The organism is Pseudomonas sp. NMS19W (assembly GCF_051554255.1).
GTDB classification, from domain to species: Bacteria; Pseudomonadota; Gammaproteobacteria; order Pseudomonadales; family Pseudomonadaceae; genus Aquipseudomonas; species Aquipseudomonas kribbensis.
In genome coordinates this window covers 2296724-2354394 of record NZ_CP136718.1, presented here as the reverse complement: position 1 = coordinate 2354394, position 57671 = coordinate 2296724, and the positions used below count along the sequence as shown (strand labels likewise).

Here is a 57671-nt window from a genome sequence, read left to right as displayed (position 1 = left end):
AAATCATGTCGTTCACCAACGGCAAACTGCGCTACCACGACGGCCACGGCATCCTCACCGAATGCGACATGCCACGGCGCTGCCGCGCTTATGCCAGCGAAGGTTTCATCGCCGAAAGCGCCACGTTCAAGGGCAATGCCAGCGGCCAGAATGCGCGGCAGATTGCGGCCCGTGCCGATGCACTGGACCTGTCGCTGCTGCGCACTCCACTGAATCAGCGCTATCAGTTCGGCAGCGACAACGTCATCCCGCTGCAGGCGCAGATCAAGGATGACTGGGCCGACAACCTGATCGGCGCGCAATACCTGGAAATGCCCAAGGGCTCGCACACCCGCGTGCGCCTGACCGTGCGCTCGATGGACCCGCAACAGGCGGCGTACATCCAGCTCAAGGCCAAGGAGTTCGAGCAGGACGTGCAACTGGGCCTACCTTCGGAAATGGTCGCCACGGCGGAGCAGCCGCTGGAAATGGACTTCAGTTTCGACAACCCGCAACCGCGCAAGGCCTTCTCATTCCACTTGCTGGGTTATGGGCTGGGGGCCGTGGAGGTTACGGATTTCAGCGTGATCACCGAGCTGCCGGGGCAGCAGGATCTGCGGGAGGAACGCCCGGAAGACGACACCGCCCAATCGAGCTGATGCCGACGCCAGCGTCACGCGATTCGCGGGACGCTGGCGAAAGATCGCGGAGAACGATCAGAACGTAGTGCGCAATCCCACCTGAATGCTTCGCCCTTCTGCCGGCGCAATGTCGCGCAGGATCGAGCTGGCGTAGCGCACGGTCTGGTTGGTCAGGTTCTCGGCATTGACGAAGGCCAGCCATTTGCTCTGGCCAACGTCGAAGTGATACCCCACATTCGCACCCAGCGTGGTGTAACCATCGGTGCTGCTTTCATTGTCCGGCACCCGATGCTGCGAACTGGCGTGCTCCACATCGATCCGTGCCTGCCAGCGATCCAGCTCCCACAACAAACCGGTATTCAAGCGCAACGGTGCGATGCGTGGCAGATCCTGGCCGTTGTCGAGGTTCTTGGCCCGGGTGTAGTCGCCCGACAACTCCAGCGCGAACTTGCCGTAGGCGCTCTCGCCGAGCTGCCAGCGATCCTGGGCTTCGATGCCGCTGAAGCGTGCGCGGACACCGGAATAGGCGTATTCGGGAATGCCGGCGGCATCTTCTTCGCCTTCATCATTAAGCGTGCGCCCGGTGCCGAGCAGACCAATGTAATTGGAGAAGTGGCTGTAGAACACGCCGACGCTGCCCTTGTGCGTGCCATTGTCAAAACGCAGGGCCAGATCGCTGGAGACGGCTTTCTCTTTCGACAGACCCGCATCCCCGACTTCGAAAGTGCCGGTGGCGACGTGGGCGCCGTTGGCGTACAGCTCGTAGAACGTCGGTGCCCGCTCGGTGTAGCCCAGCGTGGCGGCGACCGACCAGATCGGCGTCAGCGTGTAGACCGCACCGGACGACAGGCTGCCGGCGGTGAAACTGCTGGAGCGGTCGGCATTGGCGAAGCGCTCGTTGCCTTTGGCGTCCGGGTCGACCGTGGTGTGCTCCAGGCGTCCGCCGAGGGTGAACAGCAGGCGATCCGTGGCTTGCAGCTCTTCCAAAATAAACAGTGCACCGGCGTTGGTATCGGTGTGCGGTACAAAGGCTTCTTCGCCCAGCGCCGAAAACTCATTGCGACTGACCTGCGCGCCAATCACCCCGTTGAACGGCCCCAACGGTTGGTGCCGGGCCTCGACCCGCGCTTCGTAACCCTTGTTCTTGAACGTGGTGCCGACCTCGCCGCCCTCGATTTCGCGGTGCTGGTAATCGGTGTAACCGGCGTCGAACTTGACCGAGCTGAACGGCCCCTGGAGGTTGCGGATTTCCGAGGCGAACGCGTAGTGCTCCTGCTGCATGCGAATCCGCACGTCATCTTCGGCCGGCGAGCCGTAGTTGGAATCGTAATTGCTGTACGACAGCCCCGCGTACCCGTCATCCCAAGTGTACGAACCACCCACCGCGCCGCCGTCCTGGCGACCGTCGCTGTTGGCCAGGCGATGCTTGCTGGAATCGCCATCATCCCCCGCCCGTTCGCGGCTGCTTTTCGCGTAGCCGGGGATTTTCAGGTCATTGAACTCGCGGGCGCTGGCGTCCAGGTGCAGGGCGAACTGACCGTTGCCGGCCTCGAGTTTGCCCGCGCTGCTGCGGGTGGTGTCGGCGCCGCCATAGCGCAGTTCGCCGGCGCCGTGGATGCCGTCGATGGCTTCGGTCGGGATGCGGTTGTCGAAGGTATTCACGACCCCGCCGATGGCGCTGCCACCGTAGAGCAACGCGGCCGGGCCACGGACGATTTCGATGCGGTCAACGTTGATCGGGTCCAGCGGCACCGCGTGGTCGTAGGACAGCGACGAGGCGTCCAGCGCGCCGACGCCGTTACGCAGGATGCGGATGCGATCGCCATCCTGTCCGCGAATGATCGGGCGACTGGCACCCGGCCCGAAGTAGGACGACGACACGCCCGGCTGCTTGTTCAGGGTTTCGCCCAGGCTGCCCTTTTGCTGCAGCGTCAGGTCATCACCGCTCAACACCGTCGAGGGCGAAGCCAGGGTCTGGCTACCCAGTGGATTGGCAGTGATGACTTGAGGTTGCAGTTCGAGGGGTTCGGCAGCGAATGCGGGGGATGCGATCAGCAGCGCAGAGGCCAGCAGACTTGGCGGAAAGGAGGGAAAACGGGCAGACATTTCTAGTATTCCGTAAGGCAGAAAGGAAGGGACCGATGCCACTGCCACACGGACATGTCAGTGACATCGATCAGATGAAATCATTTTTATGTTATACAATAACATTTCTAATGGCCATCATGATTCTCGCCCGATGTTTACAACAACCGCTCAAGGACGGGTCTTTCAGCACGCGGCATTGCCGCTTGCGCAAGCACGCCCTGCCTTTCTTCGAAAAAATCCTGATCAGACAGCGGTAAAAGACTTTGCCTATCAGCCACCAATAGTCGGCCTATTAGCTGACCTGCCCAGTCGGGTCTAGCCTTACTAATCCGAAGTCGGCACGAGCCGGCCGCAGAAGACCTGATAAGGACCCGAACATGGCAAATGAATCGAAATGCCCGTTCAATCACGCCGCCGGCGGTGGCACGACGAACCGCGATTGGTGGCCGAATCAACTGAACCTGAAAATCCTGAGCCAGCACTCGCCCGCCTCCGATCCGCTGGGCAAGGACTTCGACTACGCCAAGGCCTTCAAGAGCCTGGACTTCCAGGCCCTGAAACGCGATCTGACGGCGCTGATGACCGACTCCCAGGACTGGTGGCCCGCCGACTTCGGCCACTACGGCCCGCTCTTCATCCGCATGGCCTGGCACAGCGCCGGCACCTATCGCACCGCTGACGGCCGTGGCGGCGCCGGTTCCGGCCAGCAACGCTTCGCCCCGCTCAACAGCTGGCCGGACAACGTCAGCCTCGACAAGGCCCGGCGCCTGCTGTGGCCGATCAAACAGAAATATGGCCGCAACATTTCCTGGGCCGACCTGATTGTCCTCACCGGCAACGTCGCGCTGGAATCCATGGGCTTCAAGACTTTCGGGTTCTCCGGCGGACGGCCCGATGTGTGGGAGCCGGATGAAGATGTGTACTGGGGTTCGGAAAACACCTGGCTGGGTGGCGACACCCGTTACGGCAAACACCCCGAAGCCATGCAGGAACCGGGCGACGGCACCCTGGTCGCCGAACCTGCCGAGCACGGCCATGAACAGAGTCGCACCAATCAGGGTGAACGCAATCTGGAAAACCCGCTGGCCGCCGTGCAGATGGGCCTGATTTACGTGAACCCGGAAGGCCCCGAGGGCAATCCCGACCCGGTGGCCTCGGCCCGAGACATCCGTGAAACCTTCGGCCGCATGGCCATGAACGACGAAGAAACCGTCGCCCTGATCGCCGGTGGTCACGCCTTCGGCAAGACCCACGGTGCCGGCCCGGCCGATAACGTCGGCCCGGAACCGGAAGCCGCCGGCCTTGAGCTTCAGGGCCTGGGCTGGAAAAACAGCTTTGGCAGCGGCAAAGGTGCGGACACCATCACCAGCGGCCTGGAAGTGACCTGGACCACCACCCCGACCAAATGGAGCAACAACTACCTGGAAAACCTGTTCGGCTTCGAGTGGGAACTGACCAAGAGCCCGGCCGGTGCCCACCAGTGGAAACCGAAAAACGGCGCCGGAGCCGGCACCATTCCCCATGCTCACGATCCGAACAAACGCATCGACCCGACGATGCTCACCTCTGACCTGGCCCTGCGCTTCGACCCGGCCTACGAGAAGATCTCGCGGCGTTTCCTGGCCAATCCCGATCAGCTGGCCGATGCCTTCGCCCGCGCCTGGTACAAACTGATCCACCGGGACATGGGCCCGCTGTCGCGCTATCTCGGTCCGGAAATGCCCCAGGAAGAACTGCTGTGGCAAGACCCGATTCCCGAGGCCAGCCATCCGCTGATCGACGACAGCGATATCAGGGCGTTGAAAGGCAAAGTGCTGGCGTCGGGACTGTCGGTTTCGGAACTGGTCTCCACCGCCTGGGCTGCTGCTTCGACCTTCCGTGGTTCAGACAAACGCGGCGGCGCCAACGGCGGACGCCTGCGTCTGGCACCGCAACGGTTCTGGCAGGCCAACCAGCCGGAACAACTGGACAAGGTGCTCAAAGCCCTCGAAAGCATTCAGAACGAGTTCAACGCCGGGGCGTCGGGCAAGAAAGTCTCGCTGGCGGATCTGATCGTGCTGGCCGGTAATGCCGGGGTCGAACAGGCGGCTAAAAACGCCGGCCATTCGGTCACGGTGCCCTTCTCGCCTGGCCGTACCGATGCGACTCAGGAGCAGACCGACGTTGAATCGTTCGGCTTCCTTGAACCGCACACCGATGGCTTCCGCAACTACGCCGCCAGCACCTATCGCGTGCCGGCCGAAGCGTTGCTGATCGACAAGGCACAGCTGCTGACGCTCTCGGCACCAGAGTTGGCCGTGCTGGTCGGTGGCCTGCGCGTGCTGGACACCAACGTCGGCAAGACCAAGCACGGGGTGTTCACCGACAAGCCCGGCGCCCTGACCAACGACTTCTTCCGCAACCTGCTGGACATGAGCGTGGAATGGAAACCGACGTCCAAGGCGGCGGACGAGTTCGAAGGTCGCGACCGCAAGACCGGCAATGTGAAGTGGACAGGCACACGGGTCGATCTGGTGTTCGGCTCCAACGCGATACTGCGGGCGCTGGCGGAGGTGTATGCCAGTTCCGATGCCAAGGAGCAGTTCGTCAACGACTTCGTTGCTGCGTGGGCGAAGGTGATGGAGCTGGATCGGTTTGATTTGCGCAAATAGTTTTTCAGCCACCCACAAAAACGCCGCTCATCGAGCGGCGTTTTTTATTGCCCTGAAACAGCTTCAGGCAAGGCTTTTGCTGACCACTTCATACACATCACTGGACAGCTGACCGGACGCCAGAATCCGCTCCAGCTCCGCCTTCATCAGCGCCTGACGAGCACCGTCATACTTGCGCCAGCGAGTCAGCGGCGCCAATTGACGCGAAGCGATTTGCGGGTTGAAGCCGTTCAGCTCGATCACCAGATCCGCGAGGAAGCGATAACCCGAACCATCCGCCGCATGGAAGTTGATCAGGTTCTGCCCGGCGAAGGCACCAACCAGCGCACGCACCTTGTTCGGGTTCTTGATGTTGAACGCCGGGTGCTGCATCAGGGCTTTGACCCGCGCCAGACCGCCCGGCAAGGTGCTGCCGGCCTGCACGCTGAACCACTGATCCATGACCAGCGGATTGTCCTTGAAGTGCTCGGCGAAACTGGCCAGGGCCTTGGCCTTCTCGGCGTCGAACGGCGAGTTGACCAGTACCGCCAGCGCGGTCAGGCGCTCGGTCATGTTGTCACAGGCGTCGAACTGCTCCAGCGTTGCCGCCAGCACTTCAGGCTTGCCGCTGAGCATCAGGTACGACAGCGCAATGTTCTGCAGTGCGCGACGGGCGAAATGCTCGGCTTCGGCCACGTACGGGGTCTTTTTCGACAGTTCGCGGTTGGCCTGATAACGCTGCCACAGGGCCTCGAACAGGTTGTCCGCCAGTTGCTGACGGGCGAATTCGCGAGCGGTGTGGATCGCGTCCACGTCGGCGATTTCACTGATTTCGGTCAGATAGGCTTCGCTCGGCAGCGAGAGCATTTCCGCGACCATCGCCTGATCCAGCGTCTGGTCAGCCAGCACGGTGCGCAGCGCGGAAATCAGACGTGGGTCGAGCACCAGGCTTTCGCCCTTCTGCTGTTGGCCGATCAGTTCCTGCAATACCTGCACCGACAGTTGCTGGCCGGCATCCCAGCGGTTGAAACCGTCGCTGTCGTGCTGCATCAGGAACATCAGTTGATCGCGGTTGTACGGGAAGCTCAGTTTTACCGGCGCCGAGAAACCACGCAGCAAGGACGGCAGTGGCTGTTCGGCGATATCGACAAAGGTGAAGGTCTGTTCGGCTTCAGTCACCGAGATCACCCGGGTGGTGCCTTGAGCCGAGGCTTCACCGGCCAGACGCAGGGCAATCTCGTTGCCTTGGCTGTCGAGCAGGCCCAGCTCCACCGGGATCACGAACGGCAGTTTTTCAACCTTGTCCGGGGTTTCCGGGCAGCTCTGGCGGAAGGTCAGGCTGTAGGTTTTCGCAGCCGAATCGTAGGACTCGCTCACCGCCAGTCGCGGTGTGCCGGCCTGGCTGTACCAGCGCTTGAACTGGGTCAGGTCGACGCCATTGGCATCTTCCATGGCCTTGATGAAGTCATCGCAGGTCACGGCCTGGCCGTCATGGCGTTCGAAGTACAGGTCGCTGCCCTTGCGGAAGCCCTCGGCACCCAGCAGGGTGTGGATCATGCCGACCACTTCCGAACCCTTTTCATACACGGTCAGGGTGTAGAAGTTGGAAATCTCGATGAAGCTGTCCGGGCGCACGGCGTGGGCCATCGGGCCGGCATCTTCGGCGAACTGGTGGGTACGCAGGTACGCCACGTCCTGAATGCGCTTGACCGTGGCCGAGTTCATGTCGGAGGAGAAACCGGCGTCGCGGAATACGGTGAAGCCTTCCTTCAGCGACAGCTGGAACCAGTCGCGGCAGGTCACGCGGTTGCCCGACCAGTTGTGGAAGTATTCGTGGGCGACGATCGCCTCGACCCGCTGATGCGCGGCGTCGGTGGCGGTTTCGGCGCGGGCCAGCACGGCGCTGGAGTTGAAGATGTTGAGGCCCTTGTTCTCCATGGCGCCCATGTTGAAGTCGTTCACGGCGACGATCATGAAGATATCCAGATCGTACTCGCGACCGTAGACCTCTTCGTCCCAGCGCATGGACTTCTTCAGGCTGTTCATGGCGTGCTGGCACTTGTCGATGTTTTCCGGCTCGACATAAATGCGCAGCGCCACGTTGCGCTCGGTCATGGTGGTGAAAGAGTCTTCAACGCACCACAAGTCACCGGCCACCAGCGCAAACAGGTACGCCGGCTTCATGAACGGGTCTTCCCAGGTCGCCCAGTGCCGGCCGTCTTCGCCTGGGCCGCTTGCGATCGGGTTGCCGTTGGACAGCAGCACCGGATAGCTGTGCTGCTCGGCGACCACGGTGGTGGTGAACTTGCTCATCACGTCCGGGCGATCGAGGTAATAAGTGATCTTGCGGAAGCCTTCGGCCTCGCACTGGGTGCAGAACATCGTGCCGGACTTGTACAGGCCTTCCAGCGCGGTGTTGGTTTCCGGGTGGATACGGACGCTGGTGTCGACCGTGAAGGTTTCGCTCTTCGGCTGCAGGGTCAGGTGATTCTCGGTCAACTGGTAGTCGGCAGTGCTCAATTCCTGGTCGGCCAGGGTCACCGAGAGCAATTCCAGCTGCTGGCCATCGAGCACCAGCGGCGGCAGGCCCGGGCCACGGGCCGGGTTGCGGCGCATCACCAGTTGCGCGTGGACCAGGCTGTGGTCCTCGAACAACTCGAAGGTCAGGTGGGTTTCATCGATCAGGTACTCGGGCGCCTGATAGTCCTTCAGGTAAATCATCTTCGGTTGTTCGGTGCGCATGCTGAAGTCCTTATTGATGCACGGCGAGCTGATAGGCCGTATACTTGCGAATGTTGATCACGCCGGTGTCGAAGATCAGGTACTGGCCCTTGATCCCCAGCAGCGTGCCTTCGGCAATCGGGTTCTTGTCCAGGTTGAAGCTGACGATCTTGGCCGGGTACTGCTCGACCGGGTAACGGATTTCCAGCGGCTCGACGTCGGTGACCGGCTGAATCGCCTGCAGGCCGAAACGTTCCTGCAAGCCCTGCAGGCCTTCGGCGCAGCTGGCGAACAACTGATCGCGCACCTCGGCAAGATCCACCGCCGCCGCGTCGCCCTTGAGCAGCGCGCGCCAGTTGGTCTTGTCCGCGACCTGACTGCGAAACAGGTCCTCGACGAAACCGGACTGCTGGCGCGTGGCGACGCGCATGATCGGCAACGCCTGACTGGCGCCCTGATCGAGCCAGCGGGTCGGCAGTTGGGTGGCGCGAGTGATGCCGACCTTGATCCCCGAGGAATTGGCCAGGTAGACGACGTGATCGGTCATGCAGAACTTCTCGCCCCACTCCGGTTCCCGGCAGGTGCCGGCGTCGAAGTGGCAGCGCTCCGGGCTCATGATGCACACATCGCACTGGGCCAGTTTGGTCATGCACGGGTAGCAGTAACCCTGACTGAAACTGGTCTTGGTCTTGCGTCCGCAATGGGTGCAGTGAATCGCCCCCAGGTATTCCAGGCGCACCGTGGTGCCGATCAACGGGTTGACCGGTACCTCGACGTCATCCAGACGAAACGCGTATTGCACGTTCGGCCCGTCCAGGCGCGCCGACATTTTGCTGATTGCACCGCGGCCAATCTCGATCAATGGATGGCGTCCGACTTGAACAGGATGTTCGGCACTTCGATCGACTTCGACGCACACTCCTGCGGGCCCATGTAACCGGTGCGCTCTTCTTCGGGCAGGTTCTGGATTTCCCAGGCGATCATCGCCTGCAGCGACAGCTCGCGCTGTTCGGCGGTGAGCTTGCCACCGTCGGACCATTTGCCGATTTCCACGGCCAGTTTCAGGCTCTGGTAGATATCCGGGGTGATGTTCTTGATCAGGTCGTTAAAAGAGGACATCAGGGTCTCCGTGCTCTTTATTCAAAAATTCAGGCGGCCAGTTTACGGCGGTTGTACAAACCGCCCAACAAACCGGTGAAGCATCCGATGAGTAACCCGCCGACGTGGGCGGCATTGGCAATCTGGCCGAAGCCGATCATCGAGATCAGCCCGGACATGCACACCAGCAACCACACCAGCATCATCACCAGCACGCCGCGGGGCAGACGATAGGCCGGGTTCGGCGCCAGCAGCTGGAAGATCCAGCAGTGACCGAGCAACCCGTAAAGCACGCCGGACAGACCGCCGAACAGGCTCGGGCCGCTCCAGGCAAACTGTGCATAGTTGGAAACGAGGCTGAACAGCAGCGTCAGGCCGATGAGGTTGATACTGCCCTGGCGCGACTCGATGCGCCGCCCCAGTTCCCAGTACCACATGCCGTTCATGGCCAGGTGGAGGATGCCGAAGTGGATCAGCATCGGCGTGAACAGGCGCCACCACTGCCCCGCCGCCAGGCTGTCGGCCAGTGAGGTGAAATGGATGTAGTCGCCGACCACGCGGAAATCGAGGAAGGTCAGCCAGCGCATCGTGTCGAGGTTGTCGCCCAGATACGTCAGGCCGCCGACCAGCAGGCTCAGCAACAGGATGAACCCGGTGGCCTTGGCGTGTTTCAGTTGCTCGGCGAAGCTCGGACGCTTGAAGGTCGGCGCCACCGGAATGTCCAGTTGCTGATCCGGATCACCCGCCGGAAAGCGCTCGTACAGCGAACGCACGTCTTCGCTGATTTCAGAGGGCACCCACAACACCTGCTCGCCCGACTCTTCGCTGACGCGATGTGGCACCTGCATGCGTTGCAGCAGTTTGACGAAACCGCTCAGGTCCGCCGCCAGTGGCAGACGCAATACCGCTACCGCGCTCATCGCAGCACCTCCGGCCGCTCGACATCGACCCAGACAAATTTATGCGGATCCAGGCGGGTTTCCTGATCCAGACGATAAGCCACCAGTTTGCCGTAGAGCACGGCGCTGTAATCCAGGCACGCGAGGTTCGGGCGGATCGGCGCCGGTTTGCCGCTGCGCCAGTAGTGGCCGACGAACAGCAACGGTTCATCGACGCCGTAGCGCAGCAGGGAATTCTTTTCGCTGGAGGTCAGCGGCTTCTGCGCTACCGGCTCCGGCAAGGCGTCGGGCTGGAACACGATGTCGCCGTAGGTCTGCGGGTCGTCCTCCCAGAACTTGGTGCGGAAGAACGAACGCACCAGACCGTCGCCGCTGGTCATGGTCAGGCCATCCGGCAGACGCATGTCGGTGCCCCGCAGCAGGCGATCGAACACCGTGCAGGCAAAACTGCCCGGTACGGCGGAAGCCTGAAGGAAGTGCTCATCGATGCAGCCATCGGGGAACAGCGCGCGCAGTGGCTCGATCAGGCCGGCATCCCAGCAGGCATGCACCAACCGAAAGCGTCCGGCGTCGACAAACAGCGGCAGCTCATAGAACCAGCGCTGGAAATCGTGCCAGTCACCGGGATGGTCTTCGAACTGGGTCAGGGTTTCATGCAGCAAACGGGCGTGGCGCGGCGTGTGCTCGCGCACGAACTGCTTGCCGCTGCCCGGTGGTGCCGGTGTGCTCCAGCCCAGGGCGTTGAATTCGTGGTTGCCCATGATGCACAAGGCCTGGCCGGCCTCGACCATGTCGTGGACGATGTGCAGCGCCTCGCGGATCCGCGGGCCACGGTCGATGATGTCGCCGACGAACACGGCCATGCGCGATGGATGCCGCCAGACCCCGCCCTGCTTGTGGTAACCGAGACGGTCCAGCAGGTGTTCCAGGGTCAGGGCGCATCCGTGCACGTCACCGATCAGGTCATAACTGCGCGCGGGATCGAGCATCAGTCGCCTCCACCACCCAGCTTGCTGCCCCAGCCGAGTTTGGTGCGGCAGACCTCGTAGTAGTTGTGGTCGAGCGGATGGATCAGCCGCAGTTTCTGCGCTTTCTTGCTGACGGTGATGGTGTCGCCCGGCGCGCAGGTGAAGTGGTTCTGCCCGTCGCAGGAGACCTGCGGGTAGATCTGCATATCTTTGGACACGACGATTTTCAGCTCACTGTTGCCATCGACCACGATCGGTCTGCCCGACAAGGTATGGGGGTACATCGGCACAATCACAATAGCGTCGAGCTTGGGATGCATGATCGGGCCGCCAGCGGACAGCGCATACGCGGTGGAACCGGTCGGCGTGGCGACGATCAGGCCGTCGGCCTTCTGGCTGCAGACGAACTGGCCGTCGATGTACAGCTCGAACTCGATCATCCGCGTCGATTTGCCCGGGTGCAGCACCACGTCGTTCAGCGCATCGCCCTGGCCGATGGCCTCGGCGTGACGGCGGACTTCGGCCTGCAGCAGGAAGCGGTTTTCCACCAGATAGTGGCCGTCGAGTACTTCGGCGACCTTGATTTCCAGCTCGTCCGGGCGGATGTCGGTGAGAAAGCCGAGGCTGCCACGGTTGATCCCGAGCACCGGAATGTTGTGTTTGGCCAGCGCCCGGGCCGCACCGAGCAGACTGCCGTCACCGCCGACGACGATGACCATGTCGCAGACTTCGCCGAGCATCTTGCGCGACGAGGTTTGCAGGCCATGGCCGGGCAGGACTTCGGCGATGGTGTCTTCGAGGATCACATGCAGGTGACGATCGAGCAGAAAGCGTTTCAGTCGGCGGACGGTATCCAGCACCTGGGAACTGCCCAGGCGACCGATGATGCCGATATTACGAAATTGCTCCATGGGACTCCTGCTGGGGCTGCGACGGCGAAAACGACGATTATGGGCGAAAGCGCCGGATAGACAAAACCCTTTCAGCCCGAGAGTGCGCCTGCGTTTAAGGCTATGCTCGCAAGATGATCCTATTTCCCGATTTGCTCCAGTTGCCCCATCAGCTGCGCCACCCGGAAGTGCGCGATCTGGCGTGGGTGATCCTCGCCCCGCCGATGCTCGCCGCCACGCCGTGGCCGCAACGCCATCCGCTGGCGGGCAGCGACTGGGTGCATGACCCTGAGCGGCTGGCGCACTGGCTGCACCGGCTCGACCGGGACAGTTATGGTCTGCTGCAATGGCTGTCCCAGGCCCGCACCCGGCGTCTGGGCCTGTATTACGAGCGGCTGTGGCAGTTTGCCGTGGAGCATGCGCCGGGGATCGAACTGATCGCCGCCAACCTGCCGATCCGCCGCGAGGGTCACACCCTCGGCGAACTCGACATGCTGCTTCGCGACCGCGACGGCGTGCATCACCTGGAACTGGCGATCAAGCTCTACCTCGGCCCGCAGAACGGTGACGGCCGCGATCCGGCGCAGTGGCTCGGCCCGGGTTGCCATGATCGACTGGACCGCAAACTGGCCCACCTGAGCGAACACCAGTTACCGATTTCCGCCCGCCCGGAAAGCCGTGAAGCCCTGGCGGCGCTGGATATCGAGTCGTTCAGTGCGCAACTGTGGCTGGGCGGCTATCTGCTGTATCCATGGCCCGGGCATTCCGAATCACCGAGCGGCGCCCATCCGCAGCACTTGCGCGGCAGTTGGTTGCATCAAAAGGACTGGCCGGCGTTTATCGCCCAGCGCCCGGCCGGACGCTGGCAACCCCTGCCCCGCCATGCGTGGCTGGCGCCGGCGCATTACCCTGCGGATCAGGCCTGGAATCACGAGCAGCTGCGGGCCTGGCTCAATGAGCTCGAACCGCTGGCCCCGGCGCAACTGATGGTGCGCCTGACCGAGAATGCCCGGGGCGAATGGGAAGAAGCCGAGCGGCTGTTTCTGGTTTCGGATCTGTGGCCGAACGTGCCCGGGCAGAGTTAGACGCTCAACCGCAGCGCCAGCGCCGCCAATGTCACCAGCAACACCGGTACCGTCAGCACAATCCCCACCTTGAAGTAATAGCCCCAGCCAATCCGGATGTCCTTGCGCTCCAGCACATGCAGCCAGAGCAGAGTCGCCAGACTGCCGATCGGAGTGATCTTCGGCCCAAGGTCGCTGCCGATCACGTTGGCGTAGATCATCGCCTCTTTCACCACACCGGTCGCCTGACTGGCATCGATCGACAGCAAACCGATCAGCACGGTTGGCAGATTGTTCATGATCGACGACAACAACGCGGTCAGCACGCCAGTGCCCATGGCCGCGCCCCACACGCCATACCCGGCAAAGGCATCCAGCCAACCGGCCAGATGATCCGTCAGCCCGGCATTGCGCAGTCCGTAGACCACCAGGTACATGCCCAGGGAGAAAATCACGATCTGCCACGGCGCCTCTTTCATCACCTTGCGCGTGGAAATCTTGTGCCCGCGAGCGGCTATACCCAGCAACAACGCCGCGCAAACCGCCGAGATCGCACTGATCGGAATCCCCAGCGGTTCCAGGGCGAAACAGCCCACCAGCAGAATCAGCAACACCGCCCAACCGGCGTAGAAAGTGGCCTTGTCGTGGATCGCCGTCTCCGGGTGCTCAAGCTGTTCAGGGTCGTAGTCTTTCGGAATGTCGCGGCGAAAGAACCACAACAACACCGCCAGCGTGGCCGCGACGCTGACGAAGTTGACCGGCACCATCACCGCCGCATAACGATTGAAACCAATGTGAAAGAAGTCGGCCGAAACGATGTTGACCAGGTTCGACACCACCAGCGGCAGGCTCGCGGTATCGGCGATAAACCCCGCGCCCATGACGAACGCCAAAGTCGCCGCCGGCGAAAAGCGCAGGGCCAGCAGCATGGAAATCACGATGGGCGTGAGGATCAGCGCCGCGCCGTCATTGGCGAACAAGGCCGATACCAGCGCACCGAGCAATACCATGAAGGCGAACAGCTTGCGCCCGCTGCCCCGCCCCCATCGCGCCACATGCAACGCGGCCCAGGCAAAGAACCCCGCTTCGTCGAGCAACAGGCTGATGATGATCAGCGCCACAAAAGTACCGGTGGCGTTCCAGATGATCTGCCACACCAGCGGAATATCGCTCAGGTGCACCACGCCAAAAAGCAGCGCGACAATGGCGCCGAGCGTTGCACTCCAGCCGACCCCGAGGCCTTTGGGTTGCCAGATCACCAGGGTAATGGTCAGCAGGAAAATCAGTGACGCAGCGAGCATTCGCGACAGCCTTCAATAAAAGGGGAAAGAATCAGACCACAAAAAAACCTGTGGGAGCCAGCTCCCACAGGTTCGTTATGTTGTCAGAAAAATCAGTGGATCACTTTTTGTGCTGCGCTACCCACTCGCCATAGGCATTGATGAAGCTCTGCAGGAACGGCTTGACCGACTCGTTCAGCTTGCCCGACTCATCGAACGCCGTACCGGCGCCGCCCAGGTAGGCTTCCGGTTGCTGCATGCACGGCACGTTGAGGAAAACGAACGACTGGCGCAAATGCTGGTTGGCGCCGAAACCGCCGATGGCACCCGGCGAAACGCTGATCACCGCGCCCGGTTTGCCGCCCCAGACACTCTTGCCATAAGGCCGCGAGCCGACGTCAATGGCGTTCTTCAAGGGTGCCGGCACAGAACGGTTGTACTCCGGGGTGACAAACAGCACCGCGTCGGATGACGCCACTTTTTGCCGAAAAGTGCTGTAGGCTGCCGGCGGTGAATCGCCGTCGATGTCTTCGTTATAGAGTGGCAGATCGCCAATTTCCACAATGTTCAGCTTGAGGTTGGCCGGTGCCAGTTCCGCCAGCGCCAGCGCGACCTTGCGATTGATCGATGCTTTACGCAGGCTGCCGACCACTACCGCGACGTTATAGACATTGCTCATGGGAAGACTCTCGACTGTCCGTGGGAGGAGCCTGTAGTTATAGATGATCCAACGACGATTCCACCAGACGACGAGGGATATTTCCCACGTCCGGATTATTTTTTTCCTGTAGGAAAACTTACCAAGCTCGATGACGGTCTACCAAGCCGCAAATCAAGCGTTTTATCTCCAGAGGTTCTAAGCAGATGGCAGCAGTACTCGTCGGTCAGTTCCATGCAAGAGATGCGGAAGGCCGCGTTTATTCCGTGCATGAGTTCCAGGAATCCAACCCGTCGGCAGACGGTTTCACCGGCATGGAGCCTGTTACCACCTACAAACTGGCCATTGGCGACCGGGTCAATAAAATCGACGACAACGAATTCCTGCTGGTTCAGTCAGGCATCACGTTGATTCGCGAACCCGAGCCGACTGTCGCTTCATAACCGATTGTTATGAGCAGAAGTCATCCGCGCCGAGTTGGGGTAGGATTCAGCCACTGACCCCAACGGCCGGACATGGACTTCACGCATGCGTTTACGTCATATCGAGGTGATACAGGCGCTTTTACAGACGGGTCACGTGGGCACCGCCGCCGAATGGCTGCAATTGCCGGCGGGCGATGTCGAGGAGCGACTGCGCGAAGCCGAGAGTCAGTTGGGTTTCATGCTGTTCGCCAGCGTGCGCGGGCGGCTTCAGGCCACCGCCGAAGCCCGTGCGCTGCAAGTCGAAATCGCCCACATCTATGACGCGCTGGAACCGGTGCAACGGCTGGCCAGCAGTCTCAAGCAATACCTCGCCCCGCCCCTTCGAATCATCGGCACCCCGCCGCTGGCCCAGCAATTGTTGCCGCAAAGCCTTGCCGCATTGCGCCGACGCCTGCCGGACGTGCCCTGCACGCTGCTCAGTGAACCCACCCGTCACATCGTTCGCAGTCTGTTGCTGCGTGAAAGCGATCTGGGACTGAGCCTGCACGATCCCGAACATCCCGATATCCATTGCCAGCCGCTGGCCCAAGGCAAGCTGCAACTGCTCGCGCCTCACGGCTGGCTGCAACCGAAGCAGAAGTACATTTCGCTGCAGGACCTGGCCGGTCAGGCAATGGTCGGCCTCGAAGGCCAGGACCCGCTGAGTCCGGCGCTGGAGCACAAACTCCAGGCCCTGCGCCCGGCACCGAGCATCCACACCCGGGTGCAGACCCATCAGATGATGCGCAGCATGGTCGAGGCCGGCGAAGGCCTGGCCATCGTCGACCCGTTCACAGCACTGGGTGCCCGGGCCGGTGGAATCGATACTTGCCCGTTGTCACCGGCGGTGCCGATCAGCCTCTATGCACTGACCTTCAAGCACGCGCCGCCGACATCGGCAGTCCAGACATTGCTGGGTATCGTTACGGAACAAGCCGAGGCGATGCTGGCGAGCTGATCGGGTTTTCCAGCGGATTATCGAACAATCGATACCAGAACAACGCCACCTCGGCGGTGTTCGGATCAATGCCGCGATAACGCAGATGGTCGATGCCACCAATCACATAACCGCAACGCTCATACAGGCGGCAGGCACCGAGGTTGTTGTTCTGGGTTTCGAGCATGATCCCCGGCAGTTTTTTCTTGCGACTCCAGAACTGTGCGACGTCCAGCAACGCTTTCGCCACACCATGGCGTCGTGCCGGCGCATGCACCGCCAGCTCATCGATATGGGCAAAACCGTTCCAGTTGGTGCTGATTACCAGATGCCCCACCGGCTGGTCTTCCAGATACGCCATGAAAATCGCACTGTCGGCGGCATCGCGAAAACTGCTGAACTCCTCGGGATCAATGCCGTAGCACTTGCGGTACGGCACGATGGGCGTCACACCCCACTGCGCGACGGACTTGCCGATTTCGGCGGCGCCATAGGCGGCGACCTCGAAGCTGAAATCACTGCCCCAGATATAAGCGGCAAAGCCGTCGTCGGCAACGCGCACTGACAGCCCGGGGTATTTTGGATTCATGACCGGTTGCATACTGGGAAACGCCCTCATTCCTTGACGCAATCGACGGTGTAGTGCCGTCCATTGCCCTCGTCTTCGTGTTGCAGTCCGTGCACATCGACCACGAAACCCGGAAAACTCGCATCGAACGTGCGGGCAAACTTCAGGTAATCGATGATCGACCGGGTGGATTCGGTAAAACGCTCGCCGGGCATGATCAACGGGATCCCCGGCGGATAAGGCACCAGCATCACCGCCGCGACCCGCCCCTCCAGCTCATCGATCGGCACCGCCTCGACTTCGCCGCGCACCAGTTGATCGTAGGCGTGGGCCGGTTTCATGGCGATTTCCGGCAACACGGTGTACATGCGTTTGAGGTGTCTGGCGGTGGCATTGCTGCGATAGCAGGCGTGGAGCTGATCGCACAGGTCGCGCAGCCCCATGCCGCGATAACGCGCCGGGTCTTCCTGGGCGACACACTTCAGGCAGGTGTCGAGGCTGACGTTGGCGTCGTAGCTGCGCTTGAACTCCAAAAGCTCGGTCAGCAGCGTGCTCCATTTGCCCTTGGTGATGCCCATGGAGAACAGCACCAGGAACGAATACAGCCCGGTTTTCTCCACCACTAGTCCGCGCTCCCAGAGGAAACGACTGACCACCGCCGCCGGAATCCCCTTGTCGCTCAACGCGCCGCCAGCGGTCAGGCCGGGCATCACCAGAGTGACCTTGATCGGGTCGAGCAGCACATAGTCGTCGCTGACCTCGCCGAAACCGTGCCAGTCCGCCTCGGGCTTCAGCAGCCAGTCTTCGGTCTGCACCCGGTCGATGCCCTCGACACCCGGCGGCTGCCAGATCGAGAACCACCAGTCATTGGCGTCGATGTGCCCACGCAGATTGGCCAACGCCCGGCGAAAGCTCAGGGCCTCGTCGAAGGTTTCCTGCAACAGCGAACGCCCGGCCGGGCCTTCCATCATGGCCGAGGCCACGTCCAGCGACGCAATGATGCTGTACTGCGGCGATGTCGAGATGTGCATCATGAATGCTTCGTTGAACCGGTCGCGATCCAGCTGCCGCGCGCCGCCGTCCTGCACATGAATCATCGAAGCCTGGCTGAACGCTGCCAACAGTTTGTGGGTGGAATGGGTGGTAAACACCAGCGGACTGTCGGCACTGCGCGAGGTGGCCATGCCGTAGCGTCCAGCAAAGAATTCGTGAAATGCCGCGTAGGCGTACCAGGCTTCGTCGAAATGCAGGACTTCGACGCTGTTGCCCAGGCTTTGCTTGATCAGTTCGGCGTTGTAACAGAGGCCGTCGTAAGTAGAGTTGGTCACCACGGCGAGTTTGACTTTCGGCTCGCGGCCCTTGGTCAACGGGCTCGCATCAATCTTGGCCTGGATCGATTCGCGGCTGAATTCGTTTAACGGAATCGGGCCGATGATCCCCAGCTCGTTACGCTCCGGGCACAGGTACAGCGGAATCGCGCCGGTCATGATGATCGCGTGCAACACCGACTTGTGGCAGTTGCGATCCACCAGCACCAGATCATCGCGCCCGACCATCGAATGCCAGACGATTTTGTTGGCGGTCGAGGTGCCATTGATCACGAAAAAGGTGTGATCGGCGCCGAAATTGCGCGCAGCCCTTGCTTCTGCCTCGGCCAAAGGGCCGGTGTGATCGAGCAGCGAACCCAGCTCCGGCACCGATACCGACAAGTCCGAGCGCAGAGTGTTTTCCCCAAAGAACTGGTGAAATGCCTGCCCCACTGGGCTCTTGTGATACGCCACCCCGCCGCCATGCCCCGGGGTGTGCCAGGAATAATTGGAGTCGGCAGTGTGCTGCACCAAGGCCTTGAAGAACGGCGGCAACAACCCGTCCAGATACTTGCGCGCCGCCCGTGCGACCTGCCGGGCCAGAAACGGCACGGTGTCTTCGAACAGGTAAAGAATGCCGCGCAACTGATTCAATTCGGCCATGGCATCGGCCGGAGCGTTTTCCAGGGTGACCTGCTCACCCAGCGCGAAAATCGGCAGATCCGGCGCCCGCACCCGGGCCAGACCGATCAGTTCGGCCATGTTCTGTAACAAATGGGAATTGGTGCTGGCGTCTTCGGCGGCAATCAACATGCACGCCAGACCATGGTGGGTCGACGCCACCAGCCGGCCCTCGGTGTAGTCCGTGGCCGAAACGATGCTGAAACCTTCCTGCTCGAGTTCACGGGCGATGCCGCGAATGCGTTCGCCGGCAACCGTGTCGGCCTTGATGTCGCGGTGGACGATCAACACCGGGAACTTCAGATCTTTGTACATGGGGCTCAGTGTCCTGAGGCGGCGGAGAGTGATCTGCCAATGTCCTCAGGGTAGAGGGTCGGAGCGGATGTGGCGAGGGTGGCCAGTTGTCAGTACTGCCAAAAACAAAGGATCGTCCGGACGCAGCCTGCGCCTTCGGACGATCCTTTTATCTTCAAGCCTGGGCTTCGGCTTCCAGCAGCTGAGTCCACAGCGCCGGTGCACCAGCGGATTTGGCGATGATTTCCAGACGCACCTGGTGCTCGGCCAGTTCGGCTTCGGTGGCGCGAATGATCCGCCCCGGCTTGCGATCCGCCGGCAGACGACGGATTTCAGTGGCGGAGTTGTCCGCGCCTTCGCCCGTGCCGTTACCGTCGGAAGCGTTGCCGGCCAGCGAGAGGCTGGTCTGGCCACCGGTCATGGTCAGGTAGACGTCGGCGAGAATCTCCGAGTCGAGCAAAGCGCCGTGCAGCTCACGGCCGGAGTTGTCGACGCCGTAGCGTTTGCACAGGGCATCGAGGCTGTTGCGCTGACCCGGGTGACGTTCCCGGGCCATCATCAGGGTGTCGAGGATCGTGCAATGCTGCGTGATGTCCGCGCGATCCTGCTGGCCCATCAGGGCGAATTCGTTGTTGATGAAGCCAACGTCGAACGCCGCGTTATGGATGATCAGTTGGGCGCCGTTGATGAACTCGAAGAACTCATCGGCCACTTCGGCGAAACGCGGTTTGCCGACGAGGAATTCGTTGGTGATGCCGTGGACGCCGATCGCGCCTTCATCACTTTCGCGATCCGGTTGCAGGTAGACGTGAAAGTGCCGCCCCGTCAGGCGCCGACCGATCAGCTCGACGCAACCGATTTCAATGATCCGGTGACCATCGGTCACCGGCATGCCGGTGGTTTCGGTATCGAGTACAACGGATCTGGTGGCCATCAGTGTTCAGCTCTCAACGGGTCAATCGTGCAAAAGCGGCGATGTTAACACGCCGGTGGCGCGAGTCGCGCACCGCCGGGTGATCGGCGCTCATGCAGTTTTTAACAATCATTAGCAATGTTCATAAAGTCTGGGGCAAACCGGCTTGTTAGCGTGCGCGGCCTGTTTCTCACGGACTCGAACACCTCATGAAGACTGCACGGTTTTTATTGCTCGGCGGCTGCTTGCTGATGACTGAAGCGCACGCCACCAGTTTTGTCATCAGCACTGACATCACCCTGAGCCTGACGCTCAGCTCCAGCAAAGGCACCAGCGGTTCGTTCAAGGACGACAAGCTCGTGCTGGCCGCCAAGGACGATGCGGCGGCGTTCGTGGCCAGCGACGGGGACATTCGGGGCGCCCGGATGGAAGCGGCGTTCAAGCGGATTCGCAGCCTGTTGCCAGAACTGTCCGCCACCGACCAGCAACTGGCCAAGGCCATTCTGATGCTCTGATCAGTCCTGCTTGTAGCCGCGCACTTCATCCACGCCACGGTTGGCCAACTGGTCGGCCCGTTCGTTGCCGTGGTGGCCGATGTGGCCGCGAACCCATTTCCAGGTGACCTTGTGGCGGTTGACCTGCTCGTCCAGCTCTTTCCACAGGTCGGCATTTTTTACTGGCTCCTTGGCAGCGGTTTTCCAGCCGCGCTTCTTCCAGTTGGCCATCCACTCATTGATGCCTTTCATCACGTATTGCGAGTCGGTCACCAGCAGCACTTCGCACGGACGCTTGAGGGCTTCGAGGCCGCGAATCGCGCCGAGCAGCTCCATGCGGTTGTTGGTGGTGTTGGCTTCGCCGCCCCACAGTTCCTTTTCGACGCCCTTGCACACCAGCAAGGCGCCCCAGCCGCCGGGGCCGGGGTTGCCCTTGCAGGCGCCGTCAGTGAACAGTTCTACGCTATCGACGCTTTCGCTCATGCCAATCTATCCAGAAAAATGCCTGGCCCCGCCGATCACGGATCGACAACGGCCCGGGCCGGGACAAACCCGGCCACAATAAAAGAAGGTTTACGGTTCGATGCGGCGACGATTGACCTTGGCCATCGGCAGCGGGATCAGCTTGCCCATCGGCTCGCGGCGTTCCTGACGCACTGGACGCAGGCCGACCACGATCTTGCGTGCAACCAACAGATAGAAGCCGCCGCCCGCCAGTTGCCAGTCGCCGGCCTTGCGTTCCCAGCCGGCCAGACGGGCCTGCCACTTGGGTGACGCGAGCGGCGGACGATAGCACCCGAAGCGGCGTTTCTCCAGCGCGAAGCCCAGCAGATTGAGCCAGTCGGCGACCCGCGACGGCGAGATGCAGCGCGCCTGATGCAGCGCATCGTGAGCAAACACATGGCGCAGGCCCCAGGTGCTCCAGGGATTGATCCCGACAATCAACAGATGCCCGCCGGGGCGCACGCTGCTGGCCGCTTCACGCAGCAGGCCATGGGGCGACAGGCAGAAATCCAGACCGTGCTGCAACACCACCACGTCGGCGGCGTGTTCACTCAACGGCCAGGCCTGCTCTTCGCAGACGATCTCGACGCCGGGCAATGGCGCACCGAGCCGCACGTTGCGCTGCACCTGCGGCGCCGACGGCGGTGTTTCGGCGGACGGCCCGTAATGCACCAGATAGCCGCCGAAGAACCGGCCGAGCTCGTCTTCGAGCATGCGCCGCTCCTCGTCCAGCAGAAATTGCCCGAGGGGACCGGACAGCCATTCACGGGCCGCCCCGATCAGGGCCAGCCAGTCAGGATCGGCCTGAGCGAACGCTTTATCGATCATTGCATTCTCCAACACGCCAGGAACCTCTAAGATGCGCCAATGTTACCCGCTTGGCGAATCCGAAGATGATACAGATCAGTGCCCTGCCCGCCTTCACCGACAACTACATCTGGTTGTTACAGGATCATGCCACCCAGCGTTGCGCGGTGGTCGATCCGGGAGATGCCGCCCCCGTGCAGGCGTGGCTTGCCGCGCATCCGGGCTGGGTGCTGGGCGATATTCTGATCACTCATCATCACCATGATCATGTCGGCGGCGTCGAGACGCTTAAAAAGGCTACGGGCGCGACTGTCTACGGTCCGGCCAGCGAAAGCATTCCGGGACGGGACGTCGCGCTCAAGGACAACGACCAGGTTCGCGTGCTCGGCTGGGATTTCGATGTCTACGCCGTTCCCGGTCACACCCTGGGGCACATCGCCTATTACCACCACGGCCTGCTGTTCTGCGGCGACACCCTGTTCGCCGCCGGTTGCGGCCGGTTGTTCGAAGGCACGCCGGAGCAGATGCACCATTCGCTCGGTCGTCTGGCGGCCCTGCCGGAAGACACGCTGGTCTACTGCACCCACGAATACACCCTGAGCAACCTGAAATTCGCCGCTGCGGTGGAGCCGGGCAACCCGGACATTGCCGCCCGTCTGGAAAAAGTCAGCCAGCAACGGCAGAACGGGGTCATGACCCTGCCCTCGACCATTGCCCTGGAAAAGCTCACAAATCCGTTTCTGCGTACCAGTGAAACATTAGTTACACAAAAAGTGGACGAACGGAATGGCGCTCAAAACCGGGCGCCGAGTGAGGTTTTTGCGGCTCTGCGGGCTTGGAAAGATAAGTTCTAAGCCGTTCACCACTTGGTACAAAAACGCTGAATGGTTGACCGCAGGGGGTGCGCTTTCTAGAATCGCCCGACATTTTTGCCCGGAACTTACTTCCAGCCAATGTCGTCATCCATACGTAAGTCCGTCAATTCAGACGCATTGACCCGCCTGGCGCAAGCCATCGCGGTGGCTGTGTCCGCCACACTGGCGGGCTGTTCCAGCCATGCTCCGCAGACTGAAGCGACCCATACGCCGAACATTGCTGCGCGAGCCAAGCAGAAGCCCATCTGGTTGTCCGAAAAGCCCAGCCCGCAGGTGCCTCAGGACATCTGGGAACGCATGCGCGGCGGTTTTCAGCTTCAGGAAGGTCTGGGCGTAAACCCGCGCATCGAGCAACAGCGCCTGTGGTTCGCCAGTAACCCTTCCTTTCTCGAGAACGCCGGCGAGCGCGGCAGCCTCTACATTCATTACATCGTCGAACGCCTCGAAGAACGCAACATGCCGCTGGAACTGGCCCTGCTGCCAGTGATTGAAAGCGCCTACAACCCGATGGCCTATTCCCGGGCCGACGCGGTGGGGCTCTGGCAATTCATCCCTTCCACCGGGCGTTACTACAACCTGCGCCAGACCCGTTTCTACGATGGCCGTCGCGACATCACCGCCTCGACCACTGCAGCGATGGATTACCTGACCCGCCTGCACGACATGTTCAACGGCGACTGGCTGCTGGCCCTGGCGGCCTACAATGCCGGCGAAGGCACGGTCAGCCGCGCCATCGAACGCAACGAAAAGCTCGGCCTGCCAACCGACTACTGGAACCTGCCGCTGCCGGCGGAAACCCAGGCGTACGTACCGAAACTGCTGGCGCTGTCGCAAGTGGTGCTGTCGCCGGAAGCCTACGGGGTCAACCTCAACCCGATCGCCAACGAGCCTTACTTCCGGGTCGTCGAAATCAACCAGCGCATGGACCTGTCCAAGGTCGCCGCCGTGGCCAACATCGACGAAGACGAGCTGTTCCAGCTCAACCCGGCGTTCAAGCAGCGCACCACCATCGACGGGCCGCAGCACCTGCTGGTGCCGACCTCGAAGGCCCAACTGCTGACCGCCAGCCTGCAGACCATGCGCCCTGAAGAACTGATCAGCCCTCGTTCGCTGAAACCGGTCTTCGAAGGCGCCGACCCGACCGAAGTCGCGAAGCTCAAGCGTGCGTACCGGGTCAAACGCGGCGACAACCTCGGCTCCATCGCCAAGGCCAACAAGGTCGACGTCAAGGACCTGCAACGCTGGAACAAGCTGACCGGCAAGAACCTCAAGGTCGGCCAGACCCTGGTCATGCAGGACACCACCAAACGCACCCCGGCCGGCAAGACCGGCGGGCGCATCAACACCGTGATCGCGGCCAACAGCAAGGCCAAAGCCAAGGACGACAGCAAGCAGCAGACCCAATACAAGGTCCAGCGCGGCGACACGCTGTACGTGGTGGCCAAGCGTTTCAACGTCGAGATGCAGCATCTCAAGCGCTGGAACCCGGGCGCCGGCAAGGCGCTCAAGCCTGGGCAGATGCTCACGGTCTACCAGCCGCACTGACAAAGAGCCCCTGAAATTCAGGGGCTTTTTTTCGTCTGTCGTCAGGCTTGATTCTGTCGCTGCCACCAAAATCTTACCCCCTCATCGGAACGCCGCCCGCCCAGCCCTCTCCCCCAAGGGGAGAGGGGGAAAGGGAGCCGATTGGGGGCTTTTCGGAATCTGAGTCCAACTCGATATTTCAGGTCGGTGTAGCTTGAAAGAACACCTAGGTCAGTCCCCTCTCCCTCCGGGAGAGGGCTAGGGTGAGGGGAACCTGGCCCAGTCGATTAACCCCACATTAACCTCTGTCTTTTTCCTGTCCATACAAGCTGTTACTGTACGGCCCACAAAGCCCAAGCCGCCTGGATCGGATCTGACTTGAAGCGTCCCCTCCTCCTGCTCCTGATCAGCCTGGCCTTGAGCTCCCCCGTCAGCGCCACGATCACCGAAAGCCACGGTTATGCGCAGTTCGGCACGCTCAAGTACCCGGCCAGATTTACCCACTTCGACTGGGTCAACCCGCAAGCGCCCAAGGGCGGCACCTTGCGGGTGATGGCGTTTGGCACCTTCGATACGCTCAATCCTTACACCTTCAAGGGCACCAGCCCGGTCACCACCCCGAATTTCCTGCAGTACGGCATCAACGAGCTGAACGAGCCGCTGATGGTCGGCACCGGCCAGTATTCGCCGTCCGGCGACGAGCCGGCCTCCAGCTATGGCCTGATCGCCCAGTCGGTGGAATACAGCGAAGACCGCAGCTGGGTGGTGTTCAACCTGCGCCCGGAAGCGCGCTTCCACGATGGCACGCCGATCACCGCCTACGACGTGGCGTTCTCCTATCGGACGCTGCTCAAGGAAGGTCATCCGCTGTACCGCACGGCGCTTCAAGAAGTGTCGCGGGTCGACATCCTCAACCCGCAGCGCATCCGCTTCATCATGAAGCGCTCGGGCAATCCGCTGCTGATCCTGCGCCTGGGCGAGTTGCCGGTGCTGCCCCAGCATTACTGGAAGGGCCGTGACTTCAAGGCCACCACCTTCGAGCCGCCGCTCGGCAGCGGGCCTTATCGCATCACTTCGGTGACACCCGGGCGGCAGCTGATTTTCGAACGGGTCAAGGATTACTGGGGCAAGGACTTGCCGGTCAATCGCGGCAAATACAACTTCGATCGCATGGAAGTCGAGTTCTACCGCGACAGCGACGTGGCCTTCGAAGCCTTCAAGGCCGGCGAGTTCGACATCTATATCGAGCATCAGGCGAAGAACTGGGCCAATGGCTACAACTTCCCGGCCGTGCGTCGTGGCGACGTGATCAAGGCGCAGATCCCGCACCAGATCCCGACCCAGAGCCAGGGCCTGTTCATGAACACCCGGCGAGCCACCTTCTCGGACGTGAAAACCCGCGAAGCGTTAGGCCTGATGTTCGACTTCGAGTGGACCAACCGCGCGCTGTTCAGCGATGCCTACCAGCGCACCACCAGCTATTACCCGAACAGCGAATTCAGCGCCAGCGGTCTGCCCGTCGGCCACGAATGGCTGATGCTCAAGCCGTACAAGGATCAACTGCCGGCCCGGCTGTTCACCGAGCCGTTCACGCTGCCGCAGACCGACGGACGCGGCATTCCCCGGGAAACCATGCGCAAGGCCCTGGCGCTGCTGGCCGAGGCCGGCTGGAAGCTCAATGGCCAGCGCCTGCAGAACGCCGCCGGCCAACCGCTGAGTTTCGAACTGCTGCTGGTCAATCCGAACCTTGAGCGGATCCTCCAGCCGTACATCGAGAACCTCAACAGCATCGGCATCGATGCGCGCCTGCGCACGGTGGATCGCGCGCAATACAAGCAGCGCCTGGATCAGTTCGACTTCGACATGATCCTCATGACCCTCAATCAGACCCTCAGCCCGGGACTGGAACAGTGGCAGTACTTCCACTCCAGCCAGGTCGGGGTCAAGGGCAGCAAGAATTACGCGGGCATCGCCAACCCGGTGGTCGATCATCTGCTCGAGCAACTGCTCGCCGCCCGCACCCGCGATGAACAGGTCGCCGCCGGCAAGGCGCTGGACCGCGTGCTGCTCTGGCAGCACTACAGCATTCCCAACTGGTACCTCAATTATCACCGCCTGGCGTACCGCAACCGGTTCGCCTTCGTCACCACGCCGCCCTACACCCTGGGCCTGAGCGCGTGGTGGCTGAAATCTTCGGAGAAAGGTCAATGAACGCTGTTCGCACCCTGCTCGTGCAGGCTTGCGGCCTGTTGTTCGCCGGGCTGGCCTGCGCCGCCCCGCAACACGCCGTGACCCTGTACAACGAGCCGCCGAAATACCCCGCCGATTTCAAGCATTTCGATTACGTCGACCCCAATGCGCCCAAGGGCGGGGTTTTCCGCCAGGCCGGTTTCGGCGGTTTCGACAGCCTCAACCCGTTCATCAGCAAGGGCGTGCCGGCGGACGATGTCGGGCAGATCTACGACACCCTGACCCGGCACAGCCTCGACGAACCCTTCACCGAGTACGGCCTGATCGCCGGCAAGATCGAAAAGGCCCCGGACAACAGCTGGGTGCGCTTCTACCTGCGCCCCGAAGCGCGCTTCCATGACGGTCACCCGGTGCGCGCCGAAGACGTGGTGTTCAGCTTCGAGACCCTGACCAAAGAAGGCTCGCCGATGTTCCGCGGCTACTACAGCGACGTCGAAGAAGCCGTCGCCGAAGACCCGCTGACGGTGCTGTTCAAGTTCAAGCACAACAACAATCGCGAGCTGCCGCTGATCCTTGGCCAGTTGCCGGTGCTGCCGAAACACTGGTGGGCCAGTCGCGATTTCAACAAGGGCAATCTGGAAATCCCGCTGGGCAGCGGCCCGTACAAGGTCGCCGAAGTGAAGGCCGGACGCTCGGTACGTTACGAGCGGGTCAAGGATTACTGGGGCAAGGACCTGCCGGTCAATCGCGGTTTCTACAATTTCGATGTGATGACCACCGACTACTTCCGCGACAACACCGTCGCCCTGGAAGCGCTGAAGGCCGGGCAGTTCGACTACTGGCTGGAAATGACCGCGAAGAACTGGGCCAACGCCTACAACATCCCGGCCGTCACCGAGGGCCGACTGGTCAAGGAACTGATCCCCAACGGCAACCCGACCGGCATGCAGGGCTTCGTCTTCAACCTGCGCCGTCCGGTGTTCCAGGACGTTCGTGTGCGTCAGGCACTGGGTCTGTTGCTCGACTTCGAATGGACCAACAAGCAACTGTTCAACAGCGCCTACGTGCGTACGCGCAGCTACTTCGAAAACTCGGAAATGGCCGCCACCGGCCTGCCGGACGCCGATCAACTGGCGATCCTCGACCCGTTCCGGCGCCAGCTCCCGGCGCAGGTGTTCAGCGAAGCCTTCGAAAACCCCAAGACCGACGCCAGCGGCATGATCCGCCTGCAGCAACGTGAAGCCTATCAACTGCTGCAAGAGGCCGGCTGGAAGATCGTCGACGACAAAATGGTCGACACCACCGGCAAACCGGTGGTCATCGAGTTCCTGCTGGCCCAGACCGAATTCGAACGGGTGCTGCTGCCGTTCAAGCGCAATCTCGCCGACCTGGGTATCGATCTGGTGATCCGCCGCGTCGACGTCTCGCAGTACGTCAACCGTGTGCGTTCGCGGGACTTCGACATGATCGTCGGCAGTTTCCCGCAATCCAACTCGCCGGGTAACGAACAACGGGAGTTCTGGATGAGCGCCGCCGCCGACAAACCGAGCAGCCGCAACTCCATGGGCCTGAAAGACCCGATCGTCGATCAACTGGTCGAGAGCCTGATCAACGCCGACTCGCGCAAAAGCCTGGTGGCCCACGCCCGGGCGCTGGACCGCGTGCTGCAATGGGGTTACTACGTGATCCCCAACTGGCACATCAAGACCTGGCGCGTAGCTTACTGGAACCACATCGGCCATCCGAAAGTCTCCCCCAAATACGACATCGGCATTAATACCTGGTGGGTCAAGCCCGACACGAAACCTGCGGTAGAAGTGCAAACCCAACTGCAAGCCGACCCTGTGGGCACGGAGTAATCAGATGCTGGCGTACATTTTTCGGCGACTGCTGCTGATCATCCCGACCCTGTTCGGCATTCTGCTGATCAACTTCGTGATCATCCAGGCCGCGCCCGGCGGGCCGGTGGAGCAGATGATCGCCAAGCTCGAAGGCTTCGAAGGCGCCACCAGTCGCATCGCCGGCGGCGGTGCCGAAGTGTCGGTGGCCGGCTCCGCCTATCGCGGCGCGCAAGGCCTGGACCCGGCGCTGATCAAGGAAATCGAGCACATGTACGGTTTCGACAAGTCGGCGCCGGAACGGCTGTGGATCATGGTCAAGAACTACGCGCGGCTGGATTTCGGTGACAGCTTTTTCCGCGACGCCAAGGTCATCGACCTGATCAAGGAAAAGATGCCGGTATCGATCTCCCTCGGGCTGTGGAGCACGCTGATCATGTACCTGGTGTCGATCCCGCTGGGGATCGCCAAGGCCACGCGGCACGGCAGTCACTTCGACGTCTGGACCAGTTCGGCAATCATCGTCGGTTATGCGATCCCCGCGTTCCTGTTCGCCATCCTGCTGATCGTGGTGTTTGCCGGCGGCAGTTATCTGGACTGGTTTCCTTTACGCGGTCTGACGTCAAACAACTTTGACGAGCTGAGCCTGGGCGGCAAGGTTCTCGACTACTTCTGGCACCTGGCGCTGCCGGTAACGGCGCTGGTGATCGGCAACTTCGCGACCATGACCCTGCTGACCAAAAACAGCTTCCTCGACGAAATCAACAAACAGTACGTGGTCACCGCCAAAGCCAAGGGCCTGACCCGCCATCGCGTGCTCTACGGCCATGTATTCCGCAACGCGATGCTGCTGGTGATTGCCGGATTCCCGTCGGCATTCATTGGCATCTTCTTCACCGGCTCCCTGCTGGTGGAGGTGATCTTCTCCCTCGACGGCCTCGGCCTGATGAGTTTCGAAGCGGCGATCAACCGCGATTACCCGGTGGTGTTCGGCACCCTGTTCATCTTCACCCTCCTGGGGCTGGTGGTGAAACTGATCGGCGACCTCACCTACACCCTGGTCGATCCGCGCATCGACTTCGCCAGCCGGGAGCATTGAGATGAACCTGTCCCCGCTCAACCGCCGGCGCTTCGAACTGTTCAAGGCCAACAAGCGTGGCTGGTGGTCGCTGTGGCTGTTCCTGATCCTGTTCGGCCTGAGCCTCGGCGCCGAACTGATCGCCAACGACAAGCCGCTGGTGGTGCACTACGACAACAACTGGTACTTCCCGGCGATCAAGCGTTACCCGGAAACCACCTTCGGCGGCGAATTCCCCCGGAGGCCAACTACAAGAGCCCGTACATCCAGGAACTGCTCAAGGCCAAGGACGCGTGGGTGTTGTGGGCGCCGATTCCGTTCAGTTACCAGAGCATCAACTACGACCTGAAAGTCCCGGCCCCTGCCCCGCCCTCGACGGTGAACCTGCTGGGCACCGACGATCAGGGCCGCGATGTGCTGGCGCGGGTGATCTACGGCTTCCGTATTTCCGTGCTGTTCGCCCTGACCCTGACCGTGCTCAGCTCGATCATCGGCGTAATTGCCGGGGCCTTGCAGGGCTTCTATGGTGGCTGGGTGGATCTGGCCGGCCAGCGTTTTCTGGAGATCTGGTCGGGCTTGCCGGTGCTGTACCTGCTGATCATTCTCGCCAGTTTCGTCCAGCCGAATTTCTGGTGGCTGCTGGGGATCATGCTGCTGTTCTCGTGGATGAGCCTGGTGGACGTGGTGCGCGCCGAGTTCCTGCGCGGGCGCAACCTCGAATACGTGCGTGCGGCCCGGGCGCTGGGGATGCAGAACGGCGCGATCATGTTCCGCCACATCCTGCCCAACGCCATGGTTTCGACCATGACCTACATGCCGTTCATCCTGACCGGCGCCATCGGCACCCTCACCGCACTGGACTTCCTCGGTTTCGGCTTGCCGGCCGGCAGTCCGTCGCTGGGTGAACTGGTGGCCCAGGGCAAATCCAACCTGCAGGCGCCGTGGCTGGGCATGAGCGCGTTTGCGGTGCTGGCGCTGATGCTGAGTTTGCTGGTGTTTATCGGCGAGTCCGCTCGCGATGCCTTCGACCCGAGGAAGTGAAATGAATCAGGACAATCTGATCGAAATCCGCGACCTCGCCGTCGAATTCGGCACGGGCGATCGCGCCCATCGGGTGGTGGAACGTGTGAGCTTCGACATCAAGCGTGGCGAGACTCTGGCGCTGGTGGGCGAATCCGGCTCGGGCAAGTCGGTGACTGCGCACTCGATCCTGCGCCTGCTGCCCTACCCGCTGGCCCGCCATCCGGCCGGCAGCATCACTTATTCCGGGCAGAACCTGCTGGAACTGAGCGAAAAGACCATCCGTCACATCCGTGGCAACCGGATCGCGATGATCTTTCAGGAGCCGATGACCTCGCTCAATCCGCTGCATTCCATCGAAAAGCAGATCAACGAGATCCTCGGCATCCACAAAGGCCTGACCGGCAAGGTCGCGACCAAGCGCACGCTGGAACTGCTGGAAATGGTCGGCATCCCCGAGCCGCACAAACGCCTCAAGGCCCTGCCCCACGAGTTGTCCGGCGGCCAGCGCCAGCGGGTGATGATCGCCATGGCCCTGGCCAACGAGCCGGAACTGCTGATCGCCGACGAGCCGACCACCGCGCTGGACGTGACCGTTCAGCTGAAAATCCTCGACCTGCTCAAGGAATTGCAGGCTCGATTGGGCATGGCGCTGCTACTGATCAGTCACGATTTGAACCTGGTGCGAAGAATTGCGCATCGCGTATGTGTCATGCAGCGCGGTTGCATCGTCGAACAGGCATCGTGCGCAGAGCTGTTCCGTTCTCCGCAGCATCCGTACACTCGGGAGCTGCTGGCGGCGGAGCCCAGCGGAGGCCCGGCGAGCAATAAAATCGGCGCGCCGCTGTTGCAGGTCGAGGACTTGAAAGTCTGGTTCCCGATCAAGAAAGGCCTGCTCAAACGCACGGTGGATCACGTCAAGGCAGTGGACGGCATCAATTTCAGCCTGCCTCAGGGTCAGACCCTGGGGATCGTGGGGGAAAGCGGTTCCGGCAAATCCACCCTCGGTCTGGCGATTTTGCGGCTCATCGGCAGCAAAGGCGCAATCCGTTTTGAAGGCAAGCAGCTAGACTGCCTGACGCAGAACGAGGTTCGCCCGTTGCGTCGGGAGATGCAGGTGGTGTTTCAGGACCCGTTCGGCAGCCTGAGCCCGCGGATGTGCGTGAGCGACATCGTTGGCGAAGGCCTGCGGATCCACAAGATGGGCACCGCCTCCGAGCAGGAAGCGGCGATTATTGCGGCATTGAAGGAGGTAGGTCTGGATCCGGAAACCCGGCACCGCTACCCCCACGAATTTTCCGGTGGGCAGCGGCAGCGTATCGCCATTGCCCGGGCTTTGGTGCTCAAACCGGCGCTGATCCTTCTGGACGAGCCGACTTCGGCCCTCGACCGGACGGTGCAGCGGCAAGTGGTGGAGCTGTTGCGTTCACTGCAAGCCAAGTACAACCTGACGTATTTGTTCATCAGCCATGATCTGGCTGTTGTGAAAGCGCTGAGCCACCAGTTGATGGTGGTCAAGCATGGCCAAGTGGTCGAACAGGGAGACGCGCAAAGTATTTTTGCCGCCCCCCAACATCCGTATACACAGCAGTTGCTGGAAGCCGCTTTTCTGGCACCAGCCACTGCGCAATAACCTGAAAGAGGAGCAACACATGGGTTTTCTCGCCGGTAAGCGCGTACTGATCGTCGGTGTCGCCAGCAAGCTGTCCATCGCATCCGGCATCGCTGCCGCCATGCATCGCGAGGGCGCTGAGCTTGCCTTCACTTATCAGAACGAAAAACTGAAAGGTCGCGTTGAAGAGTTCGCACAGGGCTGGGGCTCGAGCCCTGAGCTGTGCTTCCCGTGCGACGTGGCCAGCGATGAAGAAATCGCCAAGGTCTTCGAAGAACTGAGCAAGAAGTGGGACGGCCTGGACTGCATCGTGCACTCCGTGGGCTTCGCACCGGGTGACCAGCTGGACGGCGACTTCACCGAAGTCACCACCCGTGAAGGCTACCGCATCTCCCACGACATCAGCGCCTACAGCTTCGTCGCTCTGGCCAAGGCCGGTCGCGAAATGATGAAAGGCCGCAACGGCAGCCTGCTGACCCTGTCCTACCTGGGCGCCGAGCGCACCATGCCGAACTACAACGTCATGGGCATGGCCAAGGCTTCGCTGGAAGCCGGCGTACGTTACCTGGCCGGCTCCCTGGGCCCGGAAGGCACTCGCGTCAACTGCGTATCGGCCGGCCCGATCCGCACCCTGGCCGCTTCCGGCATCAAGAGCTTCCGCAAGATGCTGGCCGCCAACGAAGCGCAGACCCCTCTGCGTCGCAACGTCACCATCGAAGAAGTCGGCAACGTCGGCGCCTTCCTGTGCTCGGACCTGGCGTCCGGCATCAGCGGTGAAATCACCTACGTGGACGGCGGCTTCAACACCACCGCCATGGGCAACATCGAAGAGTAATCTTCGCGCTGCCGATAAAAAAGCCCGCCAATTGGCGGGCTTTTTATTGCCTGCGATTTGAGCAGTATCGTTTTTTCTGTGGGACTCAGCCTGCTGACTGATCGCGATGTATCAATCCACGCCCCCGGTGCGCCTGATACCGTCATCGCGAGCAGGCTCGCTCCCACAATTGAAAAGCACAGCGCTAGACTCAGGTCACCCAACCGTCGATTGAGGCCTTCCCATGCCACTCAGCCCTTTCCATCTGGCCATTCCCGTATACGACCTCGCCGCCGCCCGGCATTTTTACCGTGAAGTGTTCGGCCTTGAGGAAGGCCGCTCCAGCGATCACTGGGTCGACTTCAATTTCTTCGGGCATCAACTGGTGATTCACCTGGCGCCGAAAAACGCCTCGCAAGAAGCGGCCCACACCAATGCCGTGGACGGGCATGACGTGCCGGTGCCGCATTTTGGTGTGGTACTGGGAATGGAGGAATGGCACGCGCTGGCCGAGCGCCTGAAATCGCTGGGCACGCGGTTCGTGATCGAGCCGGGGATTCGTTTTCAGGGTCAGGTGGGCGAACAGGCGACAATGTTTCTGTTCGACCCTTGCGGCAATGCGCTGGAGTTCAAGGCGTTCAAGGATATCGGGCAGTTGTTTGCCAAGTGACTTTGCGGCGTTCATCCGGGCGCCATCGCTGGCAAGCCAGCGATGGCGCCGGCACTAACAACGCTTCAAGGCCTGCTTATGGGCATACATCGCCCCATCCGCATCCGCCAGCAACTTGTCCACGGTTTCATGCCGTCGCGGGTCGTATTCGATCTGGCCGACACTGAAACGAATCGCATAACCCCGATGCAACGTCGCATTGCGCTCCTCGAGGATTTCCTTGAGCCGCGCCATGATTGCCGTGGTTTCGATGTGGCTGGAGCCGGTCAGCAGCGCCACGAACTCATCGCCCCCCAAGCGCCCGACCACGTCGCTCTCGCGAAAGGCAATGCGCAACACATCGGCGAAGGTCTTGAGCGCACTGTCGCCCTCGGCATGCCCATACAGATCGTTGATCTGCTTGAAGTCGTTGAGGTCGAAAAACAGCAGCGTCGCCGGTTTGTCCATCCGTGCGCAGGCGTCCAGCGCATGCTGGGCCAGCATCTTGAAGCCCCGGCGGTTGGACAGCAGCGTCAGCTCGTCCATGCTCGCCATCTGCACGGCCATCAGCTCCTGCTCGGCCATGCCGGCGAGATCGCGCAGCAACTCGCGTTCTTCGTCGTCGAGTTCCCGGGGTTTGGTGTCGATCAGGCACAAGGTGCCCATCTTGTTGCCGTTGGGCACGGTCAGCGGGTAACCGGCGTAGAAGCGGATGTTCGGGTCACCGGTCACCAACGGATTGTCGTGGAAACGCTCGTCCTCGCGGGCATCGGGCACCAGCAGCAGCTCGTCCTTGAGGATCGCGTGGCCGCAGAACGAAACAGAACGTGGCGTTTCGGTAGTGTCCAGCCCCACGCAGGACTTGAACCATTGCCGCTCCTTGTCCACCAGCGTGACCAGGGCAATCGGTACATTGAACAGGCGCCTGGCCAGACGGGTCAGGCGGTCGAATCGTTCTTCGGGGGCAGTATCGAGGAGGTTCAATCCATACAGCGCCTGAACCCGAGCCGCCTCATTGGCGGGTTTGCCTGGAACCAGCATCAGTACACTCCATTGTCATCAGTGGTCTTTAGCGTAGACCGATTCGGCGATGACTCAACTTCTCAGCCACCTGCCACCGGACATGGCCCGCCTGCATCCGCCCACAGCTTGAACTGACTGACGAAGATGTCGTGGGGCACCGGTACCGGTTGCCGCCCCGCTCCGGGATTCCAGCCCCAGAGCACCAGTTTGTCCTCACTGACGTGCTTGATCAGCGCAGCGAAATCCCGGTCGCCATTGCTGCTGCGATCCTTGATCATCGCGCACAGACGATCCGGCGGCAGGCCGATCCAGGCCATCTTGTGCGAGGCCGGCGGCAGGCTCCAGTGCGGCGCGCCGGGTGGCGCGTGGGGGCCGTAACTGGCCGGCGGATTGCTCTCGGCGTGGCAGGTGGCGCAGGGCAAACCGGCGGCGCCCTTGCCGTCCATGCCACGCACCACGTTCATCGCGTGGGGCGTGCCGGCGTCGAACTGCAACGGTGAATCGCCGGGGACGTGGCAGTTCTGGCAACGCGGGCTCTGGAACACTTTCTGCACCGTGCCAAAGGCTTTCAAGGCTTCCTGATCGTCAGCGAACAGGTCCGAAGCGTAACCACCCAACCCGACCAGAATCACCGTGCCCAACAACAGATGTCGTTTCATCTCACACCCCCGACAGTTGCAGCGGCAGTTCCCGCAGACGCTGCCCGGTCAGGGCAAACACCGCGTTGGCCACGGCCGGCGCGGTGGGCGGCACACCGGCCTCGCCGATGCCACCGGGCTTGTCCGTGCTCGGCACGATATGCACCTCGACCACCGGCATCTCGTTCAGCCGCAGCACCTGATAGTCGTGATAGTTGGACTGCACGACCTGACCGTCCTTGAGCGTCAGTTTGCTGTGCAACGCCATGCCCAGGCCGAAGGTGATGCACGACTCCATCTGCGCCGCGATGCTCTGCGGATTGACCGCAATTCCGCAATCCACCGCACACACCACCCGGTGCACGCGGATTTTCAGGTTGTCCTGGGACACTTCGGCAACTTGCGCGACATAGCTGCCGAATGACTCGTGAACCGCCACGCCCAGCGCATGGCCGTCCGGCAGCGGCGCTTTCCAGTTGGCTTTTTCCACCGCCAGATTCAGCACGCCAAGGTGACGGGCGTGATCCTTGAGCAACGTTCGCCGGTACTCCACCGGGTCCTTGCCCGCCGCCGTGGCCATTTCATCGATCAGCGACTCCATGACAAACGCGGTGTGGCTATGCCCCACCGAGCGCAGCCACAGCACATTGATCCCGGTGGCCGGCGAATGCAGATCGACCTGATGATCCGCCAGCCCCTGGATGTACGGACTGTCGGCCACGCCCTCGACCGAGGTCTGGTCGACGCCGTTCTTGACCATGGTTTTTTCCAGCATGGTGCCGGCCATGATCGACTGGCCGACCAGCACGTGCTGCCACGCCAGCGGCATGCCGTCTGCGCCAAGGCCGATCCGCGCCTGATGCAGGAACATCGAGCGGTAGTAGCCGCCGCGAATGTCATCCTCCCGCGACCACACGGTTTTCACCGGCATCGCGGCAGCCTTGGCCACTTGCACCGCTTCGGCGACAAAGTCCGAGGTCGGGTTGGCTCGCCGGCCAAAGCCGCCGCCGAGGAATTCGGTGTGGATTTCCACCTGCTCCGGTTTCAGCCCGGTGATCTTGCCGGCGATCATTTGGTCCAGCGTCTGAAATTGCGTACCGGTCCAGATCTCGCATTTGTCGGCGGTGATCTTCACCGTACAGTTCAGCGGTTCCATCGGCGCATGAGCCAGATAAGGCACGCTGTACTCGACATCGATTTTCTTCGCCGCCTTGCCAAAACTGCCCTTGGCATCCCCGGCCTGACTGGCGGAAATGCCCGGTGTGGCGGCGAGTTTGCGGAAACTCTCCAGCAGTTTTTCGCTGCTCAGATCCGCGTGCGGCCCCAGATCCCAATCGACTTTCAATGCATCACGACCGAGCTTCGCCGCCCAGTAATGATCGGCAATCACCGCCACGCCGGTCGGCACCTGCACTACTTTGCGCACGCCGGGAATGGCCAGCGCTTGCGCGCCTTCAAAGGATTTGACGCTGGCGCCAAACACCGGCGCCCGGGCAACCATGGCGGTCATCAATCCGTCGAATTGCACGTCCATACCGAACTTGGCGCGACCGGTGATTTTCTCCGGGGTATCGAGGCGTCTGGTGGGTTTGCCGATGACTTTCCAGTCCTTGGCTTCCTTGAAGGTGATCGACTTCGGATCCGGCACCGGCAGTTGTCCGGCGGCATCCGCCAGTTCGCCGTAGGTGGCGCGGTTGTCACCGGCAATCACCACACCGGAGTCGGTGCGGATCGTCGACGGCGCCACGTTGAAACGCTTCGCCGCCGCCTCGATCAACATCTGCCGTGCCGTGGCACCTGCGAGCCGGTAACGGTCGAACTCCATCCAGGTCGAGGTTGACCCGCCGGTGATCTGCATCCCGCCAAACGCCGGCATGCCGTAGTCGGCAGCCGAGGCCGGCGAGTGCTCGACGCGGATTTTCGACCAGTCGGCGTCCAGTTCTTCGGCAATCAGCATGGTCAGGCCGGTCCAGATGCCCTGACCCATTTCCGAATGGCCGAGCAGCACCGTGACGCTGTTGTCCGGCGCAATCCGCAGGAACGCGTTCGGCGCAAAGGCCTTGCCTTCATTTTCCGCTGCCGTGGCAAAGCGATTGCCACCGGGCACCACAAACGCCACGACGAGACCACCGCCAAGCACGGCACTGCCCTTGAGAAATCCGCGACGGGATACAGGACTGTTCATCACTCACCTCCCCTCGCTCAGCCGATGTCGGCGGCACGTTTGACCGCTGCGCGGATTCTTGGATAGGTGCCGCAGCGGCAGATGTTGCCGGAGAGCGCCTGATCGATGTCGCTGTCGGTGGGTTTGGGGATTTTCGCCAGCAACGCGGCGGCGGACATGATCTGCCCGGACTGGCAGTAGCCGCATTGCACCACGTCCAGCTCGGCCCAGGCCAGTTGCACCGGGTGCGAACCGTCGGTCGAGAGACCTTCGATGGTGAGGATCTTCTGGCCATGGGCGACGGCGGTGGCCGGTGTGATGCACGAGCGCAGCGGAGCGCCATCGACGTGCACGGTGCAGGCCCCGCACTGGGCCATGCCACAACCGAACTTGGTGCCGGTCAGGTGCGCGACATCGCGCAGAACCCAGAGCAACGGCATGTCCGCGGGGACATCGAGCTCCTGATCCTTGCCATTGATGTTCAAGGTCAGCATCGGGGATTTCCTCAGACTCACGGTGTTCTGAAGGGGCGTTGCGACAGCATTCGATGCCGTGCACGCCTCGGCTTATCCCTTTCAGCTAAGCGCATTTTGCCCCGACGACCAGCCGCCGCGACCACCGGTCATGGCTGTGCTGTCAGCGGCACCGGCAGATTGAGCACGATCTGGGCGTCCTTGATCACGTCCAGACGCAGGATCCGCGACGCCCCGAGGCCATCGAGCAACTGGCTCAGCGGGCCGCCATTGCGGTCCAGCTGCACATCGCGGGGAAACAGGCGTTGGGCAAAGGATAGTGTGTTGCTCTGCACCACGCTTTGATGCCACAGACCGTCGACCTGATGAATCATGGTGGCGGTGCTCATGCGTGATTGCGACGTGACGTTTTTCAGGGTCGGCAGCGGCGCTTTCAGGACCAGGTCCGGCAGGCCCTTGGGCCCGTCGATGCGGGCGCTGACGCTGGTGCCGATGTTCACGTTGATGTCGGCGCGCCACTTGGGCAGTTGATAGCCGTGCACACCGCGCACCCGGGCGATTTCGGTGTTCACCGGCAGCGCCAGCACATGGGCGGTGAAGCTGCGTCGGCGCATGGCGTCCATCAGCTCCAGCGCGTGGGAGCCACGGGCGCCGGGGCGACGCACGACAATCGCCACGGAGACTTCGTCGTACGGGTCGTTGTCGCAAACCGAGTAGGAGAAAAACGTCAGCGCCACCAGCCCATAACCGGGAAACGCCCGCAGCGGCTCAAGCGGCGCCGGCAACGTGGCGCGCAAGCGATCCAGCGGTGCGAGGAACAGCAACTGCACGCTGCCGGATCGGTAATAGAAGTTCGGTGCCCAGGTCGGCCCGACTCGCGACGCCACCTGCTGCTTGGGAATGCGCCGAAAGAAGTCGATGTTGCCGGCGGCCTTGTCCCGGGCCACTTCGTCGAGGTTGGGGTTCATGCGGAAACGGTCGTAGTAGCCGCCCTCCAGCACCTCAACCTTATGCGATCCGAATTCGACTTCTGTAAAGCGCTTGCTCATGTTCGCTGACCTTTCTCGATGAGTGGCCCGGCAGGTGGCCGGTCAGCGCCACTCTAAGGTTCAACCAAACTTTAAGGTCAAGCGCTCAACGGCTATGGCCCACCATTCACGCCAGCGATGACCGTTCGGAACTTCCTTGACCTTAAAGTGCACTTCAATCCTAGAGTTCATAACGCTTGTCTTCCCCCTTCACGTTTCCGTTCCGCATTTTTCAGGAGTAGCGAACATGGGCTATGTCACAACGAAAGACGGCGTCGAAATCTTCTACAAGGACTGGGGCCCGAAAGACGCTCCGGTGATCCATTTCCATCACGGCTGGCCACTGAGCGCGGACGATTGGGATGCGCAGATGCTTTTCTTCCTCGCCCAGGGCTTCCGGGTGGTAGCCCACGACCGACGTGGTCACGGGCGTTCCAGCCAGGTCTGGGACGGTCACGACATGGATCACTACGCCGACGACGTGGCGGCGGTGGTCAATCATCTGGGGACGCAGAAAGCCGTGCACGTCGGCCACTCCACCGGTGGCGGGGAGGTGATTCACTACATTGCCCGGCATGGCGAGGATCGGGTTTCCAAAGCCGCGATCATCAGTGCCGTGCCGCCGCTGATGGTGAAAACCGAGAGCAATCCCGGCGGCCTGCCGAAGTCGGTGTTCGACGATCTTCAGGCCCAACTGGCAGCCAATCGTGCGCAGTTCTATCACGATGTGCCGGCCGGTCCGTTCTATGGCTACAACCGGCCGGGGGCCAAGCCTTCGGAGCCTGTCGTGCTCAACTGGTGGCGTCAGGGCATGATGGGCGGCGCCAAGGCGCACTATGACGGGATCGTTGCGTTCTCCCAGACTGATTTCACCGAGGATCTGAAAGGCATCTCGATCCCGGTGCTGGTGATGCACGGCGATGACGACCAGATCGTTCCTTATGAAGACTCCGGTGTGCTCTCCGCCAAACTGCTGAAAAACAGCACGCTGAAGATTTATCCGGGCTTCCCCCACGGCATGCCGACCACCGAGGCGCCGACGATCAACGCCGATCTGCTGGCCTTTATTCGCGGCTGATTTTATTCGCCGGGGTCAGGCGCCCTACCTGACCCCGGCTACTCTTCGGTTCTCCCCGCCCCCTCGCGATTACCCACATAGTGTCTGGCCAATGGAAACGCCGGCAGCCACGACTCGCGACGCACCGTCCAGAGTTCATAAGTCGGCTGCAACCGATCGGGCGCATCCAGCGCGCCCAGACTGACCTCGATTTCATCGCCACTGCGACCGAACACCGACGAGCCACAGCGCGGGCAGAAAAACCGCCCGGCGTAGTCCCGGGTTTCGCCGGTTATGGTCACCGCCTCCGCCGGAAAGATCGCCGCCGACGCAAACAGCGCGCCATGGTGTTTGCGGCAATCCAGACAATGGCAAACGCCAACCCGCCAGGGTCGGCCCGTCGTTTCGATCCGCACCGCGCCACACAGGCAACCGCCCGTCAGTCGATCCATGGCACACCTCCCGCAAATGGAATATCCGGTGAGTGAAAATAGCAGCGCACTGGGGGAACGCTTACAATCGTGGCCCATTACCACCATTCAGACAGACCACTCCCTTCATGGCGCTCGACCCCCTTACGATGTTGACCATTTCCACCGCCCTGGCAGCGGCGGCCGCCCTTTACCTGGCGGTCGAATGGCGCGGCATCCGCGAATCCTCGTTGCTGTTCTGGAGCGCCGGTTTCGCCACCATCACCGTTGGCTCGAGCCTGGCCCTGCTGCGCGCCAACGGTTATCCGCTGATCGGCATCTGGTTCGCCAACGGCTTGCTGGTCGTTGCGCACTGGCTGTTCCTGCTGGGCGTTGCGCGGTTTACCCAGCGATCGTTGTCGCGAGCCTGGTACTTGATGTTCCTCGCGTGGCTGGCGCTACTGCTGTTACCGGAAGATCCGTCGTGGTCGAAGATCATGCTGATGGCCAACTCGCTGCTGGTTGCCGTGCTGATGCTGCGGGCCAGTCTGCTGCTGCGCCCTCACGGCAAATCATTGAGCATTGGCGCCGTGCAACTGCGTTATGTGCTGTTGATTCACGGACTGTTTTATTTCGCCAAGGCGATTACGGCGGTGCTTCCGGGCACACTGATCGACCTGGCGGCGTTTCGCGGCACGATCATTCAGATTTCTCTGGTCGAAGGCGCGATGGCAATCATGCTGATCGCGCTGTCGATGACCGGCACCGAGCGCTACCGCCGGGAAAAGCAGATTGCCGAACTGGCCGCCCGGGATCCGCTGACCGCACTGTACAACCGCCGCGCCCTCGAAGTCCGCGCGCCGCGCCTGCTCGATCAAGTTTCCAACGCCCGCCCCGGCGCCCTGCTGCTGATCGACATCGACAACTTCAAACTGATCAACGATCTGTATGGCCACACCGCCGGCGACCGCCTGCTGATCTCACTCAGCGAAATGATCCGCTCGCAGTTGCCTCAGGACGCACTGGCGGCGAGGCTGGGCGGCGACGAATTCGTCATGTTGCTGGGCGATGCTTCCCACGAACAGATCATGGTGCTGGGCAGTGAGTTGCGTGAGCAGTTTCAGCAGATGACTTCTCAATCCTACGTCACCCCGGAAGCGGTAACGCTGAGTATCGGCGCCAAAGCCTTCGACCAGCCGCCGGCCAGCCTCGCGGCATTGATCGAACAGGGTGACAGCGCGCTCTACGAATCCAAGCGCGGCGGACGCAACCGGATTCGTCTGGCGGACTGCACCTGACCTATCCTTGCCTGCACCCGCTTTCTTGGAGTTCGTCATGTCCTCGCCTGAATCCATCCTTTTGCAGAGCTGGAGCCAGAACGCTCAGGCCTGGACCGAAGCCATCCGCAGTGGCGCCATCGAAAGCCGCCAACAAGTCACCGATCAGGCGATTCTGTTGACGTTGATGGGGCGCCAGCCGGAGCGCGTGCTCGATCTGGGATGCGGCGAAGGCTGGCTGTTGCGGGCGTTGGCTGAGCGAGGGTTCGACGCAGTCGGTGTGGACGGTGATGCGACGCTGGTCGAGGCCGCACAAGCGGCGGGATCGTCTCCGGTGTACGTCGCCAGTTATGAAGAGCTGGTGGAAGCAAAAGTCGACATCGGCCATGGCTACGACCTGATCTGCGCGAACTTTTCCCTGCTGCATCAGGACATCATCCCGCTGCTCGCCGCCATGAACGCCCTGCTCTTGCCGGGCGGCGCGCTGGTGATCCAGACGCTGCATCCGTGGTCGGTGGCAGCGGGTGATTATCAGGATGGCTGGCGGGAGGAAACCTTCGACGGGTTCAAAGGCCAGTGGCAGCCGATGCCGTGGTATTTTCGCACCTTGTCCAGCTGGCTGAATGCGCTGGACATGGCCGGGTTTCAGTTGACCAGCCTGCGGGAGCCGCAGCATCCGCAAAGCCCCGTGCCGCAGTCGTTGTTGATGATTGCCGAGCGTCGTGACTGAAAAAGCTACAGCCTCGGGTTGAGCAGGATCCCGGTGTAATGGCGTAAAAACAAAACAAAAGCCGCACACCAGAGCACCACGGACAACCCAAGCCCCAGACTGGAAAACGGCACCAGCAACACCCGACAACCCGCCGCGATCAATACCAGTGCAAACCCCAGCACCACGGCTTTCGGTGGCTGCAACAACCGGCCGGTGTGACCGAGGCTGACCCGCGCAATCATCGCCAGAATCAAGCCGCCGACACCACCAACGGCCAGCGCATGGGTTGCCAGACTTTGCTGGCCGAGCAGTCCCAGATGCCAAGCCGCCATGGCCCAGATCGCCAGCGCCATCCAGGCGTAAGCCAGGTACAACGACCAGAGCAGCGACACCCGCCACATCCCGCGATCATGCCAGCGGATCAGACGCAACATTTGCAAACTGCCAGTGAGCGCAAACAGCGCTGCCAGCCACAGCCGGGGTGAATCGTTGAGACCCGCCGCAAACGTGATCGCCGTCAGCAGACTGCCGATCAACAGCAACCGTGTTGGCAATGGATGGGCGGACGGTGCGGGCGGACGGTTCAAGCCGCGTTGAATGAAAAACGGAATCACCCGCCCGCCAATTACGGTCATCAGCGCCGTCACCAGCCACAACGCGCCCAGCACACCCTGGCGTTGCAGGCCTGCGTCGTCGTTGTACAGGCCAATCAAAGTCAGCGCCTGACAACCCGCCATCAACCCCAGCACCAACACAATCGGATAGTTGTCACGTTTGCCCGCAGCGATCAGATCCCGCGCCAGCATCACCGCCAGCAAGGGCAGAAAGGCCCATTGCAACGCGAGGATCAATCCAACGGGCAACGGCATCCACCAAGCCACTCGCCCGAGCAACCAGACGATCACCAACGCAATCAACGCCCCGCCGCGCACGCCGGGAATTCCCGTCCAGTTGGGCACCGCCGTCAGCAGAAACCCGGCAACGATCGCCGCTGCGAAACCGAACGGCATTTCATGCCGATGCCAGGCGAGCATGCCGCCCACCGGTTGCAGGTCGAACCAGTGGCCGTAAAGCCACAAACCCCAGATCAGAATCGCCAGCGCGGCAAATCCGGCACCGGCTAGAAACAGCGGCCGAAAACCCAGGCTGAACACAGGTGCTGCGGCGAGTCTGCGCATCTCAGGCCACCGCCAGGGCTGGGTATCGAGCCAGCCGATACTGCGACAGCAAACGCATGACATAGCCGATCTTGATCAGCGTCGGACCGACGATGGTCATGGCGTGCATCGCCACCAGCAGCGCAATCGGAATGTGGCCCTGATACAGATAAGCGCCGTAGATCCCGGCCAGCAACATGACCAGACCGGCGACGAGCATTTTGCTCGACAGGTGCAGAACGTTCAGCGGACTCTCGAAGAAAGTGAACATGTTTCGTACTCCTGAGCGGATCAGTTTGTACAGAAGCCATATCAACTCTCGTGCCAGATTTTTTATCCTTTTAAATCAAGGACCCCAACAAAAATGAAGTCAATATGACTCGAACAGGAAAGAGTCATATTGACTTCGACCATTGTCATTAGGACAACAAACTATCTTCAAGGCTGTTTGACGTAAGCCCCTCTGAAATCCCAAAAATCACCGGCTCCATCCACCTGTACCGCCCCGTCGAGCAGGCGTAAACGGTAGAGCGGCTCGGCAATCTGATCCTGACCGATCACCAGATTGCCCGCCTGCAACGGCCATTGCCGGGTTTCCTGGCGGGGTGGTTTTCCAGCCTGTGTCACAGCCATCTGGATGGACGCCTGCTCACCCGCGCCCTTCTCGGTGGCCGGCGTAATCTTGATCGTCAGCCAGGCCGATCGCCCGTCCGACGCCATCATCACGTACCGTCCTTCACGCTGATTGTCGGCGGGCGCTTGAAATTTTTGCGTTGCAACCCGAAAAGCCGTCGGTCGTGCTTCGAAGATCAGGGACTTGTCGCCCTCGTGCCATGTTCCGCCCTGAAAGCCATGTTCATCAGGCTCACCTGCCACGTACCAGTCGCCGGTGACACGGCCCTGGGCATCCAGTTCATGCAGCAACACGGCGCCGTCGTCGTAGGGTTCGCCCACCAGCCGGATCGGCTGGCCATTGCCTGTTTTCGTGTAACGAACCTCGCCAATGTAGACACCACCCAACATCTGCCACCACAGCTCGAATGCGATCCTGCCGTCGAGCTTGCCCCGCAACATCACCGGCGCTTCACCCACCGGTCCTTGAAGGCGACGCTGCTCCAGCCATTTGCCGTCCTTCAATTCTCGCCGGGTGACATCGGTATAACCCGCCGGCATCAGCGGGCTGCCTTCGGACGGCCGCTGCGCGACCTCGACTTTTTCGGCCACCTTGACCGGCGAATTGTCCTGCACCTGCCAGTTGATAGTCTGACGCCAGCAGCAACCGCTTTTCGAATGATTGACGAGCCGTCGAGCAGTGGAATCGACTTCGAACAACCCCAGATACGGTTCGCGAGTCAGCGCCGACAATGCCTTGTTCAGCACCAGCACCGGGCTCGACGGATCGAACAGATAGACGTCAAAGGAGGCTGCCGCGTAGCCGCCGTCATTGCCGTTACGGATTGCCAGATCCTGATGCCCATCGAAATTGAAGTCGCCAAACACTAACAGCCGTTGTTCGTCACATCGCAATGTCCGGGCCGAATCGTCAAGCGGAATCAAATCGGTAGCCTCGACAGCATCGATGCGTTGCAGCACTTCGCCACTGGACTTGTCGCGCAGGGTGACTTGCGCCGCCACCGGTTCGAAGTTCTGCATCGGCAGGTGGTCGACTTTCACATCGATGCTGTAGCTGTTTGCCGGATCGGTGAGCTGGCAGCTCAGCGGGTCGGCACTGGCCGAAGCGGTGCCAAACAGGCAGAGAAAAAACAATGAACGAGAGACAGACATGTTGCAGAGCATCCTTGCGGCAAAATCGGGGCGGCAAGTCTAACGACAATCGTTTTTGGGCGCACTTGTCGATCTATGGCGCCTACGCCCTGCCCCGGACTGACTACGCTATTAATCCAGCGTGTCCAACCTGCCGAGGATGACTGCCATGCAACGCTTTCAAAAACTGACTCCGTGCCTGTGGTTCGACGATCAGGCCGAGGCGGCGGCGAAGTTTTACTGCTCGATCTTCGACCACTCGAAAATCACCGCCCTCACCCACTACGGCAAGGCCGGCCAGGAGTTTCACGGCCGCCCGGAAGGCTCGGTGATGACCGTCAGTTTTGAACTCGACGGCCACACCTTTACCGGCCTCAATGGCGGGCCGATGTTCAAGTTCAATGAGGCGATTTCGTTTCAGGTCAACTGCCAGAACCAGGAGGAAGTTGACCATTTCTGGGGCAACCTCAGTGCCGGCGGGCCCGTGGAAGCGCAGCAATGCGGCTGGCTCAAGGACAAGTTCGGCGTGTCGTGGCAGATCGTCCCGGTGGCGTTCATGCACATGATGACCGACGCCGACCAGACCAAGGCCCAACGGGCGATGCAAGCCATGCTCGGGATGAAAAAACTCGACATCGCCGAACTGGAGCGAGCCTTCGCCGGCCAGAGCTAATACACTCGGGCGCTGGCCTGCCGAGAACCCCAAAAATGAAAGCCGCCACCAGGAACCCCGAACAAGCCCCGCGCTTCTGGCGCGACGACACCCTGCCCTTCATCGAAGCCCGGGCCATCGCCGATGGGCGTGAGGTCTGTTATTCCCGACATTCCCACGCGCACTTTTCCATCGGCGCGATCACCGCCGGGCGCAGCACCTATGTGCACGAACAATCATCGTTCGAAGTGACGGCCGGCACGGTGGTGCTGATGAATCCGGGGGATGTGCACGCCTGCAACCCGATCGACGATCAGCCGTGGTCGTATCTGATGCTGTATGTGGAAACGCCGTGGCTGACGGATCTGCAGCATCAGTTGGGGTTCAGTGCGGAGCTTGAGTTTCGGCGGTTTTCCGATACCCATTTGAATGACGCCCGCCTGTTTCGCGATTTGAATGCGTTGTACGCGGTATTGGTCGACGATCAGCAAGACGTGCTGCGCAAACAGAGCGCAGCGGTGGAATTCTTCAGCGACCTGCAACTGCGCCTGAACCCCGTCGAACCACCGCTGCGCGAACCGAACTTCAAACTCGAACGCGCCGCCGACTTTATCCGCCAGCACTGCACCGAGCTGCTCAGCCTCGACGACATTTGCGCCGCTGCCGAACTGTCACCGTCCTATTTGATCCGCGCCTTCAAACAGTACTTCGGCATGACGCCCCACGCGTTTCTGGTCAACCAGCGCATTCAGTTTGCTCGCGAATGTTTACGGCGCGGGCAGTTGATTGCGGATGTGGCGCTGGAGGCGGGGTTTGCCGATCAGGCGCATTTTCAACGAGCGTTCAAGCAGCATCTGGCGGCTACGCCGGGGCAGTATCGGGGGTAAAAAACAAAACGGCCCGCATTGCTGCGGGCCGTGAGGGTAACCGGCAAAGTCACTGTTCATGACTTTGCCGCAGGTAAATAAATACGTCCCCTTTTACTCAGGTAAATAAATACGTCCCCTTTTACTCACTTTTACTTTGGGGACAAGATCATACGTCCCCTTTTTCCTTCCGACTTTTTGCAGGCTATGAGAGTCGAATGACCTTCATGCTGGAAAGTTCGTAGTCGTTTCCGTATCCCGAAGCCTCATGACTTACAACGGCCAACTCCACTGAGACTGCCGAGGCAGTAAAAGTCCCGGATAGGGTCTGGAGGGTAGTTTGAACAATATCTACGGGCCCTGCGATTGTCTGTCCACCTGCGGAAAGAGAAAGACGTGGTACCGCGTAAAAACTTTTTGTACGAGCATGTTCAATCGAAAACGAATACGTTTTTCCCACAATCATCCCGTGATATTTTTTTTGCAAAACCACTCCATCAGAATTGTCGGTCTGAGTACTGTTTCTTGCCCGTCGGTCCGTGTCGATGCTTACAAAAACCCAGTCAGTTGGAGTGATTGCCCTCCAGCCATTCCATTTGTCATTGTCGAAAGTAGTGACATCGCTGGTGAATCCACCGATGTAAAACTCCAACGGATTCGAATAACTGGTCTTGCCCGCCGCATCTCGAACGATGTGGTAGCGGATACTCAGCTGTTCACCGCGATGGGCCTCAAAGTACTGCTGTACAAACGCCGCATTGAGCGGAAATTTCACGGGCTTGCCGGCGCTCAATGAGTTGAGGGTTTTGTTGTCCGTAAACAGCAGCACACCCTGGGCATCATACAATTGCCAGTGCACCACATCCTTGGGCAGGGTCGGGTTGTTGACCGGGTTGGGGCAGGTGACTTCGCTGATACCGTTGGGCAGGCTGTTGGGTTCAAACGTACCGTCCTTTTCTCCGAGCAGGATGGCCGGAACCAGCTCAAGTTTCGGCTCGCCGATATTCAATGGCGAGGCTGGCGGGGAAGGTCTGCGAACGATCTCGCCGTTCTCGCCTTCGCTGAGCACGTCGTACGACACCACCAGGGTGCCGCCTTCACCGGGTTTCAGGTAATCGGGGCCTGAGATGGTGTCGAAGAAGCCGTCGGGGTCATCGGCCTCCTGCTGGGTCGGAAAGTACCAGTCCAGCTCGGGCTCGAAAAGGGTGCCGTCCGGAAGGGTAATGCTCCAGTGGATTTCAATGGCGTTGTCCGGGGTGATCAGTGGATCGTAGGGGATGCGGACGATCACGTTCGGCAGGTCCGGATCCAGCGCACCGCTCACGGCGCTTTCGACGATGGGAGCTGCCAGCCGTTCGGTTTCGCCGATGATATTGATGAAGCGACCTTTGGAGCGCTGAATGATGCTGCCGCCACGTTCCAGGTCGAAGAAAAACACCGCCTGGGTTTTTGCCAGTGCCCGGGCACCGTCGTTGTCCATCAGCACCTCGACCACCAGCGGTGGGTTTTTGTCGATGGTCTGGCGGGCAACGACCCGGATGTTTTTGCCGTCGGAGGTGATGCCCTCCAAGTACATGATGATGATGTCGCCCAGGTTGTAGTCAACGGACGATGCTGCAAAGACCTGGAGCACCAATTGCTCTTTACCCAACTGATTGACGTCGAGTTCGTTCCCGTTAGCCTGTTTAACAATCGGCGCTTCCAGCCGCGACTTGCCGGTGTCGACGATGATGCGCGTTTCCTTGCACCAGTCTTCGGATTCGTTGTCAGCAAAGTCTCTGACGAAGAAGGACACCGCCAGCCCGTCTCTCCCGGAGTCACCCACCGCGAGGATGACGTCCTTGCTGATGTGGATGACGATAGGGTTGTTCAGCGGGTCGTCGATCTGCGCCTGAGTAACGGGATCCGACGGCACCATTATGGGGCCCCAGCTCACCCAGATCACATCGCCGACGGCGATGTCGGGGTACGGCAGGTTGGAGCCGCTGCCGGGTTTGGCAGTTATCCAAATGTCCACACCCTTTGCGGCAGTGTCCTTGTCGACACCGTCCTGGACAATTTCCGGCGGCCTGAACTCCATGTGCAGGTTGGAGTGTCCCTGCCCGGGATCGATGTCCTGGCCGCCGGGGATTTCCAGTTTGACCAAGAGTTTGAACGGTGGAGCAAAAGGCTCTGGCGCCTGGTTGAAGCGCGTCACCCGATAGGGCATCCATGGTAATGGTTTGATGATCGACCACCTGGTTATTGAACAGAAGCTCCACTTTGTCGGCCAGCCTCTTGTTCGACCAGACCGGTATCTGCGCCTTGAGCCCCTTAGTGGGGAAGTTGAGTAGTGCGGCGGCACGGTTGATGGCCCATTCACCGGTCGGCAGCAGCTTGGCGCCGGGGATGTCTGGGTCGAGCAAGGTGGCTGTTCCAATGGCTTTTTTGGGTTGGACGAGCATGATGGGAACTCCTGCCGAAGGGGGGCGGTGGAGTTATTGGGCGATCAAAGGGGGATTTGGCTACTGTCAGATCTGACAGGTTGAGGAAGGTTTTGACCAACGGTTTCGCCTGTGAGCTCGCTTTTCAGCTTTGTAGCCATAAAGCTGGAAGTAAAATGACAAAACCCGCCGTCTCGATCAATCGGGACGGCGGTTTTTTATATGCTCAGGCTACAGCGGCGTCTCAGCCTTCACTTCCAGGTTATCCAGCACCCGATTTACCGCCAGTTCCGCCAGCATGATCAGTTGCCCGATGCCCAGCAGCACATGCCGCTGCGGCGTATCGATCATCCCGGCGAAGTCGCTGGCCATGGTTTTGGCCGAGGTCAGGGTTTCGCAGGCGTCGGCCAGCAGTTCTTCGTTCGGGATACCGGGGGCGATGAGGTAGCGGGTGTTGGGTTTGAGCAGCGGTTTTCTGGGATGGAACGGATTGAGGTAGTGGTCGAGGGCGCGGTCGGCGGCTTCGTGGAATTTCTTGGAGTCGAGGGTTTCGTAGGGCGAGGTCGGGTCGGTTTCGGGTGGGTTTGGCGTTGGTTTGATCATGGTGAAGCTCCTTGATAGGCGGAGCTGCAACCGTTCGCGGTCAATCGAAACAGGTGGCAGCTGTACGCGGGTTGACCGACCGGGAATCAAGGAACCCGGCATACCCGAAGGTATCCCGCGCACAACCGCCATAAAACGAACAGCCACGAGAGCTGAACGGAAACGGCACGCTGGCGCCTTGATTGAGTCGGACGGTCAAGTCCGGTCGCTGATTCGTCAGCGACCGACACACGATAGAACCCGGCCCCAAGGCCCACAAGCCGGCGGATTCTGGCGGATGCGTAGGCAACGGCGCAAGGTGTTGTGGCTTGCCGGAAGCATCCTTAAACACCTTTAAACCCAAGACCCGTCACACTTACGGCAAAAACAGAAATCATGTTTCAAACAATATGAAACAAGAGAATCCAGACTTCATAAAAACATCACCAACCCTCAGCATATTTATAGCGTCCAGGATATATCGACTTCAACTCTCACACTCCCCCCTCATTCGCAAAACACTTTCACACACAACTTCAACCACACTTTTTCGATCGCTCATTTAATCTCGGCACCCTCCCACTCATTCTTTTTCAAGCCGAGCTTATTCAATGCAAACAGACATTTCAAAACTTGACGCCGATTTAGATGAACAACAAAAGCAGAGTATTGCCGACACGCTTATTCACTTTATTGAAAGTCCGTACGCTGTAAAGCAACTTGCCTGGGAGTGGGACCGTATCCAGGCCCCCATCGTGGAAGGTTCCCTGTTTTCCAGGGTCCATCGAAGCGCCAGTGTGTCCTTGTCGATTCTGCTTCGACGCTCCGGTTTTTCCGAAATTCGCGAACGGCACTCAGTTCCCGAAACCGCCATCTTCCTGGTCAACGAAACGGGCCGTCTTTATTTTTCCTTTCCCAATCTCGCCGGTAACGCAAACGCGCCCGCAACACAGTATGTGTCGCCGCGAGACATCACCCCGGACGTCGCCGGTCTGGCAGGCTTCAGCGAAGAACTGAACGCGCTGGCCCGTATCGCCAGCCTGTGCGGCGGCTGGATAACGACCGGTGGAACCCTGCTCGTCGGCCAATGGCTGCGCTTCCAGCAACTGCACCTTCCGGTCAATGAAGAGGAGACTCGGGCACTGATCGATCTGTTGCATTTCTCAAGGCTGCCCGACGCTCCCAGGTTTGCAAATTACTGGCAAGTGCTGGACGCTCCGGCCGATTCTCCTTACGAGCTCGATGAAGAAAAACGGGCCATCATCGCGCAAGTCACCGAGGCCTACACGGGTGGGGAAATGCCTCTGGCAAGCGCCTTCGGCACCCATCTGTTGCTGGAGAGTACTTCGCCAGACACCTTGCAGACCAGCAACGGCTACCGCTTGCAGCGACTGACGGAAATGGCCGTCTGGGCTTCCGGGGAGGCCCGGGAATACATCGATGCGCTGGGGTGGTTTGCCGATGCCGCCAAATCGCCGCCACGGGAACTCATCGAGCAATTGCTGATTGCCGCCATGCTGCTGGACCTCGACCCGGAACTGGACATCGCGTCCACCCGCTTCGCGGGATTCGACCTTTATGCCAGCGATTTCCTGCACCTGCATCCAGCCCAGGTGCGGACGCGACTGGAAAGACACCTGGTCGAAACGCTGCAACTGAACGAGTTGCTTGCCCCTCTGGTAGCACAATGGGCACTGGGCGGTATGGCTCCGGAATATCAGTTTGCGCACTGGCCGGCCGAGATGCGTATGGGAACGCCGGCGTGGGTGGTGGGCTGCCAGACGCTTCATCTGGTGGAGTCGCTGGTTCCGGGCGTCTCCCGCGACATGACCTATCAGCATCTGATGGGGTTCGGCCAGTCTGTCAGGGCGATGCCGCAACTGGCAGCCATGCAGGCGCCTCTTTCGGTCGATCCGGTGGTGACCTGGGCACTGATGAACAAGGTCATTTCCCGCAACAGTGACAATACCGTCGACGAAACGGCCATCAGGCACGCCTGCGACGAATATGCGCGCTACACGGACAAGATGCTGAGTGCCGTCGAAGCCCTGAGCAGCCCTCTCCCCGACCGCCGACAACTGGCGCTGAATGAACTGAACCGTCGGTATCCCGAATGCGATCCGGATGAGACCCTGGTCAAGCACCGGGGCAGCGGTGGCGGCGGCGGACGCAAGGTATCCGTACTTGATCTGTACCTGGGGGATGAACTTCACACGCGGGACTGGGACCGTGTCAGAGGCCAGAGTATTTACGAGTCATTTCCGGAACTGGAACATCTGTTTCCCGTTGCCGAACTTTACGACCCGGAAGTCTGGAGATACTTCGACAACATCACCGGCGCACTGGCGAACAATATTGAATTTGCACTTTCGCAACTTTCGCCAAAACTTTTGCCAGAGATCGAATATGGTGCCATCGGCCTGTACAGCGTACAGAAGATAGACTACAGGGCTGAAGCTCCTTCCGGCCGTCCGGGTGTGACCATTCCTGCGGCGGAACTGCCCGGAGAAACCGGTCGTTACGGCGTTATTCTCTGTGCCCAGTACCTGCACAACAGAGTTGCCTGCTTCGAGTTGTTCCCCCTGCGGATGACGTGTCGTGAAGCCCCTGAACTCGAGGACTTCTTCGCCCCTCTCGTTTCAGGTGACTACTTCAAACTCGACACACAATTCGCCAATTTGAAAAAAATTGAAAATGTGCCAGTCGACCTCCAGGCCTATCTACAGAACGTGGCACCGAGAAGCGGCATCAAATCCCGGCTGTTTCTGCGCAAGATCGGCGAACTGCGCGCATCTGGCGCAGACTCGATCCGGACTTTCCGACAACACTCCTGCGTTCGCCTCGCAAAACGGCTCTGGGCAGACTGGTCGCCGAAAAGAGTCCGCATTTGACGCACAGCGAAATACACCAGCTGGGTCTGCATCAAAGCGACCGGGAGCGAGCCATTGAAAAGACCGACGCCATTTTCAATGCGATTCTCAACATGATCATTCCATTCAAGAGTTGTGTGGAAGGGCTCTCCTCGGGCGACCCCAAAAAGCAGGGCCCGGCCATTTTCGACTGCATCGTTGACGCCGCCGTCGTGGTGATGTCCTTTGCAGCCGTGCCCGCCAGGATCGCGCTGACCGCCAGCAAGGCCTCGTCCCTGGCGACCCGGCTGCTTGCCGGGTCCCGGATACTTGCCAGTACGACACTGAGCTTGTTCAACCCTTTGAGTGGACTCCCCGGGCTGATCAAGAGCGGTGGCAAGCTGATCGGTCGCGGCGCTTCAAAACTCGGCGGCCATATCGTCGGGGCCCTGCGCAAACCCCATCAGCATTTGCGTTATCTGACGGGCGCCAATAGCTACGACCTGCTCAAGGCCATTGACCACACGGGTTCGGCTGCACAGGTACGGATGTCCCTGGACACGGTATCCCACGCACGGGCACTGCTGAAAAACGACACCCTCGAGACGGTGCAGCAAGTTGTCGCCCACTTGAGCGACCAGCACTTCAAGCTGCCCGCGAAGGTTGCCGAGACGGAATGGCGGCACCTCGCGAACAACGCCGTCATGGAAACAGCGCTTCAATCGAAACAGGCCGGTGACCTGGAATCCCTGATCGGCCGACAGGCAATGGACGAACTGACGCAAGCGCTCTTCAAAACCTACCCGGTCCAACTCAACGATGTGCGCAACACGGCACAGATCTACACAGAAAGACTCACTGTCCTTTACGAGCTGGAAAGCAAAAAAGCCCGTTACATGAAGGGCTATCAACAAGACGTACTGAACCTGGACCTGGGCAAGGCGCCGTACAACGACGTGATGCCCGAAGCACTCTTCAATCCCCTGGGCTACACCGATCCATCACAACGCGCGACGGCCTGGATGTTGAAAGGCTCGAGTTCCAGCGGTAATGACTTCGACAATATCCTTGGCGTGCTGCGCGAATACAGCTCAAACGGGGCCTCCTTGACCGACCCGAATGTGATCAGGGAAATCCATCGCAGACTCGTACCGGAACTCGCCGGAAAAGTGCGCAACGCAGGTACGCCAACCCAATATGGAAGCAGCCCTACCGGTTTCGCATTGCTTGAGCAGCACTTGAAGAACCTGGACGCGAACCATCAGCACTTTGACAAACACGTGCTGGCAGCGGTCGTCGGCTTCCAGGGTTTCGCTGATGGCAACGGCCGCACTGCCAGTGCGCTGTACTCGATCAGTCAACTGCGCAGAAACAGCTTCACAGCCATGCCGCCCCACGTTTTCAGGAAACTGAACGGCATATTCTGACGACGCTCGGTTGAACAGATTACGAGCCCGTACCCCGCTTGTCGGGGTGCGGATCAGGGCAGCAACAAGTACACCGCACTCACCGCCAACAGCAACGCCATCACCCGGTTGAACAAGCGCATCCCCGCCGGATTGTGCAGATAGCCACGCAAGAACGTGCCGGCATACACCCAACACCCGACCGACAGATAACAGATCACCAGATACACCGCCGCAAACTGCCACACCAGCCGCGCTTCGCCATCGGCGACGAACGCGCCCATCCCCGCCACGCAGGCCAGCCAGGCCTTGGGGTTGAGCCACTGCATCACCGCGCCGTAGAGCATTGACGGCGCCCTGCCCGATTCTCCCGCATTCAACTGCCCGTTATCGGTGGCCAGTTTCCAGGCCATGAACAGCAGAAATGCCACCCCGGCCAGTTGCACCACGCGGGTCAGCGACGGCCACAGCATAAGCACTTCATGCAGCCCCAGCCCCATCAACACCAGCAACAATACAAACCCCAGCGTCGCTCCGGCCACATGCCGCTGACTGGCGCGAAAGCCGAACTGCGCCCCCGAACTCAACGCCACGATATTCACCGGCCCCGGGGTAATGGACGCGGCCAGGGCAAACGCCGCCATCGACACAATCAGACTCATCGCACACCTGCTTCAAATCGAGGAACAAGGCGCTCACGGTAACCAGCGCCCAGCCCTGAGTATTGAACGAAATTACCCCCGAACGCGCAGACCCACTACGCTCTACCTCAGTGACCACTCTCGACCAGGAAGTCGCCCGCGATGATTCTGATTCTGCTGCCCTCCGCCGATTACGACCCCACCGAAAGCAGCGTGCCATGGCAGGCCATGCGCGATGCGGGCATCGAAGTGCGTTTTGCCACGCCACAAGGCTTGCCCGCCCACGCCGATCCACGATTGGTGGACATCGGTTTCGGCCTGTTGAGTTCGATGCTGATGACGCGCAGGGCCGATCTGGACAGTTACGCGAAAATGATCGAGTCCGAAGCGTTCAAAAAGCCGCTCGCGTATGCCGATGTCGACTCGAAGGAGTTTGACGGCTTGCTGATTCCCGGCGGCCACGCCAAGGGGATGCGCACACTGCTGGAATCCAAACAGGCCCAGCAGATCGCCCTGCAATTTTTCAAGGCCGAAAAACCCGTGGCAGCGGTGTGTCATGGCGTGTTGTTGCTGGCCCGGACGCTCGATCCCGACACCGGACGTTCGGTGTTGTTCGGGCGCAAGGTCACGGCACTGCTGGCGGCAACCATGGAATTGCCGGCGTGGCTGATGACCGCTGCGTGGCTGGGGCGCTACTACCGCACCTACAAGCAGACCGTCGAGGCGGAAGTGACCGCCGCACTGGCCCGCAAGTCCGACTTCGTGCGCGGGCCACTCATTGCCAAACGCGACCAGGCAGACAACCCGCAAATCGGTTTTGTGGTGCGCGACGACAACCTGCTGACGGCCCGCTGGCCCGGCGACTGCCATCGATTCGCCGCCGAATGGGTGGCCCTGTTGCAGGCCACCCGTCGCGAGCCGATTCTCAGTCCAGACGTGGCACGGTGAAGCGGAATTCGCTGCCCTGCCCCGGCTCGCTCTCGGCAACAATCCGCCCACCATGGGCCTCGACGATGCCTTGCGTGATGTAAAGACCAAGCCCCGTGCCGTTCGGATTGCCTTCCTTCACCGTCCAGTAACGGTCGAACACGTGCGGCAGGTGATCCTTGGGGATGCCTTCGCCGCTGTCGCGCACCGTGAAGACAATGTCGTCACCGACCGATTTGGCAAACACATCGACCGTGCCCAGACGCGGCGTGAACTTGATCGCGTTGCCGACCAGATTCGACAGCACCTGAAACAGCCGCTCCGGGTCGGCATGAATACTCAGATCGGGATCGGCCTCGAACGAGATGCTGATGTCCTTGTCCAGCGCAAGCGGCGCGAGCAGTGACTGCGCCTCTTCGAACATCTGTGCGACATCGAGTTTCTGCGGCGCGATGGTGTAGCGCCCGGCGTCGATTTTCGAGGTGTCGAGCAAGTCTTCCAGCAACGTGTTCATGCGCCCGGCGGCTTGCTGCATGGTGTCGATCGCAGTCGAGATGCGCCGCGAAGTGTGCGGCCCGTCGGAGCTGAAAGCCTTTTGCATCATGCCGCACAGCATCGAAATGACGGTCATCGGGTTGCGCAGGTCGTGGGAAACCACTGCCACCAGCTCATCGCGAGCCCGCACCGCTTCCTGCTCGCGACGCACCTGGCGGGCCAGGTCGTTTTCCAGTGCCGAGCGGCGCAGGTCGTTGGCGGCGAACAAATCGCCATGGCTCCACTTGGTGGAGATCCCGGCCATCTCAACCTTCCAGATTTCGAACGAGGTACGCGGCCGCAGGCGCAGGCCGGCATCGGAGTTTTCCAGGTCCAGCGGCTTGCGTGGGTCGCCGCTCCAGTTGATGTTCTCTTTGACTTCCGGGCGGAACCACAGCACGCCGTTATCCACCGGTTTGGGTAGGCTCATGGCGAGCACGCCGCTGGCAACCTGCTGATACTGCGCGGCCGGCGGGTAGACGCTGGCCAGGTGATGACTGGCAAACACCGGCTCGCCACGCTCCTGCAACCATTTGTGCAGGGCGCGAATGTCTTCCGGCTCCGGGCAATTGCCGTAACGGTGCAATTGCTTGTCTTCGATGATCGCGATGCCACCGGCATTGGCCAGCGCCATCAGAACTTGTGGCTGGTTAGCCAGGCCATCGAAGACGTTTTGCGGCGAATCGATCATCGCCTGATTGAGCAATGCCAGCGCCTCGACCTTTTCCTCCCGTTGACGGCTGACTTCCAGCGCTTCCATCGCGCTGATCTGCAACGACAGCACCTGACCGATGGTCTGGCATGCGGTGCGCAATTCGTGGGGCACGTGCAACGGCTGACGGTTGCCGCAACTGATCAGGCCCCAGAGCTTGTCGCCCTTGAGCAGGGAAATGCTCATCGACGACAGCACGCCCATGTTCTTCATGTACTGGCAGTGGATCGGCGACACGCTGCGCAGCGTGGCGAAGCTCAAGTCCAGCGGGGTCTGGGTGTCCGGACGCAACTTGGGCACCAGCGGCACCGGTTGATAGTCGGCATTCGGAATGATCCGCAGCCAGTTGGTACGGTACAGCTCCCGGGCCTGCTCGGGGATGTCCGAGGCCGGGAAGAACAAACCGTTGAAGACCTCCATCGACGGATCGGACGCTTCGGCGATGACCTGGCCGTGGCCCTCCTCTTCGAAGCGATAGATCAGCACCCGGTCGTAACCGGTCATGGCCTGGATTTCCTTGACGCTGATGTCGTACAGCGCCTGCAGGCTCTGGGCCTTTTGCAGGCGCGCGAGCATCCGCCCGAGGTGGGTTTCGGTGCCGGCGACGTTGCGCGGCTGGAAGTTTTCGACGTGGATTTCCAGCTCCAGGATCAACACATCCTGATGCCGGTGCAGCAAGCCTTCGAACGCCGTGCCGTTGAGGCGAAAGTGCAGCGGCGGCGCGTCGGACAGGGTCGGTTGCTGCAAGGCCTCGCGAACCTGGGCGGCATGGGCATCGCCGATCAGGCTTGGCAGCGGCTGGCCGATCAGTTCCGGTGCCGGACGCGCGAGCAAGGTCTCGACGTTGGCGCTGATCTGGATGATCGAAAGCTCGGGCTCGCTCAGGGTCAA

48 protein-coding genes and 2 pseudogenes (2 of these 50 running past the window's edge) are annotated in these 57671 nt (G+C 61.0%); 23 read left to right on the top strand and 27 right to left on the bottom strand.

Going from position 1 to position 57671, the window contains the following annotated elements; all coding sequences use genetic code 11:
• Positions 1 to 638, top strand: a pseudogene (locus R1A29_RS10720) (LTA synthase family protein) (it extends 1571 nt beyond the left edge of the window).
• 57 nt (positions 639 to 695) lie between these two features.
• Here the strand turns inward: R1A29_RS10720 and R1A29_RS10715 are convergent.
• On the bottom strand, positions 696 to 2726 hold the full coding sequence (locus tag R1A29_RS10715) for a TonB-dependent receptor (RefSeq protein WP_438301424.1): 2031 nt from the start codon (positions 2724 to 2726) through the stop codon (positions 696 to 698).
• A 359-nt stretch (positions 2727 to 3085) separates the two neighbouring features.
• Between R1A29_RS10715 and katG the strand changes: the two genes are divergently transcribed.
• A complete protein-coding gene (gene katG, locus R1A29_RS10710; protein ID WP_438301423.1) occupies positions 3086 to 5359 on the top strand; it encodes a catalase/peroxidase HPI in 2274 nt (757 codons plus the stop codon).
• Between the two features lie 63 nt (positions 5360 to 5422).
• Here the strand turns inward: katG and pepN are convergent, their stop codons facing one another.
• From pepN to R1A29_RS10680, 6 genes are read right to left on the bottom strand one after another with little or no spacing between them, the layout of a single operon-like run.
• Positions 5423 to 8080, bottom strand: coding sequence for an aminopeptidase N (gene pepN, locus R1A29_RS10705; protein WP_438301422.1), 2658 nt, complete (start codon positions 8078 to 8080; stop codon positions 5423 to 5425).
• Positions 8081 to 8090: 10 nt separating this feature from the next.
• Positions 8091 to 8921 (bottom strand): DUF2797 domain-containing protein, encoded by an 831-nt coding sequence (locus R1A29_RS10700; RefSeq protein ID WP_085708584.1) that lies wholly within the window; start codon positions 8919 to 8921, stop codon positions 8091 to 8093.
• The gene (locus tag R1A29_RS10695) at positions 8918 to 9178 is read right to left on the bottom strand and encodes a YeaC family protein (protein ID WP_085698878.1); all 261 of its coding nucleotides are present in this window, start codon (positions 9176 to 9178) and stop codon (positions 8918 to 8920) included. The genes R1A29_RS10700 and R1A29_RS10695 overlap by 4 nt, the downstream gene beginning before the upstream one ends.
• Before the next feature lie 29 nt (positions 9179 to 9207).
• Positions 9208 to 10077 (bottom strand): rhomboid family intramembrane serine protease, encoded by an 870-nt coding sequence (locus tag R1A29_RS10690; RefSeq protein WP_085733061.1) that lies wholly within the window; start codon positions 10075 to 10077, stop codon positions 9208 to 9210.
• On the bottom strand, positions 10074 to 11048 hold the full coding sequence (locus tag R1A29_RS10685; RefSeq protein ID WP_438302029.1) for a metallophosphoesterase: 975 nt from the start codon (positions 11046 to 11048) through the stop codon (positions 10074 to 10076). The genes R1A29_RS10690 and R1A29_RS10685 overlap by 4 nt, the downstream gene beginning before the upstream one ends.
• Positions 11045 to 11935, bottom strand: coding sequence for an NAD(+) kinase (locus tag R1A29_RS10680; RefSeq protein WP_011333623.1), 891 nt, complete (start codon positions 11933 to 11935; stop codon positions 11045 to 11047). Before R1A29_RS10680 ends, R1A29_RS10685 begins: the two co-directional genes overlap by 4 nt.
• 113 nt (positions 11936 to 12048) lie before the next feature.
• Here R1A29_RS10680 and R1A29_RS10675 point away from each other — a divergent pair, with 113 nt between their 5' ends.
• The gene (locus tag R1A29_RS10675; RefSeq protein WP_438301421.1) at positions 12049 to 12999 is read left to right on the top strand and encodes a DUF1853 family protein; all 951 of its coding nucleotides are present in this window, start codon (positions 12049 to 12051) and stop codon (positions 12997 to 12999) included.
• Here R1A29_RS10675 and R1A29_RS10670 read toward each other — a convergent pair.
• Together R1A29_RS10670 and R1A29_RS10665 are read right to left on the bottom strand one after the other, a co-directional pair.
• Positions 12996 to 14279, bottom strand: coding sequence for an arsenic transporter (locus R1A29_RS10670; protein ID WP_438301420.1), 1284 nt, complete (start codon positions 14277 to 14279; stop codon positions 12996 to 12998). The two genes, R1A29_RS10675 and R1A29_RS10670, sit on opposite strands and share 4 nt — an antisense overlap.
• Before the next feature lie 100 nt (positions 14280 to 14379).
• Positions 14380 to 14937 carry an NADPH-dependent FMN reductase gene (locus R1A29_RS10665; RefSeq protein ID WP_114882292.1) on the bottom strand — a complete coding sequence of 186 codons (558 nt, stop codon included), beginning with the start codon at positions 14935 to 14937 and terminating at the stop codon, positions 14380 to 14382.
• Between the two features lie 185 nt (positions 14938 to 15122).
• Here R1A29_RS10665 and R1A29_RS10660 point away from each other — a divergent pair, with 185 nt between their 5' ends.
• Together R1A29_RS10660 and R1A29_RS10655 are read left to right on the top strand one after the other, a co-directional pair.
• Complete coding sequence (locus tag R1A29_RS10660; RefSeq protein WP_085708590.1) at positions 15123 to 15359, top strand: hypothetical protein; 237 nt, start codon at positions 15123 to 15125, stop codon at positions 15357 to 15359.
• Positions 15360 to 15444: 85 nt separating this feature from the next.
• On the top strand, positions 15445 to 16338 hold the full coding sequence (locus R1A29_RS10655; protein ID WP_305836186.1) for a LysR family transcriptional regulator: 894 nt from the start codon (positions 15445 to 15447) through the stop codon (positions 16336 to 16338).
• Here R1A29_RS10655 and R1A29_RS10650 read toward each other — a convergent pair.
• From R1A29_RS10650 to dnaQ, 3 genes are all read right to left on the bottom strand, one after another.
• A complete protein-coding gene (locus tag R1A29_RS10650) occupies positions 16304 to 16918 on the bottom strand; it encodes a GNAT family N-acetyltransferase (protein WP_265814925.1) in 615 nt (204 codons plus the stop codon). The two genes, R1A29_RS10655 and R1A29_RS10650, sit on opposite strands and share 35 nt — an antisense overlap.
• 14 nt (positions 16919 to 16932) lie before the next feature.
• Positions 16933 to 19188 (bottom strand): Orn/Lys/Arg decarboxylase N-terminal domain-containing protein, encoded by a 2256-nt coding sequence (locus R1A29_RS10645; RefSeq protein WP_438301419.1) that lies wholly within the window; start codon positions 19186 to 19188, stop codon positions 16933 to 16935.
• A gap of 154 nt (positions 19189 to 19342) precedes the next feature.
• Positions 19343 to 20101, bottom strand: a complete 759-nt coding sequence (gene dnaQ / locus R1A29_RS10640) for a DNA polymerase III subunit epsilon (protein WP_085708594.1) — start codon at positions 20099 to 20101, stop codon at positions 19343 to 19345.
• 188 nt (positions 20102 to 20289) lie between these two features.
• Here dnaQ and R1A29_RS10635 point away from each other — a divergent pair, with 188 nt between their 5' ends.
• Entirely contained in the window at positions 20290 to 20595 is a 306-nt protein-coding gene (locus R1A29_RS10635; protein ID WP_438301418.1) for a DUF2388 domain-containing protein, read from the top strand.
• On the opposite strand, the gene rnhA is transcribed toward R1A29_RS10635, so the two are convergent.
• Complete coding sequence (rnhA, locus tag R1A29_RS10630; RefSeq protein WP_039770807.1) at positions 20596 to 21057, bottom strand: ribonuclease HI; 462 nt, start codon at positions 21055 to 21057, stop codon at positions 20596 to 20598.
• 90 nt (positions 21058 to 21147) lie between these two features.
• Complete coding sequence (locus R1A29_RS10625; RefSeq protein WP_085708596.1) at positions 21148 to 21906, bottom strand: methyltransferase domain-containing protein; 759 nt, start codon at positions 21904 to 21906, stop codon at positions 21148 to 21150.
• Between the two features lie 65 nt (positions 21907 to 21971).
• Between R1A29_RS10625 and gloB the strand changes: the two genes are divergently transcribed.
• The 9 genes and pseudogenes from gloB (at position 21972) to R1A29_RS10580 (ending at position 33506) form a co-directional block, all read left to right on the top strand.
• Positions 21972 to 22739 carry a hydroxyacylglutathione hydrolase gene (gene gloB, locus R1A29_RS10620; protein WP_265814930.1) on the top strand — a complete coding sequence of 256 codons (768 nt, stop codon included), beginning with the start codon at positions 21972 to 21974 and terminating at the stop codon, positions 22737 to 22739.
• Positions 22740 to 22838: 99 nt separating this feature from the next.
• The gene (locus R1A29_RS10615) at positions 22839 to 24305 is read left to right on the top strand and encodes a transglycosylase SLT domain-containing protein (protein WP_438301417.1); all 1467 of its coding nucleotides are present in this window, start codon (positions 22839 to 22841) and stop codon (positions 24303 to 24305) included.
• Between the two features lie 357 nt (positions 24306 to 24662).
• The gene (locus tag R1A29_RS10610) at positions 24663 to 26495 is read left to right on the top strand and encodes an extracellular solute-binding protein (protein WP_305836180.1); all 1833 of its coding nucleotides are present in this window, start codon (positions 24663 to 24665) and stop codon (positions 26493 to 26495) included.
• Positions 26492 to 28333 (top strand): extracellular solute-binding protein, encoded by a 1842-nt coding sequence (locus R1A29_RS10605; RefSeq protein ID WP_438301416.1) that lies wholly within the window; start codon positions 26492 to 26494, stop codon positions 28331 to 28333. The genes R1A29_RS10610 and R1A29_RS10605 overlap by 4 nt, the downstream gene beginning before the upstream one ends.
• Positions 28334 to 28337: 4 nt before the next feature.
• Positions 28338 to 29411, top strand: a complete 1074-nt coding sequence (locus R1A29_RS10600) for a microcin C ABC transporter permease YejB (RefSeq protein ID WP_085708600.1) — start codon at positions 28338 to 28340, stop codon at positions 29409 to 29411.
• Between the two features lies 1 nt (position 29412).
• Positions 29413 to 30431: pseudogene (locus R1A29_RS10595) on the top strand (ABC transporter permease).
• 1 nt (position 30432) lies between these two features.
• The gene (locus R1A29_RS10590; RefSeq protein ID WP_438301415.1) at positions 30433 to 32043 is read left to right on the top strand and encodes an ABC transporter ATP-binding protein; all 1611 of its coding nucleotides are present in this window, start codon (positions 30433 to 30435) and stop codon (positions 32041 to 32043) included.
• Between the two features lie 19 nt (positions 32044 to 32062).
• A complete protein-coding gene (gene fabI, locus R1A29_RS10585; protein ID WP_085698845.1) occupies positions 32063 to 32857 on the top strand; it encodes an enoyl-ACP reductase FabI in 795 nt (264 codons plus the stop codon).
• Positions 32858 to 33080: 223 nt separating this feature from the next.
• Positions 33081 to 33506 carry a VOC family protein gene (locus R1A29_RS10580; protein WP_438301414.1) on the top strand — a complete coding sequence of 142 codons (426 nt, stop codon included), beginning with the start codon at positions 33081 to 33083 and terminating at the stop codon, positions 33504 to 33506.
• Positions 33507 to 33560: 54 nt separating this feature from the next.
• On the opposite strand, the gene R1A29_RS10575 is transcribed toward R1A29_RS10580, so the two are convergent.
• The 5 genes from R1A29_RS10575 to R1A29_RS10555 form a co-directional block, all read right to left on the bottom strand.
• Positions 33561 to 34526 (bottom strand): sensor domain-containing diguanylate cyclase, encoded by a 966-nt coding sequence (locus tag R1A29_RS10575; RefSeq protein ID WP_114882282.1) that lies wholly within the window; start codon positions 34524 to 34526, stop codon positions 33561 to 33563.
• 62 nt (positions 34527 to 34588) lie between these two features.
• The gene (locus R1A29_RS10570; protein ID WP_438301412.1) at positions 34589 to 35167 is read right to left on the bottom strand and encodes a hypothetical protein; all 579 of its coding nucleotides are present in this window, start codon (positions 35165 to 35167) and stop codon (positions 34589 to 34591) included.
• 1 nt (position 35168) lies between these two features.
• On the bottom strand, positions 35169 to 37331 hold the full coding sequence (locus R1A29_RS10565; protein ID WP_438301411.1) for a molybdopterin cofactor-binding domain-containing protein: 2163 nt from the start codon (positions 37329 to 37331) through the stop codon (positions 35169 to 35171).
• A gap of 17 nt (positions 37332 to 37348) precedes the next feature.
• Entirely contained in the window at positions 37349 to 37804 is a 456-nt protein-coding gene (locus R1A29_RS10560) for a (2Fe-2S)-binding protein (RefSeq protein ID WP_438301410.1), read from the bottom strand.
• Positions 37805 to 37932: 128 nt separating this feature from the next.
• Positions 37933 to 38832 (bottom strand): acetoacetate decarboxylase, encoded by a 900-nt coding sequence (locus tag R1A29_RS10555; protein WP_438301409.1) that lies wholly within the window; start codon positions 38830 to 38832, stop codon positions 37933 to 37935.
• Between the two features lie 226 nt (positions 38833 to 39058).
• Between R1A29_RS10555 and R1A29_RS10550 the strand changes: the two genes are divergently transcribed.
• Positions 39059 to 39889: an alpha/beta fold hydrolase gene (locus R1A29_RS10550; protein WP_114882277.1), complete on the top strand. Its 831-nt coding sequence runs from the start codon at positions 39059 to 39061 to the stop codon at positions 39887 to 39889.
• A gap of 38 nt (positions 39890 to 39927) precedes the next feature.
• On the opposite strand, the gene R1A29_RS10545 is transcribed toward R1A29_RS10550, so the two are convergent.
• Positions 39928 to 40320 (bottom strand): GFA family protein, encoded by a 393-nt coding sequence (locus tag R1A29_RS10545; protein ID WP_119426572.1) that lies wholly within the window; start codon positions 40318 to 40320, stop codon positions 39928 to 39930.
• A 107-nt stretch (positions 40321 to 40427) separates the two neighbouring features.
• Between R1A29_RS10545 and R1A29_RS10540 the strand changes: the two genes are divergently transcribed.
• Together R1A29_RS10540 and R1A29_RS10535 are read left to right on the top strand one after the other, a co-directional pair.
• Positions 40428 to 41576 (top strand): GGDEF domain-containing protein, encoded by a 1149-nt coding sequence (locus R1A29_RS10540; RefSeq protein WP_438301408.1) that lies wholly within the window; start codon positions 40428 to 40430, stop codon positions 41574 to 41576.
• A gap of 37 nt (positions 41577 to 41613) precedes the next feature.
• On the top strand, positions 41614 to 42285 hold the full coding sequence (locus tag R1A29_RS10535) for a class I SAM-dependent methyltransferase (protein WP_438301407.1): 672 nt from the start codon (positions 41614 to 41616) through the stop codon (positions 42283 to 42285).
• A gap of 5 nt (positions 42286 to 42290) precedes the next feature.
• Here the strand turns inward: R1A29_RS10535 and R1A29_RS10530 are convergent, their stop codons facing one another.
• From R1A29_RS10530 to R1A29_RS10520, 3 genes are all read right to left on the bottom strand, one after another.
• On the bottom strand, positions 42291 to 43445 hold the full coding sequence (locus R1A29_RS10530) for an NnrS family protein (protein WP_438301405.1): 1155 nt from the start codon (positions 43443 to 43445) through the stop codon (positions 42291 to 42293).
• A 1-nt stretch (position 43446) separates the two neighbouring features.
• Positions 43447 to 43695: a transmembrane sensor/regulator PpyR gene (locus tag R1A29_RS10525; RefSeq protein WP_438301404.1), complete on the bottom strand. Its 249-nt coding sequence runs from the start codon at positions 43693 to 43695 to the stop codon at positions 43447 to 43449.
• 167 nt (positions 43696 to 43862) lie between these two features.
• A complete protein-coding gene (locus R1A29_RS10520) occupies positions 43863 to 45209 on the bottom strand; it encodes an XAC2610-related protein (protein ID WP_438301403.1) in 1347 nt (448 codons plus the stop codon).
• A gap of 148 nt (positions 45210 to 45357) precedes the next feature.
• On the opposite strand from R1A29_RS10520, the gene R1A29_RS10515 reads away from it, so the two are divergent.
• Together R1A29_RS10515 and R1A29_RS10510 are read left to right on the top strand one after the other, a co-directional pair.
• A complete protein-coding gene (locus tag R1A29_RS10515) occupies positions 45358 to 45861 on the top strand; it encodes a VOC family protein (RefSeq protein ID WP_438301402.1) in 504 nt (167 codons plus the stop codon).
• A 35-nt stretch (positions 45862 to 45896) separates the two neighbouring features.
• A complete protein-coding gene (locus R1A29_RS10510) occupies positions 45897 to 46727 on the top strand; it encodes a helix-turn-helix domain-containing protein (protein WP_438301401.1) in 831 nt (276 codons plus the stop codon).
• A 184-nt stretch (positions 46728 to 46911) separates the two neighbouring features.
• Here R1A29_RS10510 and R1A29_RS10505 read toward each other — a convergent pair whose 3' ends face one another.
• The gene (locus R1A29_RS10505; protein WP_438301400.1) at positions 46912 to 48903 is read right to left on the bottom strand and encodes a hypothetical protein; all 1992 of its coding nucleotides are present in this window, start codon (positions 48901 to 48903) and stop codon (positions 46912 to 46914) included.
• Between the two features lie 457 nt (positions 48904 to 49360).
• Entirely contained in the window at positions 49361 to 49732 is a 372-nt protein-coding gene (locus R1A29_RS10500; RefSeq protein ID WP_438301399.1) for a DUF6124 family protein, read from the bottom strand.
• Positions 49733 to 50322: 590 nt separating this feature from the next.
• Here R1A29_RS10500 and R1A29_RS10495 point away from each other — a divergent pair.
• Positions 50323 to 52602: a hypothetical protein gene (locus tag R1A29_RS10495; protein ID WP_438301398.1), complete on the top strand. Its 2280-nt coding sequence runs from the start codon at positions 50323 to 50325 to the stop codon at positions 52600 to 52602.
• A complete protein-coding gene (locus R1A29_RS10490) occupies positions 52599 to 53987 on the top strand; it encodes a hypothetical protein (protein WP_438301397.1) in 1389 nt (462 codons plus the stop codon). Before R1A29_RS10495 ends, R1A29_RS10490 begins: the two co-directional genes overlap by 4 nt.
• Before the next feature lie 53 nt (positions 53988 to 54040).
• Here the strand turns inward: R1A29_RS10490 and R1A29_RS10485 are convergent, their stop codons facing one another.
• Positions 54041 to 54628, bottom strand: a complete 588-nt coding sequence (locus R1A29_RS10485; protein ID WP_438301396.1) for a LysE family translocator — start codon at positions 54626 to 54628, stop codon at positions 54041 to 54043.
• Positions 54629 to 54769: 141 nt separating this feature from the next.
• Here R1A29_RS10485 and R1A29_RS10480 point away from each other — a divergent pair, with 141 nt between their 5' ends.
• Positions 54770 to 55555: a type 1 glutamine amidotransferase domain-containing protein gene (locus tag R1A29_RS10480; RefSeq protein ID WP_438301395.1), complete on the top strand. Its 786-nt coding sequence runs from the start codon at positions 54770 to 54772 to the stop codon at positions 55553 to 55555.
• Here the strand turns inward: R1A29_RS10480 and R1A29_RS10475 are convergent.
• Positions 55533 to 57671 carry the 3' portion of an ATP-binding protein gene (locus tag R1A29_RS10475; RefSeq protein ID WP_438301394.1) on the bottom strand. Its footprint extends 99 nt past the window's final position, so 2139 of the gene's 2238 nt are visible here — the last part of the coding sequence; the start codon falls outside the window, past its right edge; its stop codon occupies positions 55533 to 55535. The genes R1A29_RS10480 and R1A29_RS10475 overlap by 23 nt on opposite strands.

What these genes read in the sequence shown, in the direction of transcription:
- R1A29_RS10715 (WP_438301424.1), bottom strand. Translation starts at nt 2,726, where the DNA reads ATGTCTGCCCGTTTTCCCTCCTTTCCGCCAAGTCTGCTGGCCTCTGCG.
- katG (WP_438301423.1), top strand. Translation starts at nt 3,086, where the DNA reads ATGGCAAATGAATCGAAATGCCCGTTCAATCACGCCGCCGGCGGTGGC.
- pepN (WP_438301422.1), bottom strand. Translation starts at nt 8,080, where the DNA reads ATGCGCACCGAACAACCGAAGATGATTTACCTGAAGGACTATCAGGCG.
- R1A29_RS10695 (WP_085698878.1), bottom strand. Translation starts at nt 9,178, where the DNA reads ATGTCCTCTTTTAACGACCTGATCAAGAACATCACCCCGGATATCTAC.
- R1A29_RS10690 (WP_085733061.1), bottom strand. Translation starts at nt 10,077, where the DNA reads ATGAGCGCGGTAGCGGTATTGCGTCTGCCACTGGCGGCGGACCTGAGC.
- R1A29_RS10680 (WP_011333623.1), bottom strand. Translation starts at nt 11,935, where the DNA reads ATGGAGCAATTTCGTAATATCGGCATCATCGGTCGCCTGGGCAGTTCC.
- R1A29_RS10675 (WP_438301421.1), top strand. Translation starts at nt 12,049, where the DNA reads ATGATCCTATTTCCCGATTTGCTCCAGTTGCCCCATCAGCTGCGCCAC.
- R1A29_RS10670 (WP_438301420.1), bottom strand. Translation starts at nt 14,279, where the DNA reads ATGCTCGCTGCGTCACTGATTTTCCTGCTGACCATTACCCTGGTGATC.
- R1A29_RS10665 (WP_114882292.1), bottom strand. Translation starts at nt 14,937, where the DNA reads ATGAGCAATGTCTATAACGTCGCGGTAGTGGTCGGCAGCCTGCGTAAA.
- R1A29_RS10660 (WP_085708590.1), top strand. Translation starts at nt 15,123, where the DNA reads ATGGCAGCAGTACTCGTCGGTCAGTTCCATGCAAGAGATGCGGAAGGC.
- R1A29_RS10655 (WP_305836186.1), top strand. Translation starts at nt 15,445, where the DNA reads ATGCGTTTACGTCATATCGAGGTGATACAGGCGCTTTTACAGACGGGT.
- R1A29_RS10650 (WP_265814925.1), bottom strand. Translation starts at nt 16,918, where the DNA reads ATGCAACCGGTCATGAATCCAAAATACCCCGGGCTGTCAGTGCGCGTT.
- R1A29_RS10645 (WP_438301419.1), bottom strand. Translation starts at nt 19,188, where the DNA reads ATGTACAAAGATCTGAAGTTCCCGGTGTTGATCGTCCACCGCGACATC.
- dnaQ (WP_085708594.1), bottom strand. Translation starts at nt 20,101, where the DNA reads ATGGCCACCAGATCCGTTGTACTCGATACCGAAACCACCGGCATGCCG.
- R1A29_RS10635 (WP_438301418.1), top strand. Translation starts at nt 20,290, where the DNA reads ATGAAGACTGCACGGTTTTTATTGCTCGGCGGCTGCTTGCTGATGACT.
- rnhA (WP_039770807.1), bottom strand. Translation starts at nt 21,057, where the DNA reads ATGAGCGAAAGCGTCGATAGCGTAGAACTGTTCACTGACGGCGCCTGC.
- R1A29_RS10625 (WP_085708596.1), bottom strand. Translation starts at nt 21,906, where the DNA reads ATGATCGATAAAGCGTTCGCTCAGGCCGATCCTGACTGGCTGGCCCTG.
- gloB (WP_265814930.1), top strand. Translation starts at nt 21,972, where the DNA reads ATGATACAGATCAGTGCCCTGCCCGCCTTCACCGACAACTACATCTGG.
- R1A29_RS10615 (WP_438301417.1), top strand. Translation starts at nt 22,839, where the DNA reads ATGTCGTCATCCATACGTAAGTCCGTCAATTCAGACGCATTGACCCGC.
- R1A29_RS10605 (WP_438301416.1), top strand. Translation starts at nt 26,492, where the DNA reads ATGAACGCTGTTCGCACCCTGCTCGTGCAGGCTTGCGGCCTGTTGTTC.
- R1A29_RS10600 (WP_085708600.1), top strand. Translation starts at nt 28,338, where the DNA reads ATGCTGGCGTACATTTTTCGGCGACTGCTGCTGATCATCCCGACCCTG.
- R1A29_RS10590 (WP_438301415.1), top strand. Translation starts at nt 30,433, where the DNA reads ATGAATCAGGACAATCTGATCGAAATCCGCGACCTCGCCGTCGAATTC.
- fabI (WP_085698845.1), top strand. Translation starts at nt 32,063, where the DNA reads ATGGGTTTTCTCGCCGGTAAGCGCGTACTGATCGTCGGTGTCGCCAGC.
- R1A29_RS10580 (WP_438301414.1), top strand. Translation starts at nt 33,081, where the DNA reads ATGCCACTCAGCCCTTTCCATCTGGCCATTCCCGTATACGACCTCGCC.
- R1A29_RS10575 (WP_114882282.1), bottom strand. Translation starts at nt 34,526, where the DNA reads ATGCTGGTTCCAGGCAAACCCGCCAATGAGGCGGCTCGGGTTCAGGCG.
- R1A29_RS10570 (WP_438301412.1), bottom strand. Translation starts at nt 35,167, where the DNA reads ATGAAACGACATCTGTTGTTGGGCACGGTGATTCTGGTCGGGTTGGGT.
- R1A29_RS10565 (WP_438301411.1), bottom strand. Translation starts at nt 37,331, where the DNA reads ATGAACAGTCCTGTATCCCGTCGCGGATTTCTCAAGGGCAGTGCCGTG.
- R1A29_RS10560 (WP_438301410.1), bottom strand. Translation starts at nt 37,804, where the DNA reads ATGCTGACCTTGAACATCAATGGCAAGGATCAGGAGCTCGATGTCCCC.
- R1A29_RS10555 (WP_438301409.1), bottom strand. Translation starts at nt 38,832, where the DNA reads ATGAGCAAGCGCTTTACAGAAGTCGAATTCGGATCGCATAAGGTTGAG.
- R1A29_RS10550 (WP_114882277.1), top strand. Translation starts at nt 39,059, where the DNA reads ATGGGCTATGTCACAACGAAAGACGGCGTCGAAATCTTCTACAAGGAC.
- R1A29_RS10545 (WP_119426572.1), bottom strand. Translation starts at nt 40,320, where the DNA reads ATGGATCGACTGACGGGCGGTTGCCTGTGTGGCGCGGTGCGGATCGAA.
- R1A29_RS10540 (WP_438301408.1), top strand. Translation starts at nt 40,428, where the DNA reads ATGGCGCTCGACCCCCTTACGATGTTGACCATTTCCACCGCCCTGGCA.
- R1A29_RS10535 (WP_438301407.1), top strand. Translation starts at nt 41,614, where the DNA reads ATGTCCTCGCCTGAATCCATCCTTTTGCAGAGCTGGAGCCAGAACGCT.
- R1A29_RS10530 (WP_438301405.1), bottom strand. Translation starts at nt 43,445, where the DNA reads ATGCGCAGACTCGCCGCAGCACCTGTGTTCAGCCTGGGTTTTCGGCCG.
- R1A29_RS10525 (WP_438301404.1), bottom strand. Translation starts at nt 43,695, where the DNA reads ATGTTCACTTTCTTCGAGAGTCCGCTGAACGTTCTGCACCTGTCGAGC.
- R1A29_RS10520 (WP_438301403.1), bottom strand. Translation starts at nt 45,209, where the DNA reads ATGTCTGTCTCTCGTTCATTGTTTTTTCTCTGCCTGTTTGGCACCGCT.
- R1A29_RS10515 (WP_438301402.1), top strand. Translation starts at nt 45,358, where the DNA reads ATGCAACGCTTTCAAAAACTGACTCCGTGCCTGTGGTTCGACGATCAG.
- R1A29_RS10510 (WP_438301401.1), top strand. Translation starts at nt 45,897, where the DNA reads ATGAAAGCCGCCACCAGGAACCCCGAACAAGCCCCGCGCTTCTGGCGC.
- R1A29_RS10500 (WP_438301399.1), bottom strand. Translation starts at nt 49,732, where the DNA reads ATGATCAAACCAACGCCAAACCCACCCGAAACCGACCCGACCTCGCCC.
- R1A29_RS10495 (WP_438301398.1), top strand. Translation starts at nt 50,323, where the DNA reads ATGCAAACAGACATTTCAAAACTTGACGCCGATTTAGATGAACAACAA.
- R1A29_RS10485 (WP_438301396.1), bottom strand. Translation starts at nt 54,628, where the DNA reads ATGAGTCTGATTGTGTCGATGGCGGCGTTTGCCCTGGCCGCGTCCATT.
- R1A29_RS10480 (WP_438301395.1), top strand. Translation starts at nt 54,770, where the DNA reads ATGATTCTGATTCTGCTGCCCTCCGCCGATTACGACCCCACCGAAAGC.